The sequence below is a fragment of the Chryseobacterium potabilaquae genome, assembly GCF_902728265.1.
Classification (GTDB): Bacteria; Bacteroidota; Bacteroidia; order Flavobacteriales; family Weeksellaceae; genus Chryseobacterium; species Chryseobacterium potabilaquae.
In genome coordinates, this window is sequence record NZ_CACVBR010000005.1 from 115,344 (window position 1) to 160,953 (window position 45,610).

33 protein-coding genes and 5 tRNA genes (1 of these 38 running past the window's edge) are annotated in these 45,610 nt (G+C 32.5%); 22 read left to right on the forward strand and 16 right to left on the reverse strand.

Annotated elements, in window-relative coordinates; all coding sequences use genetic code 11:
- The 4 genes from CHRY9293_RS04795 to CHRY9293_RS04810 form a co-directional block, all read right to left on the reverse strand.
- Window positions 1–42, reverse strand: partial view of a polyprenyl synthetase family protein gene (locus CHRY9293_RS04795; RefSeq protein WP_122548297.1) — the 5' end (the start) only. It extends 930 nt beyond the left edge of the window; only the first 42 of its 972 coding nucleotides appear in the window; its start codon is at window positions 40–42; the stop codon falls past the left edge of the window.
- Window positions 43–145: 103 nt separating this feature from the next.
- Entirely contained in the window at window positions 146–1,288 is a 1,143-nt protein-coding gene (locus tag CHRY9293_RS04800; protein ID WP_162031836.1) for an inorganic phosphate transporter, read from the reverse strand.
- Between the two features lie 16 nt (window positions 1,289–1,304).
- Window positions 1,305–1,943, reverse strand: a complete 639-nt coding sequence (locus CHRY9293_RS04805; RefSeq protein WP_122547980.1) for a DUF47 domain-containing protein — start codon at window positions 1,941–1,943, stop codon at window positions 1,305–1,307.
- A gap of 155 nt (window positions 1,944–2,098) precedes the next feature.
- The gene (locus tag CHRY9293_RS04810) at window positions 2,099–3,781 is read right to left on the reverse strand and encodes a DEAD/DEAH box helicase (RefSeq protein ID WP_162031837.1); all 1,683 of its coding nucleotides are present in this window, start codon (window positions 3,779–3,781) and stop codon (window positions 2,099–2,101) included.
- A gap of 282 nt (window positions 3,782–4,063) precedes the next feature.
- Between CHRY9293_RS04810 and CHRY9293_RS04815 the strand changes: the two genes are divergently transcribed.
- The 3 genes from CHRY9293_RS04815 to CHRY9293_RS04825 all read left to right on the forward strand — a co-directional run bounded on the left by CHRY9293_RS04815 (window position 4,064) and on the right by CHRY9293_RS04825 (window position 7,247).
- A complete protein-coding gene (locus CHRY9293_RS04815) occupies window positions 4,064–4,723 on the forward strand; it encodes a DUF2461 domain-containing protein (protein ID WP_228455471.1) in 660 nt (219 codons plus the stop codon).
- A 243-nt stretch (window positions 4,724–4,966) separates the two neighbouring features.
- A complete protein-coding gene (locus CHRY9293_RS04820; protein ID WP_162031839.1) occupies window positions 4,967–5,761 on the forward strand; it encodes an FkbM family methyltransferase in 795 nt (264 codons plus the stop codon).
- Between the two features lie 7 nt (window positions 5,762–5,768).
- A complete protein-coding gene (locus tag CHRY9293_RS04825) occupies window positions 5,769–7,247 on the forward strand; it encodes a lipopolysaccharide biosynthesis protein (protein WP_162031840.1) in 1,479 nt (492 codons plus the stop codon).
- Here the strand turns inward: CHRY9293_RS04825 and CHRY9293_RS04830 are convergent.
- The 4 genes from CHRY9293_RS04830 to CHRY9293_RS04845 all read right to left on the reverse strand — a co-directional run bounded on the left by CHRY9293_RS04830 (window position 7,240) and on the right by CHRY9293_RS04845 (window position 11,771).
- Window positions 7,240–8,289, reverse strand: coding sequence for a hypothetical protein (locus tag CHRY9293_RS04830; RefSeq protein WP_162031841.1), 1,050 nt, complete (start codon window positions 8,287–8,289; stop codon window positions 7,240–7,242). The genes CHRY9293_RS04825 and CHRY9293_RS04830 overlap by 8 nt on opposite strands.
- A gap of 52 nt (window positions 8,290–8,341) precedes the next feature.
- Window positions 8,342–9,196 carry a glycosyltransferase gene (locus CHRY9293_RS04835; protein ID WP_162031842.1) on the reverse strand — a complete coding sequence of 285 codons (855 nt, stop codon included), beginning with the start codon at window positions 9,194–9,196 and terminating at the stop codon, window positions 8,342–8,344.
- 79 nt (window positions 9,197–9,275) lie between these two features.
- On the reverse strand, window positions 9,276–10,676 hold the full coding sequence (gene aspA / locus CHRY9293_RS04840) for an aspartate ammonia-lyase (RefSeq protein WP_162031843.1): 1,401 nt from the start codon (window positions 10,674–10,676) through the stop codon (window positions 9,276–9,278).
- A 69-nt stretch (window positions 10,677–10,745) separates the two neighbouring features.
- On the reverse strand, window positions 10,746–11,771 hold the full coding sequence (locus CHRY9293_RS04845) for an N-acetylmuramoyl-L-alanine amidase (protein WP_162031844.1): 1,026 nt from the start codon (window positions 11,769–11,771) through the stop codon (window positions 10,746–10,748).
- A 137-nt stretch (window positions 11,772–11,908) separates the two neighbouring features.
- On the opposite strand from CHRY9293_RS04845, the gene CHRY9293_RS04850 reads away from it, so the two are divergent.
- The 7 genes from CHRY9293_RS04850 to CHRY9293_RS04880 all read left to right on the forward strand — a co-directional run bounded on the left by CHRY9293_RS04850 (window position 11,909) and on the right by CHRY9293_RS04880 (window position 14,607).
- Window positions 11,909–11,993, forward strand: a tRNA-Ser gene (locus CHRY9293_RS04850).
- Window positions 11,994–12,007: 14 nt separating this feature from the next.
- Window positions 12,008–12,082: transfer RNA gene (locus CHRY9293_RS04855), tRNA-Pro, on the forward strand.
- A 44-nt stretch (window positions 12,083–12,126) separates the two neighbouring features.
- Window positions 12,127–12,200, forward strand: a tRNA-Arg gene (locus CHRY9293_RS04860).
- Between the two features lie 228 nt (window positions 12,201–12,428).
- Entirely contained in the window at window positions 12,429–13,169 is a 741-nt protein-coding gene (locus CHRY9293_RS04865; RefSeq protein ID WP_162031845.1) for an SDR family oxidoreductase, read from the forward strand.
- Between the two features lie 21 nt (window positions 13,170–13,190).
- Window positions 13,191–14,111, forward strand: a complete 921-nt coding sequence (locus tag CHRY9293_RS04870) for a helix-turn-helix domain-containing protein (protein WP_162031846.1) — start codon at window positions 13,191–13,193, stop codon at window positions 14,109–14,111.
- Between the two features lie 332 nt (window positions 14,112–14,443).
- Window positions 14,444–14,518, forward strand: a tRNA-Pro gene (locus CHRY9293_RS04875).
- Window positions 14,519–14,533: 15 nt separating this feature from the next.
- A tRNA-Arg gene (locus CHRY9293_RS04880) sits at window positions 14,534–14,607 on the forward strand.
- A gap of 782 nt (window positions 14,608–15,389) precedes the next feature.
- Here CHRY9293_RS04880 and CHRY9293_RS04885 read toward each other — a convergent pair.
- The 4 genes from CHRY9293_RS04885 to CHRY9293_RS04900 all read right to left on the reverse strand — a co-directional run bounded on the left by CHRY9293_RS04885 (window position 15,390) and on the right by CHRY9293_RS04900 (window position 18,861).
- Complete coding sequence (locus tag CHRY9293_RS04885) at window positions 15,390–16,232, reverse strand: SH3 domain-containing protein (RefSeq protein WP_162031847.1); 843 nt, start codon at window positions 16,230–16,232, stop codon at window positions 15,390–15,392.
- Between the two features lie 12 nt (window positions 16,233–16,244).
- Entirely contained in the window at window positions 16,245–17,072 is an 828-nt protein-coding gene (prmA, locus tag CHRY9293_RS04890) for a 50S ribosomal protein L11 methyltransferase (RefSeq protein ID WP_162031848.1), read from the reverse strand.
- 142 nt (window positions 17,073–17,214) lie between these two features.
- Window positions 17,215–17,928, reverse strand: coding sequence for a 3-ketoacyl-ACP reductase (locus CHRY9293_RS04895; protein ID WP_162031849.1), 714 nt, complete (start codon window positions 17,926–17,928; stop codon window positions 17,215–17,217).
- Window positions 17,929–18,159: 231 nt separating this feature from the next.
- Window positions 18,160–18,861, reverse strand: a complete 702-nt coding sequence (locus CHRY9293_RS04900; protein WP_228455472.1) for a glycerophosphodiester phosphodiesterase family protein — start codon at window positions 18,859–18,861, stop codon at window positions 18,160–18,162.
- Window positions 18,862–19,163: 302 nt separating this feature from the next.
- Between CHRY9293_RS04900 and ligA the strand changes: the two genes are divergently transcribed.
- Both ligA and CHRY9293_RS04910 read left to right on the forward strand, forming a co-directional pair.
- Entirely contained in the window at window positions 19,164–21,170 is a 2,007-nt protein-coding gene (gene ligA / locus CHRY9293_RS04905) for an NAD-dependent DNA ligase LigA (protein ID WP_162031851.1), read from the forward strand.
- Window positions 21,171–21,308: 138 nt separating this feature from the next.
- The gene (locus CHRY9293_RS04910) at window positions 21,309–21,953 is read left to right on the forward strand and encodes an MgtC/SapB family protein (protein ID WP_162031852.1); all 645 of its coding nucleotides are present in this window, start codon (window positions 21,309–21,311) and stop codon (window positions 21,951–21,953) included.
- A 9-nt stretch (window positions 21,954–21,962) separates the two neighbouring features.
- Here CHRY9293_RS04910 and CHRY9293_RS04915 read toward each other — a convergent pair whose 3' ends face one another.
- Window positions 21,963–22,436, reverse strand: a complete 474-nt coding sequence (locus tag CHRY9293_RS04915) for a copper resistance protein NlpE (RefSeq protein WP_162031853.1) — start codon at window positions 22,434–22,436, stop codon at window positions 21,963–21,965.
- A 262-nt stretch (window positions 22,437–22,698) separates the two neighbouring features.
- On the opposite strand from CHRY9293_RS04915, the gene CHRY9293_RS04920 reads away from it, so the two are divergent.
- Window positions 22,699–24,837 (forward strand): S46 family peptidase, encoded by a 2,139-nt coding sequence (locus CHRY9293_RS04920; protein WP_162031854.1) that lies wholly within the window; start codon window positions 22,699–22,701, stop codon window positions 24,835–24,837.
- A gap of 118 nt (window positions 24,838–24,955) precedes the next feature.
- Here CHRY9293_RS04920 and CHRY9293_RS04925 read toward each other — a convergent pair whose 3' ends face one another.
- On the reverse strand, window positions 24,956–27,823 hold the full coding sequence (locus CHRY9293_RS04925) for a M16 family metallopeptidase (protein ID WP_162031855.1): 2,868 nt from the start codon (window positions 27,821–27,823) through the stop codon (window positions 24,956–24,958).
- Between the two features lie 207 nt (window positions 27,824–28,030).
- On the opposite strand from CHRY9293_RS04925, the gene CHRY9293_RS04930 reads away from it, so the two are divergent.
- The 7 genes from CHRY9293_RS04930 (at window position 28,031) to CHRY9293_RS04960 (ending at window position 38,477) form a co-directional block, all read left to right on the forward strand.
- The gene (locus tag CHRY9293_RS04930; protein WP_162031856.1) at window positions 28,031–29,335 is read left to right on the forward strand and encodes a sigma-54-dependent transcriptional regulator; all 1,305 of its coding nucleotides are present in this window, start codon (window positions 28,031–28,033) and stop codon (window positions 29,333–29,335) included.
- Between the two features lie 466 nt (window positions 29,336–29,801).
- Window positions 29,802–31,496, forward strand: coding sequence for a potassium-transporting ATPase subunit KdpA (gene kdpA, locus CHRY9293_RS04935; RefSeq protein ID WP_162031857.1), 1,695 nt, complete (start codon window positions 29,802–29,804; stop codon window positions 31,494–31,496).
- 23 nt (window positions 31,497–31,519) lie between these two features.
- Window positions 31,520–33,559, forward strand: coding sequence for a potassium-transporting ATPase subunit KdpB (kdpB, locus tag CHRY9293_RS04940; protein WP_162031858.1), 2,040 nt, complete (start codon window positions 31,520–31,522; stop codon window positions 33,557–33,559).
- An 89-nt stretch (window positions 33,560–33,648) separates the two neighbouring features.
- Entirely contained in the window at window positions 33,649–34,197 is a 549-nt protein-coding gene (locus CHRY9293_RS04945) for a potassium-transporting ATPase subunit C (protein WP_162031859.1), read from the forward strand.
- 66 nt (window positions 34,198–34,263) lie between these two features.
- The gene (locus CHRY9293_RS04950; protein ID WP_162031860.1) at window positions 34,264–35,613 is read left to right on the forward strand and encodes an outer membrane beta-barrel protein; all 1,350 of its coding nucleotides are present in this window, start codon (window positions 34,264–34,266) and stop codon (window positions 35,611–35,613) included.
- A gap of 14 nt (window positions 35,614–35,627) precedes the next feature.
- Complete coding sequence (locus CHRY9293_RS04955) at window positions 35,628–36,749, forward strand: sensor protein KdpD (protein ID WP_162031861.1); 1,122 nt, start codon at window positions 35,628–35,630, stop codon at window positions 36,747–36,749.
- 6 nt (window positions 36,750–36,755) lie between these two features.
- The gene (locus CHRY9293_RS04960) at window positions 36,756–38,477 is read left to right on the forward strand and encodes an ATP-binding protein (RefSeq protein ID WP_162031862.1); all 1,722 of its coding nucleotides are present in this window, start codon (window positions 36,756–36,758) and stop codon (window positions 38,475–38,477) included.
- 97 nt (window positions 38,478–38,574) lie between these two features.
- On the opposite strand, the gene CHRY9293_RS04965 is transcribed toward CHRY9293_RS04960, so the two are convergent.
- Window positions 38,575–39,552, reverse strand: coding sequence for a T9SS type A sorting domain-containing protein (locus tag CHRY9293_RS04965; RefSeq protein ID WP_162031863.1), 978 nt, complete (start codon window positions 39,550–39,552; stop codon window positions 38,575–38,577).
- Between the two features lie 199 nt (window positions 39,553–39,751).
- On the opposite strand from CHRY9293_RS04965, the gene CHRY9293_RS04970 reads away from it, so the two are divergent.
- A complete protein-coding gene (locus CHRY9293_RS04970) occupies window positions 39,752–40,150 on the forward strand; it encodes an immunity 22 family protein (protein ID WP_162031864.1) in 399 nt (132 codons plus the stop codon).
- A gap of 498 nt (window positions 40,151–40,648) precedes the next feature.
- Entirely contained in the window at window positions 40,649–42,448 is a 1,800-nt protein-coding gene (locus tag CHRY9293_RS04975) for a hypothetical protein (protein WP_162031865.1), read from the forward strand.
- 76 nt (window positions 42,449–42,524) lie between these two features.
- Here CHRY9293_RS04975 and polA read toward each other — a convergent pair whose 3' ends face one another.
- Window positions 42,525–45,362: a DNA polymerase I gene (polA, locus tag CHRY9293_RS04980; protein WP_162031866.1), complete on the reverse strand. Its 2,838-nt coding sequence runs from the start codon at window positions 45,360–45,362 to the stop codon at window positions 42,525–42,527.
- Window positions 45,363–45,610 lie beyond the last annotated feature (248 nt).

Consider the following 45,610-nt stretch of genomic DNA (forward strand, 5'->3'; position numbering starts at 1 on the left):
AGCATCTGCAACAATTTGTTGGTATCTGTCTAAAAATTCCATAAATTCTAATCGTTTCAACAAAAATACAATTTTTAAAACCTTTTCAAAACAAAAAACTTTGCCCAATTGGGCAAAGTCTAGTATTATCGTTCAAATTTTTATTTTAAGATAAGAAAGTAACCATAAGATAAGAAATACCTGCAACAATAGCTGAAATAGGAATCGTTAATACCCAAGCCCAAAGTAAACTTACGGTAATTCCCCATCTTACTGCAGAAACTCTTTTTGTTAAACCAACCCCAATAATAGAACCTGTAATCGTATGAGTCGTAGATACGGGAATTCCAAAGTGATCCGTAATAAATAGAGTAATCGCTCCCGCTGTTTCTGCACTTACTCCTTCCAGTGAAGTTACTTTTGTAATTTTAGTTCCCATTGTTTTGATAATCTTCCATCCTCCACTCATTGTTCCCAAACCTATTGCCAAGAAGGAAACCAAAGGAACCCAAAGATAATGATCTGCAAAATAATCAAAACGTTGTGCCGAAGGAATATTTAGATAGATAGGATCCTGTAACATTTCTACATGATAAAAAATCAAAGCTGCCCCAATAATTCCCATTACTTTCTGAGCATCATTTAAACCATGTCCCAAACTAAATAATGCGGAAGATGCCAATTGTAATCTTTTAAATGATTGATCTGCTTTATGAGGATTTGATTTTTTATACAGATGTACAATAATTAATGTAATAATAATCGAAATGATCATCCCAATAACGGGTGCCATGAAAATGAAAAGAAAAATAGGAATTACTTTATCAAATTTCACTACACTTTGGTGAGTCACTTGATTAAAAGCGGCTTTACATGTTTCCCAAAGTCCTAAATCCGGCTGTGTTGCTACTACCTGATGATAATCCATCATAAAGGCATGCATTAAGGCTGCTCCTAAAAAACCACCAATCAAAGTATGAGATGATGATGAAGGTATTCCAAACCACCATGTAAGGAGGTTCCATGCAATAGCTGCGATAAGCCCTGAAAATATCACTTCAAGATTAATAAAATTTTCATTTACGGTTTTGGCAATTGTATTACCAATTTTAAATTCTCCAATAATATAAGCTGCGATAAAAAACGCGGCAAAGTTCCATAGTGCTGCCCAGAGCACGGCTTGGAATGGAGTTAAAACTTTTGTTGAAACTATAGTTGCAATTGAATTAGCGGCATCGTGAAAACCATTAATATAGTCGAATATTAATGCCAACGCAATAATAACTATAAGCAAAATAGGAAATTCCATTTGTAAATTATTATTTTTAAGCGTATTTAATCATGATGTTCTCAATCGTATTGGCTACATCTTCTGCTTTATCAGTTACTACTTCAAGATAGTTAAGTACAGACGAAACTTTAATAATATTAATAGCATCTTGACTTTCAAATAATTCTACCATTGAATTGGAAAGAAGATCATCTGCAATATTTTCGATAGAATTCACTTTAATACAAGCTTCTTTTACCTGCTCCATATTTCTAAACCCTTTCAAGTTTTTCATGGCATTCTGGATTTCGATACAAGCTTTATGAATTAATAAAGAAAAATCAGAATATGCCTTCATTTCCGGCGACTTATATAAGAAAATATATTTAGTGGATGCATAGATATAATCTGCAATATCATCCAATCCTGTGGCTAACGTATGGATATCTTCCCTATCGAAAGGAGTGATAAAGTTTTTACCTAATTCTACGAAGATTTCATGAGTAAGTTCATCATTTTTGTGTTCAAAATCGCTCATCTTTTTCAACATTGTATCATCATTAAGATCAAAATCTTTGATACCATGGTTGAATTCCTCAGACATTGCTACCAAGTTATCTGTTACTTTTTCAAAAAGTACAAAGAAGATTTTATCTTTCGGCTGAAAAGCGTGGAAAATATTACCAATTCCCATTGTAAAGTGTTTAATAATTTGTGTGCAAATTTCTTAAAAAAGCCCTTTAACTGGAAGTATATGACGTTAAGTTTTGTTAACATTGCTTTAACCCTTGATTATCAAAAGAAAAAAACCGACTGTGAAGTCGGTTTTTTTTATGAACGTTAAGAGTTTTAGTTAGCTACTTCCGCTCTCATATCTTTTCCTTTAAATTTCATTGAAGGAATATTGCTTAATACATTATCCTTAAATGTTTTTTCCACTTCAAAGAAAGAGAATTTTTCTAAAATTTCTATATCTCCAATTTCAGCTCTTTTCTTGCCTTTACCAGAGGTTGCTTTATTAATAATCTCTAAAACATCGAGTTTTTTCAATTGATCTTTTTTACCAAGATTAAAGAAAAACCTTACCATATTTTCATTTCTTCTTCTTGGTTTCCCACTGCGTTCTCCTCGGTCTCTATCACGATCCCTTCCTCTATCTCGATCTCGATCTCTTCTGTCTCTTCTTGAACCATCATCATCTCTACTGCTTAGTTTTTGCTCAAGTAGATCATGTCTGTCTTTATAATACACCGCAAGATCTTTAAGCTGGACTTGAAGGAGTCTATGAACTAATTCTTCTTTGGTGAATTCAGAAAGATCAGGAATCAGAGCATCATCAAAATCAAAATAATCTTCATGCTCTGCAAATAGACTTTCAAAAACACCTCCTACCTGAGCTTTAATAACAGCATCTCCTGTAGGAACCTTGCCTTCAATAATCTCAATCTTAGTAACAGATTTTATCTGTTTTAATTTTCTGCTTTCTTCCGGTTTAATTAAAGCCATTGAAATTCCATCTTTCCCGGCTCTACCTGTTCTTCCGCTTCTGTGAACAAAAACTTCAGGATCATCAGGTAAAGAATAGTGAATAACGTGAGTCAATGAATTTACATCCAGACCTCTCGCTGCCACATCGGTTGCTACAAGAATATCAATATTTTTCAATCTGAATTTCTTCATTACCGTATCTCTCTGTGCTTGAGAAAGATCACCATGAAGAGCATCTGCTGCATATCCATTTTGCATTAAAAAGTCAGCCACTTCTTGAGTTTCCATTCTCGTTCTGCAGAAAATAATGGAATATTGATTAGGATTTGAATCAATTAATCTTTTAAGAGCTTCTTTTTTCTGACGGTAACCTGCTACATAATACTCATGCTTAATGTTCTTTTTAACTTCGTTAATTGAACCAACAGAGATTCTGTGAGGTTTTGTCAGATAATTTTTAGAAATTCTTTCCACCTCCTTACTCATCGTAGCAGAGAACAAGAATGTTTGTTTAGTTTCAGGAGTTTCACTTAGGATTGTTTCCAATTCATCTTTGAAACCCATTGAAAGCATTTCATCGGCTTCATCTAAAACCAACCAATGAATAGCAGAAAAATCAAGAGCTTTTCTGTTAATAAGGTCGATCACTCTTCCCGGAGTTCCTACAATAATCTGTGGTTTATCCTTTAAAGATCTGATCTGTTCCATAATACTGCTTCCACCATAAACCGCAGTAGTTTTGATGTTTTGCATGTATTTTGAATAATTTTTAATGTCTTTAGCAATTTGAAGACATAATTCTCGTGTCGGACAAAGCACCAATAATTGGATTTTGCGACTCGTATCGTCAATCATATCCAAAATCGGAAGCGAAAACGCTGCAGTTTTGCCTGTCCCAGTCTGCGCAAGTGCGATCAAATCGCGAATATCTGAAAGAATAAAAGGGATAGTCTGTTTTTGGATTTCTGTCGGGCTCTCATAGCCCAATTCGCCAATTGCCTTAAGAATATCAGGACTTAAATTGGTTTCCGTAAATAAATTCATTAAATATTTTAAAATTTTTGCAAAGATACAATTAATATTTGAATTTACTTTTATATATTATTACATTATTGCTAATTTTAACATTCAAAATACTAAAAATTTTAAAGCTTATATAGAAAAAAACGATTTTTTTTATTTTTAATTTAACAAGAGTACAACTCCTTTTTGATTACTAAACTTCCCATTTCACATTCAATTAATTATGAATTGCATAAAAAAAGTGTTATTTGATGTATGAATAGATTTAATTACATTTGAATAAAATAAGAAAATATGTCGGCTATGCTTTCTCAAAAAACTTTTGATTTTTTAAAAAAATTATCAAAAAATAATGACCGTGAATGGTTTAATGATAATAAAAAGCTTTATACAGAAGCTCAAGAAAATGTCATCTCTTTTCTTGAAGAACTGATAAAGGAGATGGGAAGTTTTGACGAAGAACTTGCAAAAATCGATGCTAAAAAATCATTATTTAGAATTTACCGAGATACCCGATTTTCTAAAGATAAATCTCCCTATAAAACCAATTTTGGTGCTTCCTTAGGCATGGGAAAAGGAAGTCAAAAAGGAGGTTACTATCTTCATTTAGAACCTAATAAATCATTTCTTGCCGGAGGAATTTATATGCCTGAATCTTCTGTATTGAAAGAAGTTCGAAAAGAAATTTCTTTATATGGAGAAGATTTTTTAAAAATAGTAAACCATAAAGATTTTAAAAAACACTTTCCCACACTAGATCAGGAAGATAGACTTGTGAAAATACCACAAGGATTTGAAAAAGAAGATCCCATGGCAGAATATTTAAAACTTAAAAGTTTCATTGTGGTGTACAATATAAAAGATGAAGAAATCTTAAATAATAAAAATACAACCAAAGAATTTACCAAAATCTTTAAACTCATGAAGCCCTTCAATGATTTTCTCAATACTCCTTTTCAATAATCATTCTTCACGAAAATGGTTGACCTTATAGAGTCTATTTATTTCTATATCATGCAGAATAAATAGAAAACAACTCATTTTAGTAAGAGTCTCCAAAATCCTCATCCTCATCCTCTTACTATTCAATTTAATAGAAAAACATAAAACATTTAAATATTTAACATTCAACCTATTATATTTCGCTAATTTTAACATTAGTTTAACATTTTTGCGTATCTTTGCCTACTCTTCAAAAATCACAGAATGTCTTTATATCAAAAAATCGCAGAAAATCTACAATATATCAGTCCGAATTTTTACAAAAAAAGATATTTTAAAAAATTAAAAAATCTCACCCAAAATAATTTCTCAGAACGAAATGTAGAGCCTGAATTAGTTTGGATTAAAGATTATTTACCTGAAAATGCTGTGATTTTGGATATTGGAGCCAATGTGGGAACTTTTCTATATCAATTAGAAAGTAAGTTGATTCATAAATATATATATGCTTTTGAACCCAACAAAAAGTTATTCAATCGATTAAAAAGGTTATTCCCCCACATGCAAATATATTCTTTAGCTCTATCTAATGAAAATACCATTGCAGAATTTAAAGTTCCTATCATCAATGGGACTCTGATTCCTTCTCGTGGAACTTTAAATACCTCATTTAAAGAGCAAGGAGAAGAACAAAGTCATACCGAAAAAGTAGAAGTTGTAAAACTTGATGATTGGCCAGTAGCTAAAGATTTTAAGAAGCTCGATTTTATTAAGATTGATGTTGAAGGTAATGAAATGAAAACACTTTTAGGAGCTAAAGAAACCATAAAAAAATTCTTCCCCACTTTAATGGTTGAAATGGAACAAAGACATCATAATACTCCAATCTGGAATGAAATTTCTGAAGTTACATCATGGGGATATGACGCTCAATATCTTAATCGAAATAGTTTTACCCTTGAAAGACTTACAGAAGAAATTCTCACTCAAAATAGTCATGACGAAAAAAACAAAACCGATTATATCAATAATATAATTTTTACCCCTAAAAAATTCTAAAAACATTATGAGTGTAGTAGCAAGACAAGGCTTCAAATATTCCATCATTGGGTATATTGGCTTTTTGTTAGGTACCATTTCCGCTATTTTCATCTTTCCTAATGATTTTGAATTTTATGGAAAACTTCGTTACAGTATGCAGACAGCAGAAATGCTAGTCCCTTTTGTTGTTTTTGGTATTTCTTATTCGAATGTAAAATTTTTTCATACACTTCAAAAGGATGGCAAAAACCAAAATATGCTTTCATTATCCTTACTCGTCGTTCTTATTAATTTTATAATATTCTCAATTATTTTTTTTATTATTCCTTATCTATATCCTCAATTTTTACGATCAGAAGCCTGGAAAATTAAAGAAATTATTCTTCCCCTCATTTTAGTTTTATCATTATGTGCTATTTTCAACAAATATACCTCCAATTATAAAAGAATAGTAGTATCTAATATATTTGATAACTTATTTCCTAAGATTGCTAATTTGGGAGCTTTCTGTTTATTTTTCTATTTTGCTTTATCTCAGAAAATTGCACTCACTTTCTTTTTCGGAATGTTTGCATTAATGTTGTTCGGATATATTTATTATACTAATAAATTAGAAAAAATAAATTTCAATTTTACTACTGATTATTTTAAAAAAGACCAGTTCTGGAAAGAGTTTCTGAATTATAGCTTTTTTGGATTTTTAGGAACGTTTGGGAATTATTTAGCGATCAATAGTTTTATGATTGGGGAATTTTTAGGAATGGAAGAAAACGGAATTTATTCGGTATTATATGCTCTTATCTCTCTCATTTCCATTCCTCAATTAGGACTATTTAATATATCATCTCCCATTATTAGTAAAACACTAGCTGACGGAGATATGGTGGAACTAGACAGATTCCATAAGAAAACTTCTCTATCTCTTTATTTTTTAGGAGCCGTTTTATTTTCTTGTATTGTCGTTGGATTTCCTTATTTGACACAATTTATGCCTAAAAATGGTACCATGCTAAGGGAATACGAACCTGTTATTTGGATTTGGGGCACCGCAGTACTTATTGATCTTGTCACAGGGTTTAATGGAAATATCATCTCTCTTTCAAAATATTATCGTTTCAATATTTTAGTAATGCTTTTACTGGCAGGACTTACTATCAGTCTCAATTTTTACTTTATTAAAAATACCGAGCTAAAGCTTATTGGAATTGCCTTATCTACTGCTATTTCTTTGATAACTTATAACATCGTTAAAATCATATTTAATTATATCGTTTTCAAGGTATCTCCTTTAACCATTGATATGATTTTTGTAACCATTATCTGTACGTTAGCCATTACGGTAACCATTGTACTTCCCAATTTTGATAATAATTTAATCAATCTGATGTATAAACCAGCCATGGTACTCATTCTAATTTATATTGGAAATTATTTTACAAAGGTTTTCCCCATCGAAGATTATCTTAATATGAAATTCATTAAAAGTATTTTTAAGTTTAAATAGAAATAAGAGTATCTACTATTTTTTCCAATTTCTCTTTCACGATAGAATACCTATAGGATTCCTGAAAATCGAAAGAAGCATTTTTAAGCTCCTCAAATTGTTGTATAATATTTTCTTGTTCAGGAATAATAAAATCTAATTTGGATTGATAAAAGGAAGGAAAAACAGCTAATTTTCCAAATTTAATAGCATCCCCCAAGTTTCCAGTCATTTTTGTTTCTCCATACTTTTCCGGCTGACTAAAAAAAACAGTTTGTGATTGGATCGGACACCATAAAATATCTGCTTTCTTCATCCAAAAGTCAAAGTCTTGTTGTGAAACTCTTTCGGAAAAATATAAAATTTTAATATTCTTCGGTAAATCTGTCGATATTTTCTGAAGTTGCATCAATTCATGCCCCTTTGCTTTTCCTAAAAACACAAATGTAAAAAAGCTAGAAGATGTTATATTTTGAATGATTTTAAATACATGCTCATAATCTCTCCTTTTTTGAGAGACACTTCCGGGAATGACAATATGTAACTGTTTATTAGGAATTACTCTTTCGGTATATCTATTGTAAAAAACCGGTAAAAGTGTATACTTATCTGATGCTAACTCTTCATCTAGTACTAAAAGTCCTTTTGCATCATGGTATGGTTTTGAAAAATAATACAAACCTTCTTTCCACCATAATTTTAATCTAAAAATTACATCTTCCTTAAAAACACTTTTCATGACATTCATCTTTGAAGCCTTGATAAAGTTCAGATTGTGAGCAATAATGAGCGTCTGGTATTTTTTAACAATTACTTGAAAAGTATTAAAATACCTATGCACTGTTCCAATAATAATAAGATCATACTTTTTAAGTTTCAACTGATCCAAAATCATGGAACTATCAGATAAAAAGATGGCGTTTTTTTCTTCTCTTATTTGTTTATAGATCTTTTCAGAAAAATAATAATCTACCGCAAATTCTTTTGAATCCTCCATAACTTCAATGAAATTTTGGGCAATTTCAGCATGGGTATCAATTTCTATATAAGCGATTTTTCTCAAAGTATTATACGTTTTAGGTCGGAATTAATAAAAAAGGTCACTCATTTATCTTTTACATTTTCAGCCATTTATTTCTCAACATTTTCCAACGTTGATGATTGATTACTTTTTGTTCATCCTTCGTAACTTTTAGCTGTAATTTTTCTAAACGGCAGTTTTCATAAGATCTAACAATGTTAAGAAAAAAAGAAATGGATTTGCTTTTTACGGCTTCTTTCGCTGAAGCAATATAAGCAAGAGACCTACTTAATCCCAAAAAATAAAAATATTTCCCATAATACTCTGCCGGTCTTATCGTATAGTCAGCCCCTTTAATTTTAATGAGTTTTACCTGCAATTCCGGCAAAACGACTTCTTTCCATCCTAAATTTTCAAGCAAAATAGAATCAATATTATCCCAACCCAACGTTTCTCGTAAACCTCCAATCTGAATGAAGCATTCTTTTCTATACGCTTTAACAGGTCCCCTCACATGTTTCTTATTGGAATTGCCTTCATATATCCATTCTCCATTGTTTTCAACATACAACAACCCTCCTATCAATCCATATTTTGGATTATTTGTAAATGCATTGGCTATAGTTTCCAAATAGTCGGAAGGAAAAATAACATCTGCATCAAACTTACAAATAATATCAAATTCTTCAAGTCTCTGAGTAGCTAGCCCCTTCTTGAAAGCACTGACCACTTTTGAACCTGGTTGATGAACCGATTTTTCAAGATTAATAGTTTCAAAACAAGAATCTTGTTTAGTAAATTGTTGTATAATATCAGGAGTTTGATCTGTAGAACCATCATTAACGATAACTATCTTAATCTCCTTATAACTTTGATGTTGCAAAGAATGTAACGTAGATCTAATATTACTTTCTTCATTATGGGCAGGAATAATGATTAAAAATTTCACTTCAAAAAATGTATTAAAAATCTTCATTTGAAACGTAAAAGATTCAAATGAAGATCTATTTTATCTGCTACAAAAATACTTATTTATTGTGTGGACTCAGCATATTTTTAGGATCAAGAATATCATCTAATTTTTCTTGAGTAAGAATTCCTTTCTCCAATACTAAATTATATACACTTTTTCCTGTTTCCAATGCCTCTTTAGCAATTTGAGTAGATTGTTTATATCCGATATAAGGATTTAGAGCAGTTACGATTCCAATACTATGTTTAACCATATTAAGACATACCTCCTTATTTGCCGTAATTCCTGTTATGCACTTTTCTCGAAGAGTATCCAACGCATTACAAAGAAAATGAATATTCTCCATAATCGCATGAGAAAGCACAGGTTCCATCACATTAAGCTGTAACTGTCCAGCTTCTGCTGCAAAAGTCACCGTAAGATCATTCCCTATCACTTTAAAGCAAACTTGATTGACTACTTCTGGAATGACCGGATTCACTTTTCCAGGCATAATGGATGATCCTGGTTGCATAGGTGGAAGATTAATTTCGAAAAGCCCTGTTCTCGGACCTGAAGAAAGCAATCTTAAATCATTGCATATTTTTGATAATTTTACAGCAAGACGTTTCATGGCGGAAGAATAAATAACATACGAACCTGTATCAGGAGTTGCTTCCACTAAATTGGGAGCAGAAATAATCTGAAAACCTGTAATCTGCGCTAAATTTTTAGCACATAGAGAGGCATACCCTACCGGAGCATTGATTCCTGTTCCAATAGCTGTTGCTCCCATATTTACTTCCACAAATAAGCTGGCATTATTATTCAGCTTTGAAATATCTTCTTCCAAAGTAGCCGCAAATGCTTCAAACTCTTGTCCCAAAGTCATAGGAACAGCATCCTGAAGCTGCGTTCTTCCCATTTTTATCACATCATGAAATTCTTTTCCCTTAGCCCGAAAGGCCTCTACAATTTTCTGCAGTTTTTCTACCAATCTAACGTTCATTTGCAATAGCCCTATTTTAATAGCTGTAGGATAGGCATCGTTCGTAGATTGAGAAAGATTAATATGGTCATTTGGTGAACAAAACTCGTATTGTCCTTTATTTTTTCCCATTTTCTCCAAAACCCTGTTTGCAATAACTTCATTTGCATTCATATTAATTGAAGTTCCAGCCCCTCCTTGAATCATATCTACAGGAAATTGCTCATGAAATTGCCCATCAATAATCTCCTCGCAAGCTTCAATAATTTTGAAATACAAACTTTCATCAAGCAAACCTAGCTCATAATTGGTTTTAGCCGCCGCTTTTTTTACGAAAGCAAGTCCTTTGATAAACTCAGGATATGCGGATAAAAGTTGCCCCGAAATTTTAAAATTGTTAATTGCCCTTTGGGTTTGCACTCCGTAATATGCATTTACAGGAACTTCAAGCTCACCTAATAGATCACTTTCTCTTCGGAAATTTTCCATTTCAGATATTTTTTATTTATCACTTTAATTATCATAAAAACGTATAACGCGTTGATATGTTTTACGTTTTTATTTGGTAGCATATTTTAGATTCAAAGCTTGTAGTATGGCCCATGTTTCGGCATCCATAATTCCACTAAAATTTTGTGGACGGAAATGATATTGAAAAGCTTCAATTGTTTTTTTGGTCGCATCATCCCACTTTCCACTAGGATCTACTCCATATCCAAATTTTTGCAATTGCGTTTGAATATTGAAAATAAATGAGGGCTCATAATATTTTGTAGTGAAGTCAATGGATGCTAAATCATAAAAACTTTTTTTCATTTCTTCATCATACCACATCCCGATCTGATACTGTTCATACAATCTTTTCCATGGAAACATTGGGCCTGGATCTTGTTTTCGAGTTGGAGCAATATCTGCATGTCCCAATACGTTGGTGGGAGGGATCTGATATCGGGTAATAATATCTTTAGCCAATGCCGCTACTTTTCTAATCTGCTCATCACTGAAAGAGGCAAATACTCTATTCCCCATCGCATCGGTAGTATATCCTGAATTGACAATTTCAACACCAATTGATGTATCGTTCAAGTTTTTATCATTTCTCCAGGAGCTGATTCCCGCATGATAAGCCCGTTTATTTTCATCAACTAATTGATAGATTTCATTATCTCCAGTATTATTCACCAAATAATGGGAACTTACGTTCTGCTCTGTAAGTACAGTAATCGATTTATCATCTAATAATGCGGTATAATGTAGAATAAGATATTTCTGTCTAAAATTCTGTGCAATTGCCGGAAAATAGGTTTTTACGACTTTATATCCTATTGGTTTGGCAGAAACGATAGATCCATAACTGGCTGTATTATCATTTTTAGTGACATCTCCAATATTAGTAGTAAAAAATTCTACCCCATGCTCATTGGTCACTTGTGGTTTTGGTTTTTCCGAAACCCCTGTCTTTACTACCGTTTTTGGCTGTGTCACGGGTTTTGGGGGACTGTAAGATTTTTTTTTCACATTCTTCTGCGAGGTACATGAAAAAACAAAGGTCGTTAATCCGATGATATATAATATCTTACGCATTGATTTATTTTTTTAGCTCGTTTATTACCTCAAAAATACGCAAAATTTTCCTGAAAAATATTTGGTAAATAAAGAAATCTATTCTATATTTGCACTCGCAATAAAGGAACAACGATCATTAAAAAATCAAAATAAACGGAGGGTTGCCGGAGTGGTTAACGGAGCAGTTTGCTAAACTGTCGACGCGAAAGTGTCGCAAGGGTTCGAATCCCTTACCCTCCGCTCTCTTATATTTTCGGGGCGTAGCGTAGTCCGGTCATCGCGCCTGGTTTGGGACCAGGAGGTCGCAGGTTCGAATCCTGCCGCCCCGACATTTTTTAAAGCTTATCATTCCTAAGCAAAAATCAACTTTTAAGGGTGCGTAGCTCAGCTGGATAGAGCATCTGCCTTCTAAGCAGACGGTCAAAGGTTCGAATCCTTTCGCGCTCACGTAAGGAGACACTATTTTATAGTCGTCTCTTTTTTTATTTCAAAAATCTAACCCCATATTATTTAGATCAGAATCTCCATATTGGAATACATCAAAAAAGTTGGGTAAAAATCAAGCTTTTATTCTTCCTAATATCGTGCTAATTCAACTACAACATTTACCAACTTGACTACTTTTAGCAAATCAATAATGTAGAATTTTACAGGAGAATTTAGAAATCTAATGATATGCAAAACGAACTCAAAGGAAAAGTAATTGTTATTACAGGAGCGAGCTGTGGAATAGGTAAAACCATAGCAATAACATTGGCAAAAAATGGTGCAAAAGTCGTTTTAGGTGCTCGCAGGACGAAAGAGCTTGAGCAGATTGTTGAAAAAATTAGGAATGAGGAAGGTGAAGCCATTTTTTTAAAAACAGATGTCAAGAACAAAACTGACCTGATTAAGCTGGTCAATACAGCTATAGAAATCCATGGAAAATTAGATGTTATTGTAAACAATGCAGGCATTTGTCAACTTAGCAGAATTGACGATTTAGATACTGAAGGTTGGGAAGAAATGATTGACATTAACCTGAAAGGTGTTTTATATGGAATGGCTGCAACAATTCCTTTTTTCAAAAAACAACAATCAGGACATATTATCAATATCATTTCAACAGCGGGAATACAGCTTCGTCCTATGTTAGGTGTGTATGCAGGAACAAAAAACGCAGTTCGTACCATTTCAGAAGTGTTTCGTCAAGAATCCGATGGAACAATAAGAATCACAGGAATTTCACCAGGTTTTGTTAAAACCAATTTTGCCCAAAATATAAAAAATAAACAAATGAAAATAGCCATTTCTAACAATATGGACCAATTTGGCATTGATCCCGAGGCTATTGCCAATGCTATCATGTATGCTATAAGCCAACCCAAGGATGTAGAAATTGGCGATATTGTGATTCGTCCTTCGGTACAAAATTGATTATATTTGAAATATTGAACAATGAAATCTAAATCAGATATACATAATTTTAGCAGTATCTCTCAATTAGCACGCTACTTGGGACAACCAGCCCCCTTACATCCATTAGTTGCATTGATTGATTATAACAATGTTTCAGCCAATTTATTTGAAAATGGAACGAAAATCAGTCTAGATTTTTATAAAATTTCATTTAAGAATAACTTCAATGGACAAATAAAATATGGTCAGAGCCATTATGATTTTGAAGAAGGTGGATTGGCTTTTCTAAAACCCAAACAAATAGTCATTTCTTCTGATAACTTAGCCAGCTACGAAGGTTATGTATTATACTTTCATCCCGATTTTATTAGAGGCTATCCATTAGGTAATCTAATAAATCAATATGGCTTTTTTTCATATGCCGTTTCTGAAGCATTATTTTTATCTGCCAAAGAAAAAAATATTATCATCAATGTATTCAATACAATAGCCCACGAATTAGAAAGTAATATTGATCAATTCAGTCAGGACATTTTGATTTCTCAAATTGAATTGCTGTTGAATTATAGCAATCGTTTTTATCATCGTCAGTTTATTACCCAAAAAACAGTAAATCACGAAATCATCAACTCATTGGACCATTTACTAGATGAATATTTTGGTAATAGTTACGGCTTAAATGAAGGGCTACCATCTGTGAATTACTTCAGCAGTCAATTAAATGTATCACCACGCTATTTAAGTGATATATTACGTTCATTAACCGGCCAGAACACACAGCAATATATTCAAAGCAAAATAATTGAGCAATCAAAAGATTTACTGAGTTCAACTTCCTTTTCTGTCGCAGAGATTGCTTATAAATTAGGCTTTGAACATCCACAATCATTCAACAAACTATTTAAAACAAAAACCAATCTTTCGCCTTTGGCATTCAGACAATCATTCAATGCCAATTAAAAATCTGAATGGATCAACATCCTTATCCTGAATTACATTTTTTAAATCTAAATTTTGAACACTGATCATACACCGAAGAATAAAATAGGATTAATAGAGAAATGAGGAAATCAATTGTACTCTATTCTAACAATTACATTTTGAAGATCCTCAAATCAAATGGGCATACTATTTTTTCTATTTAAAAGAAAAAGAAGCCATTAGCCCTTTATCAATTAGTCTTATAAAAAAAATAAAAATATTTTTTCATGTTTTTCTTTTTTAATTTAAAAAAGTATCTTATATTTGCAGCCTCAAAAACGAAGTAAAATTCATTAAAATTTTAACTTCTACGGGGCGTAGCGTAGTCCGGTCATCGCGCCTGGTTTGGGACCAGGAGGTCGCAGGTTCGAATCCTGCCGCCCCGACTACAAAAAAATTAAGGGTGCGTAGCTCAGCTGGATAGAGCATCTGCCTTCTAAGCAGACGGTCAAAGGTTCGAATCCTTTCGCGCTCACTACCTTAAAATCAAGTCTTTACAGTAATGTAGAGACTTTTTTATTTTCGCTAAAGTCTGGATAAGCATCGGATATTTCAGTAAACACAAAGAATCTACAATTATCTAAACAAAAAGTGAAACTCACCTACTTTTTTGAACAAAATTCAAGTAAAATCTACTTTTACAAAAATATCTAAAATTTCAAAATTTGTTTTTGCCATAAAATTCTAAGCTATTAAAATGATCTTTCGCATTTCTAGATAAACCAACCTATTTCACCTATAATTTTTATAATAACTTTTAAATCAAATTATAATATAATACATTCTGTCGTTGATTCGCTTAAATAATGGCAGGGGATTTAAGGGGTGATTAATAATTTTCACAACTCATTCAATTTCCGTAAAATTGCAAACCAATACGGAGCAGACCAAGATACAAGGAGAACCATACATGGGGCAACCTCAAAGAATAGCAGTATGCTATCGAGATTCTTTACTGTACATGAAGGATTGGGAAATATAATAATTGAATACAATCGAAATAGGCAAAAGAATACAGGATTAAAAATGGCACCTGCAAATGTTGAGTATAAACAAAATTAATTATTACAATGTTAAATAAAGTTTGTTTCATCTTATTATTTATTATTTTTCCAGAACTTCACCCAAAGATTCACCTATAAGCTCTTTGAGACAAGGATTTATAATAAAATTTATACTGAACCTCTCTAAAAGTATACAAGAAATATTTTTAGCAGCATCTCACCAATGTATGTCATTAATGAAACGCTACTTATTTTATTTTAACTTAAATGTATTTCCATCCCAAAGATATATTCTGGAGGAACTCTTTTTCTTTTCCCTATCATGATCATCTTTCACCATTTCTTCCATTTTAAAAATAAAACTATTTGGAATTCCTTTTTTATCGTTAGGAAAAATAAGCTCTTCACTATGATAAAAAACATCTGCGTCTCCAACGTTCATTAATTGCGGAAGAGCCATTAATTTTTTATTTCGAAAAAGAACATACTGATCATAACTTGCAATTCCACAAGCTTCTCCAGAAACGGTCGCTTTTAAAGTTAAATCTACATTTTGAAGCTTATGATTACTTTCAATAGTGAACATTGCAAAGTTTAAGCTTTCTTCGGAGCCTGTATTAAAAGAAACTTCATCAATTAATACTCCACCCTCCATCACTTTTATTGCTGCAATATTTTGCTGTACCGTTATATTATTGAATTCTTTATCTTTTCTATTGATTGTTTTTGTCACCCCGAAAAGAAAATCATATCCGTTTTTATTTCTATATCCTATACAAAGGTTTCCACCCCAAATATACCCTTCTAGAACTTGAGCATCTTTTTGATAAGACACTTTATACCAATTGGCTATTCTTTCACCTAACTTTAAAACAGTTTCATCTTTTTTAAGAATCATAATCTGTTGGTTCGTATGCAAAGAGTCCAACATGGGAGCATTTACGTTGGGAGCTTGTCTCACTCTTGTCCAATCCGTAAATATTTTCTGTGTTTTGTTTTCTTCAAATTGAAAAATCCCATTAGCATAGGTATATTCTTCTTGAGCAGAAAAAATTTGGATCAGTGATAAAAATAAAATAGTAAATAAAGACTTCATAAAAGCATTTTACTATTTTTCTAACAATAAACATACCCATTCTTCACGTTGTAGCTGTTTTTTCAATTCAAGTTTGCAATCTCTACATACTTCCAAAATATCATCCACATCAAAAAAACACAACCCTGAAAGCAACAATTTCCCTCCATCATTCAGTACAGAAACATAGGTAGGAATATCGGAAATAAGAATATTTCTATTGATATTTGCTAGAATAATATCATACCTTTCATTTCCCAAATTATCAGCAGTCCCCTGTTCAATATCTAACTCAACCCCATTTCGTTGTGCATTTTCTTTTGAATTTTCAACAGACCATTCATCAATATCAATTGCTTTTACTTTTCCTGCCCCCTTCTGTTTAGCATAAATCGCCAACACGGAGGTTCCACATCCCATATCCAAGACTTTCTTTTCTTTAAAATCAATATCCATCATTTGTTGAATCATCAAATGCGTAGTAGGATGATGTCCCGTTCCAAAAGACATTTTGGGCTGAATAACAATTTCATGCATCCCTTGAACCGATTCATGAAACTCAGCTCTGATTAACACTTTATCCTCTATATTTATGGGAGAAAAATTCTTTTCCCACTCTTCATTCCAGTTAATATTAGGCATTTCTTGAAAAGAATACTCAATATTTACCTCCTTGTTCTGAAAAAGAGGAAGTGCTTTTAATTCCTCTTCATTAAATAAGTCTTTCTGTATATATCCTAAAATTCCATCGATCTCTTCTGTAAAACTATCAAAGCCTATTTCAATAAGTTCGGCCATCAATATTTCATTCCAAGGCTGAAGGGGAGATATCTTAAAATTGAATTCTAAATAATTTTGCATGTAGTTAATTTGCTGCAAAAGTAAATATTTAAAAAATGAAATGAAATTAAGTTTTAATCTAACCTTTCAAAAAGGAAAAAAAAGAAAAGCTACCTCATTGTAGAGATAGCTTCTATTCAATTTATATTTCTACTGAAATCGACTATGGATTTGTAGAAAAAATAGAACCGTTGGCAATCAACGCTCTTCTATTCATTTTTAAAATATCTCTTACCCATTCCGCAAAATCCTCCGGCTGAAGAACTTTATCCGGATTACCATCTGTAAGCCCTCCTTGAATACTCATATCTGAAGCAATCGTACTTGGAGTCAACGTAATAACCCTAATATTTTGCTTTCTCCACTCGGCCATCATCGATTGTGACAAAGAGATAACAGCCGCTTTAGAAGCTGCATAAGCAGACATATTTGGGCCACCTTTTAATCCTGCTGTAGAGGCTACGTTTACAATATCTCCTTCATTATTTGCCTTCATAAACGGATATACAGCTTTTGCAGCATAATATACTCCAAAAAGGTTCGTTTTAATCACCTGCTCCCACGTTTCAGATGACATTTCTTCAATGGATCCAAAATCTCCAATTCCAGCGTTGTTTACTAAAATATCAATCCCTCCTAATCTTTCTACTAAACTTGTAATCCCTTCTTTTACAGAGCCTTCATTATCCATACTAAAAACAGCATATTCAGCTTTCACTCCTAGTTTTTGTATTTCATCAACTGTTGTTTTGAGATTTTCCTCGTTTCTTCCTGTGATAGCCACATTCACACCTTCATTCGCCAACACTAAAGCAACGGCTCGACCAAGACCTCTCCCACCACCTGTAATGATAGCATTTTTTCCTCTCATATTCATACTAATTTTATTTTTATTTTCTACACAAATTTACAAAACAACATTTTTAAATGATCACAAAATTGAGAATTTAATTGAATTTTAAATACCATTCAAACACCCATTGTTCTCTTCATCTTCAATTTTAATCCTGAACCAACTATTGAGCTCCTTTTCATTCAGCTATATCATTAAAAAAATTTGCTTCTTTATAAAGAAACAAATGCGAAAAATCAGTAGTATATTATGATATTACTGATTTTTTAATTCATTGGGTATATTAGTTGTAATAAAACCTATTCCTTGTTTTTTCAATTGGTTAAACACAGTAACATCATTAACGGTCCATGAGTTAGTAATTAAACCTAATCGATTGGCTTCAGCAATCCATGTAGGGTTTTTCTGAAAAACCTCATAATGATAATCAAGTCCATCAAGTCCTTCCTTCATAATCTGCTCTGGTGATAATTCTCCGTTAAGATATTGAACTTTAAAGCCTGAGGCAAGTTTCTTAATTTCTTTACAAATATGTAAACTAAATGAAATAAACTCTATTTGTGAATCCAACTTCATATCTTTAACCTGCTTAAGCACTTTTTGAACCATTTCCTTTTCTAAATTATCAGATTTAGCAGGCTTAATTTCAACAATTAATTTTACGGAAGAATCCTTCTTTCCTTGTTTTAAATAATCTTCCAAAGTAGGAAGCTTCTCCCCATTGGATAACTTTACTTTTTCCAGAGCTTTAAAATCCGTTTCAGATATTTCCATTTTCTCATGATGTTCATCATGATTAACCACTAAAATACCATCTTTACTCATTCTCACATCAAATTCAGCTCCATAAATTTTTAATTTCTGTGCATTTTCTAATGATTGAATAGAATTTTCGGTTGTTAAAGGCTGAGACTGAAAATAACCTCTGTGGGCAATAATTTGGGTTTGTGATTTCATTAATATAGTACTTAAAACAGTGAACCCTAATATAAAATTTTTCATTAAATCAGATAATATAAATTAAATAAAATTATCCATAAATATAGCCATTATAGACATAAAAAATATCCATTAATAAATAAAATTAAGAATTACACATTGATATAAATTATACCTATATCATTTAATTAACTTTGAAAGCCTTATTAATTTTTAAGTTTATCGATTACGGCTTATTGTAATTTAATGACAATATTTATTTTTCTTATTTTCTAAATGAAATTACTTTGGTTATTTTTGCTTGAAAGAATAGAATTACAATGTCAGAAAACATTCAACAAAAGATAGAACAGCTTCGTAAAGATCTTCATCAACATAATGAAAACTATTATCTTTTGGATACTCCCACCATATCAGATTACGAATTTGATCTATTATTACAGGAACTCCAGGGCCTAGAAGCTCAATATCCTGAATTTCATGACGAAAACTCTCCTACAATGCGTGTAGGTGGTGGTATAACAAAAGTTTTCCCAACTATTCAACATAAATTCAGAATGTACTCATTAGATAATTCTTATGACTTTAATGATCTTGAAGAATGGGAAAAAAGAATTATTAAAACTATTAATGATCCCGTAGAATTTGTCGCAGAATTAAAATATGACGGTGCTTCTATTTCTATTCTTTATACTGATGGAAAACTTACTCAGGCCGTAACGCGTGGAGATGGATTCCAGGGAGATGAAATAACACCCAATATTCGTACTATTTCTGACATCCCTTTAACATTAAAAGGAGATTTTCCCAATCATTTTTTTATGCGTGGTGAAATTTATTTAACCCGAAAAAATTTTGATAAAATCAATACACAGCGCGAAGAAGAAGGATTGGATCCTTTCATGAATCCTCGAAATACAGCCAGCGGAAGTTTAAAGATGCAGGATAGTGCTGAAGTAAGAAAACGTGGGCTCTCTTCTGTTTTATACCAATTTGTATCGGAAGAAACTTCTGTGGAAACCCATTGGGAATTGCTTGAAAAAGCAAAATCATGGGGCTTTAAAACCTCTCAACAAGCAAAGCTTTGTAAGACACTGAATGATGTAAAAGAATTTATTAGTTTCTGGGATGTTGAACGCCATACTTTACCTTTCGAAATTGATGGGATTGTTTTAAAAGTAAATTCGTTACAACAACAGAGACAACTGGGATATACCGCTAAATCACCTCGTTGGGCTATGGCCTATAAATTCAAGGCCGAAAAAGTAGAAACAGAATTACAAAGTGTTTCATATCAAGTAGGAAGAACGGGTGCCATCACTCCTGTTGCTAACCTAAAACCAGTTCTATTAGCCGGAACTATCGTAAAAAGAGCTTCTCTACATAATGAGGATATCATAAAAAAACTTGATCTTCATGAAAACGATTTTGTATATGTAGAAAAAGGAGGTGAAATTATTCCTAAAATTGTAGGAGTAAATACCGAAAAAAGAACTTTAGACAATAGAGAAATAGAATATATAAAACATTGTCCTGAATGTGGAACTGAACTGGTAAAAGTAGAAGATCAAGCCATTCATTTTTGCCCCAATGAGCTTCACTGCCCACCACAAGTGATAGGACGAATGATTCATTATGTTTCTAGAAAAGCATTGAACATTGAAAATCTAGGAAGCGAAACCATAGAACAACTTTATAAGGAAAAACTCATAGAAAATCCTGCAGATTTATATGTTTTAACCAAAGAACAGCTTCTTCCATTGGAAAGAATGGCTGAAAAATCAGCTCAAAATATCATCTCAGGGGTTGAAAAATCTAAGGAAATTCCTTTTGAAAAAGTTCTTTATGGAATTGGAATAAAACATGTGGGTGAAACTGTTGCCAAGAAACTTGTAAAAAACTTCTCTACTATTGAAGAACTGAAAAGTGCTACTATTGAAGAACTTTGCCAGGTGGAAGATATCGGAACCAAAATAGCCATTAGTATTGTTGATTTCTTCCAAAACCCTGAAAATGTTTTAATGATAGAACGTCTAAAATCTTATGGAGTACAATTAGAAAAAGGCGAAAACAACCATGAGCTCTTATCCGATATACTAGAAAATAAAACATTTCTCTTTACAGGAAAACTATCTTTATTTACACGGGAACAAGCAGAAGAGATGGTAGAAAAACATGGCGGTAAAAATATTTCTGCCGTTTCCAAAAATTTGAATTATTTAGTAGTAGGAGAAAAAGCAGGTAGCAAACTGAAAAAAGCTCAAGACATTGGAACCATCGTAATTCTCGATGAGCAAGAGTTTTTGGATTTGATAGAAAAACAATAAGCAAATTTAACCACAGATATTTACTAAAAAGCACTCAGGACGATTAAATGATAATCCTAAGTGCTTTTTTAATAAGCATCAATTAGATTTTCAACAAGATTTATCGTAATTTTATGCTAATAAATTAATTGAAACAAAATGGAATTCTTAAAAGATCACTCCATTCAAAATGAGCTCCTTCTGATATTCATCTCTGTTTTTATGGGTACTTTAATTGGTGCCGAGCGGGAATATAGAAATAAGTCAGCTGGATTACGGACTTTCATCCTCGTTTCCTTTGGTTCTTGCTTATTCACTATACTCTCAATTAAAATTGGCATCGACAATCCAGATCGTATAGCTGCTAATATTATTACCGGAATTGGTTTTTTGGGAGCTGGTGTTATTTTTAAGGGTGACAGTAAAATCGATGGAATTACAACTGCCACTACTATTTGGGCGACATCCTCTATAGGAATGGCAATCGGATCAGGGTATGTTTATTTATCCCTTTTAGGAACCGCTTTAGTATTACTTACCCTTAGCTCTCTCACGTATCTAGAATTTCAAATTGACAAAAATCACAAAATAAGAGAGTATAAGATTAGTCTTTTAAATACTGAAGATATTCTCTACTGTGAAACTCTTTTTAAAAAATATCATTTAAAATATACTGTTTCTAAACAACAATATTCACAGGAAAACCTCACTACAATTTGGATTCTAACCGGTAAAAAAAAATCTCATGAATTACTTATCCAGGAGCTTCAAAACAATCCTAGAATAGGGGCATACCAATTTTAAAATAATCCGTTATTTTTTATTAAGAATATATAAATCCTTATTAGGTCCATCAATGGAATGGCCATTCGTATCAAGAAGGACCATTTTATTTTCTCCTACTTTATAAATATAATTAACAGTATTCCCTTTCAATGTAATCATATTTCCTGTAGAATCCCATTGAAAAATGCCTCGATCTTTATTGTTAAATTTCTTTTCTAAATATTCTTCCGATATAGAAAAAGTCTTATTTTTATATAATGTGATAATAGTTTTAATTCCAGCACAATCTGCACAAGGAATTACAGCCTCATAAGTTCCTTCCCAGTCCAAAGAATTTTGTGAATTATGCTCACTTACATTGATGGCTAAATTATCTATAGAAGAATACATAGATGTAGAATCCGTTTTCTGATTTAAATTCACCACTTGAGGTTTTGTTTTAGGAGAGCAAGAAAATAAGAAAGCGACTGCCAAAAATCCTAAAACGCATGATTGATTCATAATGATTATTTATATTTTAACATTAGGCCTTATCGATCGATCAACAATTAAGCCAAAAACACAAAATAAGTTAAAAAATTACTATAAATTATAATTTATAATAAATATTTAAAAGAAAAAATAAAACAATTTAAAAAATAATTTTCCCAAACAATACTCAAATATGCTTATTATTAATAAATTACAATACAATAACTCTTAATTCTACATTTGTCATCCTAATATCTTTTTTTTCTTTGTAAATTCGGACAAAATTTTGATTATGACAAAAAAGATACTCCTATCTGTATTTCTTTTGCCAGCTACTATGGCTTTTGCGCAACAATATGGAGGCATGTGGATCCCAACAGAATTGAATGAAAAAGAAATGAAAGATCTGGGAATGAAAATTTCTGCCAAAGACATTTTCAATCCACAAAAAACAAGTATAAAGGATGCTGTAGTTCAGTTTAATGGTGGATGTACCGCTGAAATTATCTCACCCAAAGGTCTTTTACTTACCAATCATCATTGTGGATATGGGCAGATCCAGGCACATTCAACTGTTCAAAACGATCTTTTAACCAATGGTTTTTGGGCAAAAAATAATGATGGTGAGCTACCTAATCCGGGTTTAAAAGTAGATTTCATTGTAGATATTAAAGATGTTTCTCATCAAATTTTAGAAGGCACTGACAATTTGGCAGAGCCTGAGCTTTCAAAAAAAGTTAACAGCAATATTGAATTCTATAAAAATGCTCAAAAAATAGAATCCTATCAATCTATCTCTGTAAAACCCATGTACTATGGTAATAAATATTATGCCTATACCATTGATACCTATAAAGATATCCGACTGGTAGGTACACCTCCACAAAGTATAGGTAAATTTGGTTCAGATACAGATAATTGGGTATGGCCAAGACATACTGGCGATTTTTCTATGTTCAGAATCTATGCGGATAAAAACAATAAACCTGCAGAGTATTCAAAGGATAATATTCCTTACGTTCCCAAGCACTATCTTCCCGTTTCTATCAAAGATAAAAACGAAAATGACTTCACCTTCGTATTTGGTTTTCCAGGAAAAACAACTGAATACCTTCCTGCCATTGCGGTGGACAAAATCATGAAAGATATTGATCCTGCAAAAATTGCAGTGCGTGAAATCGCATTAAAAACATTAAATGAAAAAATGCGTACCGATGATGCGACACGTATCAAGTACGCTTCAAAATATGCTTCTGTAGCTAACTACTGGAAAAAATGGATCGGTGAAATAGAGGGATTAAAAAAATCCAACGCCGTTGAGAAAAAGAAAAGATACGAAACTTCCTTAATTTCCAAAAATCAAGAGATTAAAACTACTTTAGATCAATTAAATAATTTATACAATGATCAGGCTCCTTATGCATTATTTAATGCATACTACACAGAAGTCATCAAAAATGCTGAAACGCTAAAGCTTGCTGAAGACTATTATAACTACATTAGTGCTGTAGAAGCTGGAAAAATGAATGAAAAAGAACTTAATAAATTAAAAGACAAACTAAGTTCTTTTTATAAAGATTATAGTGCAGAGCTAGATGCAAAAGTCACAGCAAAGCTATTGGCTTTATATGCTCATAAAATACCTCAACAGTCTTTACCGTCAGATTTTGATAAATACAAAGATGAAACACAAAATATTCCGATTATAGAGAATATTTCCAACCATTCAATTATTACTGGAAAATCTGAGATTAATGGAACATCTACAAGTACAGATATACAAAAAGCATTCTCTAATCAGGATAAGCTCATTGAAACATTAAAAAAAGATCCTGTTTATCTGTTATACACATCGATAAGAGAAGCGTATATGAAAAATACAGATTCTCAATTCAACGCTTTGCAAAATAAAATTGATGTTCTACAGAAAAAATATATGGCACAACAAATGGCCACGGATAAGGAAAGAAAGTTCTTTCCGGATGCTAATTCCACCCTTCGCGTTACTTATGGAAAAGTAAAAGGTTCTACGCCAAGAGATGCAGTTTCTTATGATTATCAAACTCATTTAGCCGGTGTCATAGAAAAATATATCCCCGGAGATTACGAATTTGATGTTCCCCAAAAACTTCTCGAGCTTTACAATAAAAAAGATTTCAGTATTTATAAAGATAAAACAGGAGATGTTCCGGTAGGATTTACTGCTACCAATCATACAACAGGAGGAAACTCTGGAAGCCCTGCACTCGATGCATATGGAAATCTTATAGGACTAAATTTTGACAGACAATGGGAAGGAACAATGAGTGATATCAACTACGATCCACGCTTTAGTAGAAATATCATGGTGGACACAAAATATATTCTTTTTATCATTGATAAATTTGCAGATTCGAAATGGCTTATTGATGAAATGAAAGTAATAAAATAATTTTACAATATCTCAAGAAAATAGTAAGGATCTATCTAAATTACTCTTTGTAAATTTAAATAGATCCTTTTTTATTGAAAAACTTCACCTTTTATATTGGCTGAAATTTCATCTATTTTTAGTGTCCAAAAATATCTTCCAGACTTACCTCTTTAAAATTTCCCATTTGATTCACAGCATCCATATTCAGATTATCTTTTTTACCTATAATAGCCGTATTATAATGTAGTGGCAATATTTCCGTTTGATAAAAATTTTTCAAGTCTTCAAATTTCAAATTCTGAATCTGGCCATAAATATCTTTTCTAAAGTCATGAATAACACCCAATTTTTTCAACCTTAATGTATTGAAAAAAATATTATTCCTCGTTACACGGGTTGAAGCAATCTGTTTTAAAGCTGAATTCTTAGCATTTTCAAACTGACTAAGCACTTCTGGAAGGTTACTCATCAAGCTATCTAAAGTATCTACTGCAATCTGAAGTTTGTCCGGCTGGGTTCCAATATAGGTTGTAATATAATCATGATGCCCAAGCTCTGAATTAGCTGCATAAGAAACATACGCTAAATATGCTAAGCTTTTACTTTCTCTAATTTCCTGAAAAACGATGGAAGATAATCCCCTTCCAAAATACTCATTAAAAACATTAATTTTTCCAAAATTAGTGGTATCCACCTCGTATCCTCTTCCTATCTTACTCATTTCCATCTGCACCATATCATAATTAGTAAAATAAACATTTCCTTTCGTCTCAGGTTCAGGATATTCTTTCGGAGAAGGAATAGGAAAATCTTCATGTTGAATATATTTTCCAATATATTCTTTAAAATGATAAATCTCTTTACCATAGAAAAATATCTGATAAGGATATTGAAAGAGCGTCTTCATTCTATTTGTAAAGATCTCAACCTTACTATCTTCTAATTCTTGTTTAGAAATAACATCTGTAAATCTTGAAAAAACGCCAAGCTTTGCATAGTTCGTCAAAGCTGTCATAATGCGATTCTTATCTTTTTTAAGGGCATTTCTATTTTCAAGAACAGTTTCTACAAATTGTTTATAAATTTCTTGATCAGGCTTTACATGATACATCCAATGCTGAAGCAATTCAATTCCTTTTTCAATATTTTCCTCTAGTCCATTTAAGGTAATTAAAAGTTGATCACTAGTCGTTTTAAAATCATTGGTAATTCCTATTTTGAAAAACTCTTTTTTCAAATCTTCTGGAGAATAGATATCTGTTCCCAAGTATTGGAGTAACTGCGTAGTAATACCTAAATCTCTATCATGATCAACTCCCATCGGAAAAATAAAGTGAACCTGTGCAATATCATTATATTTATTATAAACAAAATTCACCTTTTTGTCTTTGATAATATCCGTAGTGATTTCTTTACTATAATCAATAAACTCAGGTTGGATATCTTTTGTTCTTTCCTCTAAAATTTGTTTTAAAAAATCGGATTGGGCTTCACGATTGATTTGTATAGGAGTGATTTCCGGATTTTCAACACGGATTAATTTATCATTTACTCCCTTTTTTTTATAAACAAGCACATAATTATCCTTGAAGAATTCATTGGCAAAAGCAATTATATCTTCTTTTGTAAACTTCGCATACTCATCCATTTCATTGAGTTCCTGTTCCCAGCTTATCCCTTTGATATAGGTATCATAAAGATGAGTTGCTAGACCATCTGCTGTTTCTAGTGCTTTCATTCGTTGAAGTTTAAAATCACTAATAATAGCAGGTAGCATCCAATCAGGAAATTCTCCTTTTTTTACCAGTTCAATTTGCTCCAATACCATTTCTTTCACCTCATCTAAGGCCTGTGTTTCTTTAGGAATAGCCACAATTGAGAAATAACCATATTGTTTTAAACCTACTGAAAAAGCCTGTGCCCAAAGCATTTTTTGAGTCTGATTAATATTGAGATCTAGCAATCCCGCTTCTCCTCTATTACTCAAAATATTAACTACAACATCTGCAAGCATGGCTTCTCTCGTGCCATAACTTTCCGTTCTCCAAGCAAGTTGAACTCTAGGTGTGGTAGGACTATTCACAGTTCTTTTAACAATTTTCTGGATCGGTTTTTCAATAATTGGATTTTTCTTAGGGAGGTCTTTATAAGGAATAGTCCCAAAATACCGATCTATTAACTGAATTGTTTCTTCAAAATCCAGATCCCCGACCAAAATCATGGCATAATTATTAGGGACATAATATTCATCAAAATACTTATGAATGGCCTTCATTGAAGGATTCTTCAAATGTTCTGCCTTTCCGAGAGTAGTTTGTTGACCATTGGGATGCATCGGAAAAAGAGCATCCATTAATTCATTTTGAACTAATCTAGTATCATTATCCTGCGCCTTATTGAACTCCTCATAGACAGACTCTAGCTCTGTATGGAAAAGTCGCAATGTTAATTCTGAAAATCTTTCTTTCTCAATTTTTAGCCATTTTTCAAGCTCGTTATTGGGAATATTATTTTTATATACCGTTTCATCAAACCAAGTATGGGCATTGGTTCCTGTGGCACCTAATGAAGAAATCGCTTTATCATACTCATTAGCAATCGCATATTGACTGGCTTCCTGAGAGATTTCATCTATTTTTTTATAAATCTCCTTTTTTTTATCCCTATCCTTTTCTACCTTATGAAGTTCATATAATGCTGAAATCTGTTCTAATAAAAGCTTTTCCTTCTCCCAATTTTGCGTTCCCAACTTTGAAGTTCCTTTAAACATCATGTGTTCAAGATAATGTGCCAAACCTGTATTATCAGCCGGATCATTATTACTTCCGGTTTTTACAGGAATATACGTCTGAATTCGGGGTGCATCAAAATTTTGAGCAAGAAATACCTTCAAGCCATTTTTCAAAGTATATATTCTTACTTTATTTTCATCATGAGAAACCGTGATATATTGGTATTTATTTTTATCTATATGAATTGTTTCTTTATATTTTCTATGTATCATAGTATTAGTATAAGCTCAAGTTTCATTCTTTAAAACCAGAATGTAATACAAATGTAAGGAATCAAAAAATAACAGTTTCTCATTTTCTTATTATTGCATCTATAATATTAATTTATTTTAGTAAAAATCATTATACTAATAAAAACTTCTTTCTCTATTTTACAATAAATTCAATAATTTTGCACTAGTTTTCCCAAAATCTATACTATGTCCGGAAACATTCTGATCATCGATGATGAAATAAAGCTTCTCAAATTACTAGGAATGATCCTTTCCCAAGAAAATTTTAACATTAAAGAAGCCTCTACTGCCCGGTCTGCTATGACTATGCTTGAACAATATGAGTTTGATATTATTTTGAGTGATATCCGGTTACCTGACGCTTTTGGAATTGATCTAGTACAATCTATCAAAACAAAATATCCTTATTTGGAAATTATTTTAATGACAGCTTTTGGAAATATTACAGATGCTGTTCAAGCAATGAAAAATGGAGCCTATGATTATTTGGTCAAAGGTGATGATAACGAAAAAATTATCCCTTTGGTTTATAAAGCATTGGAAAAAGTTAAAGATAATAAATCCAAAATCATACAAAAAACCTCTACCCCAAAAGGACTCAATCAAATTATTGGAGTATCTCCTTTAATTCTTCAGGCAAAAAAATTAGCGGAAAAGGTATCATTAACCGGAGAAACGGGAACAGGAAAAGAAGTGTTTGCAAATGCCATTCACGAAAGCAGTGAAAGAAGAAAAAATAATTGTGTTGCCATAAATTGTTCGGCTTTCAGCAAAGATATTCTGGAAAGTGAGCTTTTCGGGCACAAAGCAGGGGCTTTTACCGGAGCTATAAAAGATAAAAAGGGTTTGGTGGAAGAAGCCAATGGAGGAACTTTATTTTTGGATGAAATTGGAGAAATGCCCATCGAACTGCAGGCAAAGTTACTCCGAGTTCTCGAAACAAAAGAATTCATCAAAATGGGTGAAACAAAAGTTTCAAAATCCGACTTCAGACTGATTGCCGCAACTAATAAAGATTTAGAAGAAGAAATTCGACAAGGGCATTTTCGGGAAGATTTATATTTCCGACTGAATATTTTTGAAATAAGACTTCCGGCTCTACGTGAAAGGAAAGAAGATTTAAAGATATTGGCAAAAAATTTCATCGATGTTTTTTCACAAAAATTACATATTTCAAATGTTCAGGTAGCTTCAGAATATTATAAAACCTTAGAAAAAAATGATTGGAAAGGCAATATTCGTGAATTAAGAAATACTGTCGAACGAAGTTTAATCTTAATGAATAATAATATATTAGATCCGGAAAGTCTTCCTTACTATTCTGAAAAAGTTTCTACAGGAAAAGATTCTTTAAGTATAAAATCTTTAGAAAAAGAACACATATTAAAAGTAATACAATATACTAAAGGAAATAAAGCAGAAGCTGCTAGATTACTAGAAATCGGTATCGCCACACTATATCGTAAACTGGAGGAATATGAATTACGGTAACAGTAATCAATGACAACTCATCAATGATAACCAACTTATCATTTTAATAATGAGCCTATCAAAATGATAGGCTTTTCTATTTTTCACCATTATCCAAAAACACGTAATACACTATTAATAAGACATTTAATTAGACTCTCTTAAAATTGGAGCTTCTTTTGGCATTATGAATTTAGAATAAAATAATTCAACAATGACAATTTCACTACAGACATTTAAAAAGTATAAATACTTTACGTTGAGCTTACAAAACTCATATCCTCTCCTACTAACCTTAATTGTAATACTATGATACTGATAAGTTTATTTCTATTGACTGCCATATTATTTTGGCTACTATACAAATCCGTTGAATTTTTTGATACAATATAAAAACATTATGTGGAGTCTATTTTTTCTCTCAATACTTGCCTTTATCTACATCTGTTATGTTTTAATGAACCCTGAAAAATTTTAATTAAAAATCATGAATACAGAAGTTCTAGGTATTATAGTAACATTCGGCATTACATTGGGCATCGGTCTTTTCTTAGGAAAGTATATTGCCCATGTGTATGGTTATAAAAAAACTTTTTTAGATTCATTTTTTCAGCCTATTGAAAATTTGGTTTATAAAATGTCGGGAATACAACCAAATAAACAGATGACATGGAAGCAAAATATATTTGCCATGCTGACCATACATCTCTTTTGGTGTATTATCGGATTTTTTGTTTTATTAAATCAATCTTGGCTTCCATTAAATCCAGATGGAAATCAAAATATGTCACCTGACTTAGCATTTAATACAACAATTTCGTTTCTAGTCAATTGTAATTTACAACATTATTCCGGAGAAACCGGGGTGAGCTATTTAAGTCAACTTTATTTAATGTTTTTGCAATTTGTAACTGCCGCAACAGGAATGTCAGCAATGGCAGTGCTTTTTAAAGCCTTCAAAGACAAAACAACCACCGAATTGGGTAATTTCTATGTTTTCTTTACACGATCTATCATAAGAATTTTAATACCCATTAGTATTGTTATTGCTGGTATTCTTTCCTCGAACGGAACCCCAATGACTTTTGAAGGTAAAGACCATCTCACCACATTAGAAGGTCAAAAAATGGATATTTCCAGAGGTCCGGCTGCTGCTTTTATTGCCATCAAGCATTTAGGAACAAACGGTGGTGGATTTTTTGGTACCAATTCTGCACATCCATTTGAAAATCCAAATTACCTGACAAATATGGCGGAAATAGTAGCGCAAATGATGATTCCATTTGCATTGGTTTTCGCTTTTGGCTTTTACTTAAACAAAAGAAAACTTTCATGGACCATTTTTTTGGTAATGACAATTGGTTTTCTCGCTCTTACTATCCCAACGGTGATGAATGAAATTCAGGGAAATCATTTCATTACTCAGATGGGCACGGATAATTCCCTCGGAGCAATGGAAGGTAAAGAAATCCGCTTTGGAAGTGTCGCCTCCGCATATTGGAGCATTGGAACAACGGTCATTTCTACCGGTTCTGTAAATGCCATGCATGATAGCATGATGCCTATTTCAGGAATGAATCAAATGGTAGCTATGATGATTAATTGTTTTTATGGTGGCTGCGGAGTGGGTATCCTAAATTACTTTATTTTCATCATTCTCACTGTCTTCATAAGTGGTTTGATGGTAGGAAGAACTCCTGAATTTATGGGTAAAAAAATTGAAGCCAAAGAAATAAAAATTGCTATGATTATAGCGTTGTTTCACCCGCTTTTAATTTTGATTGCAACAGCTTTAACCGTTTATTTTCCTGAATTGGGGCCTAAAACCGTGAACAATCCTAGTTTCCATGGTTTCAGTGAAATATTATATGAATTTACCTCTTCTTCTGCAAATAACGGCTCCGGATTTGAAGGCTTACGTGACAATACTCCTTGGTGGAATATCTCAACAGGCGTTGTCCTACTATTCTCAAGATTCATCCCAATCATAGGTCCCATAGCAATTGCAGGATTATTAGCACAGAAAAAATATATTCCGGAAAGTTCTGGCACTTTGAAAACAGATACAGCAACTTTCGGATTCATGACTTTCACCGTGATTCTTTTGATTGCGGCCTTATCATTTTTCCCAGCTTTAACATTAGGACCCATTGCGGAACAGCTTCAATATTTTTCAAAATAATTAAAATTACTCTTTTCAAATCCATGAAAAATCAATCTCATTCATTATTTCAAAAAGATTTAGTCAACGAAGCAATCCAGCAATCCTTCGTAAAACTGAATCCGAAGGTCATGTTTAAAAATCCTGTTATGTTTCTGGTAGAAATCGGAACAATTGTCATGTTTATCGTAAGCTTATTTAGCTTAATCGGGGATACTTCGCAAGGCAGTTTTAAATACAATTTTTTAGTATTCATTATCTTATTTCTCACTATTTTATTTGCCAACTTTGCTGAATCTATTGCCGAGGCCAGAGGAAAAGCTCAGGCAAACACATTAAGAAAGACCCGTGAAGAAACCCCAGCAAAAGTGATTATTGAAAACAAGCCGGGATTTCAAATAACAACGATTTTAAAAAAATCTGCAGACATACAGCTTGGAGATATTTTCTTTTGTGAAACCGGCGATCAAATCCCTATGGATGGTGAAATTATCGAAGGTTTAGCAACTATTGATGAATCTGCTATCACAGGAGAAAGCGCACCCGTAATTCGAGAGGCTGGAGGTGATAAAAGTTCCGTTACAGGAGGCACCAAAGTCCTTTCTGACAGAATCAAAGTGAAAGTCACTACAAAACCAGGAGACTCTTTCCTTGACAAAATGATTGCTCTTGTAGAAGGTGCGTCCCGACAAAAAACACCCAACGAAATTGCATTAACGATTCTTTTAGCCGGTTTTACCCTCACATTTATAATAGTTACGGTTACATTAAAGCCTTTTGCAGACTATATGCAGACGCCAATTACCATTGCCTCATTGATATCACTTTTCGTTTGTTTAATCCCTACAACAATTGGCGCTCTGCTTTCTGCAATCGGAATTGCAGGAATGGATCGAGCACTGAGAGCCAATGTAATCACCAAAAGTGGTAAAGCTGTTGAAACGGCAGGAGATATTGATGTTTTACTTCTTGATAAAACCGGAACTATTACCATCGGTAATCGTAAAGCTACCCAATTTCATCCCTCTCATACTATTCCTCTTGATGAATTTATAAAAGCATCAGCATTGAGCTCTGTGGCCGACGAAACACCAGAAGGAAAATCAATTATAGAATTAAGCGGTTTAACATCCGAAAATTTACTCGTTCCCAATCCTATTTATATTGATTTTACCGCGGAAACCAGAACTTCAGGTATTGATTTTGAAAACACAAGAATACGAAAAGGTGCTTATGATACAATAAAAAAATTAACTGAAAAAGCAGGCAATCCTTTCCCAAAAGAAACCCAAGAATCCGTAACCCATATTTCTGAAAATGGAGGAACTCCTTTGGTTGTTGCCGTGAATGAAAAAGTATGGGGAGTTATTGAACTTCAAGACATCATAAAAACAGGAATTCAGGAACGCTTCCAACGATTGAGAAAAATGGGTGTAAAAACTGTGATGGTGACAGGAGATAATCCTTTAACTGCCAAATTTATTGCCGAAAAAGCCGGGGTTGATGATTTTATCGCCGAAGCAAAACCTGAAGACAAAATGAATTATATTAAAAAAGAACAGTTGGAAGGAAAATTAGTTGCCATGATGGGTGACGGAACCAATGATGCACCCGCTCTAGCCCAAGCGGATGTAGGTGTGGCAATGAACAGTGGAACACAGGCTGCTAAGGAAGCAGGAAATATGGTTGATTTAGATAATGATCCAACAAAGCTTATTGAAATTGTAGAAATTGGGAAACAATTATTAATGACTCGTGGAACCCTTACCACTTTCAGTATCGCTAATGATGTTGCCAAATATTTTGCTATTATTCCCGCTTTATTCATCGACTTTATTCCTGGACTTCAAAAACTAAATATCATGAATCTACACAGTCCTGAATCAGCAATTTTATCAGCAATTATTTTCAATGCCATAATTATACCAGTCTTAATTCCATTAGCTTTGAAAGGAGTCTCCTACAAACCGATTGGTGCAAGTGCATTATTGAGGAGGAATCTTTTAATCTATGGATTAGGTGGTATTATTGTTCCTTTCATTGGAATAAAACTCATCGATTTATTTATCAGTTTATTCATTTAGTAAGAGGGGGAAGCAAACAGTCAGGATATAACCAACTTCAGTCATTTAATCTTTGGCTTCCCATCTTTACAATATACTATGTAATCAAAATGAAAAATCATATTTTATCAGCAGTAAGATTAACCTTTGTCATGTTTGTTATCATTGGAATTTATCTTGGAATTGTGTATGCAGGTTCTAAGATGTTACCAACTCATGGAAACGCAGAGATTATCCATTATAATGGTCAAAAATTCTACGCCAATATTGGTCAAAAATTTACATCACCAAATTATTTTCATGGCCGCCCATCAGCAGTTGACTACAATGGCGCAGGAAGTGGAGGAAGCAATAAAGGTCCAAGCAATAAAGAATATTTACAGATTGTTCAGAAAAGAATTAATGTTTTAAAAATACAAAACCCGGACATGGAAAATGTAAAAATTCCTGTTGAGTTGATAACTGCTAGCGGAAGTGGCCTTGATCCTGATATTTCAGAAAATGGAGCTTTTTATCAGGTTAAAAGAATTGCAAAAATGAGAAATATTTCTGTTGAGAAAGTAGAAAACCTTATTAAAAATCAAACAGAAACTTCTTTTTTCGGTCCCTCGAAAGTCAATGTTTTACAATTAAATATTGCACTCGATCAATTAAAATAAAAATTCAAGCCTGGATTTATAGGCAAATAATTAATTCCCTACCTCACTTTTATTAATACTTATTTAATGAAACCAAAAACTATTCAAATTATTTTTTTATCCGTTCTTCTTGCTTTAAATCTCCTCAAAGCACAGAAAAGTAAAAACGATTCTGTTTCAGTACAAACTAAGGATTCTAAGATTCCTTTTGAAGGATACGACTTAACATGGATGAACGGCCAAAACCGCCAAACAGATTTTCCTTTAACGTTAAAAGATAAAGACGGAGAAACAATTTTAACAGGCGTAGCATATGTGGATGCTTATTACAACTACGATTTTCATCATCCAAAAGATAATACCCATACCGTTTCCTCTGCCATCGGATGTTCTAATGAATTCACCATCAATATGGCAAGTATAGGCCTAGAAACCAATTATAAAAATATGATTGGGCGTTTATTTCTTCAGTTTGGCCAAATGGGGGCTATTGTACAAGATTTGGACGGAACCGTGAATCATGGTAAGAATACAAGTGGGAGTAATTTAAAATATATCAGGGAGGCTGCCGCTGGATATCATTTTAATCTCATGCATGGTTTGAATATTGAAGCCGGAATCTTCATGAGTTACATTGGTTTGGAAAGTTATATTTTAGGAGAAAATTGGAATTATCAGAGAAGTTTACCCTGTGATTTTACTCCATTTTATTTTCAAGGAGCAAGAGTCCAAGCTTTTCCTTTCAAAAAATATAAGGTGGAATTTTGGGTCTTAAATGGATGGCAAACATACAATTCATGGAACAAAGGTCTTGGATTGGGTATTTCTAATTATTACCGTCCCACTGAAAACCTTCAATTGGTTGCCAATTTCTATTTAAATGGAAAAGATACAAGAAATAATCCTGACGTTCGCCGCTTTCACCATGATCACAGTATTGTCACAAGATATTTTCACAATAAAGACAGGAAAGGTTTGTCACAAGCTGCGTTCAGTATCAACAACCATTACGGGTTCCAAAGTGGAGGTGGATTGAAAGCAAAAGACAACTATATAGTGGGAACTTCCCTTGCGAACAGACTTTGGTTTCACCACAATACAATTGCCTTGAGTCTGAGAGGCGATGCTGTTTTAAATCCAGGAGCTTATTTAGCATTCTCACCTTCTCCGGTTATAAATAATGATTTTAATGACGCTATCAAAAAAGGTGAAAAATTGAAAATATTTCAGGGAACAACAACAATTGATATCATGCCGAATCAATTCGTAACTTTTAGACTTGAATACGGATTCAGAAAAAGTAATATCCCTTACTTCGCTGGGCCCGAAGGAACAACTAGTCCGGACGGATGGATCGATACTCCCATTAATTTTTGGAGACCAGATTTAAGAAAATCGGATAGCAGATTAACGGTTGCCGTGATCTTTAGATTATAATTATATTAAATAAGATGAATACTTCAAAAAAAGAAACAGAATATTTTTTAGAACTTATTCAACAATCCCGGAAGGGGAAATTTAAAATCTATATCGGGATGAGTGCCGGAGTAGGAAAAACTTTTCGGATGCTTCAGGAAGCTCATACTTTGTTGCGGAATGGAATTGATGTGAAAATTGGGTATATCGAAACACATGAGAGAGAAGAAACACAGGCTTTAGTCGAGGGAATCCCCCAAATACCGAGGAGATCGTCTTTTTACAAAGGTAAAAATATCGAAGAAATGGATCTTCAGGCTATCATCAATATTCATCCTGAAGTTGTCCTTGTAGATGAGTTGGCACATTCTAATATAGAAGGTTCAAAAAATAAAAAAAGATGGCAAGATGTTCTGGAAATTCTTAATAACGGAATTAATGTGATTAGTGCCATGAATATCCAACATATTGAGAGCTTAAACGAAGATGTCAAGAAAATCACAGGGATTGAAGTTAGGGAGCGTATTCCTGATAAAATTTTAGCCTTAGCAGATGAAGTCGTCAATATTGATTTGACCACAGATGAATTATTGACAAGGCTTAAGGAAGGAAAGATCTACAAAAAGGAAAAAATTCAAACAGCATTACATCATTTTTTTCAAAGCAAACATATTTTACAGCTTCGTGAGTTGGCTTTAAAAGAAGTGGCTACGCATGTGGAAAGAAAAGTTGAAACTGAAGTCAAAACGGAAAACTTCAAACCTATACAATTTCTCGCTTGCATAAGCAGCAATGAAAAGACCGCACGAAATATTATCCGAAAAACAGCAAGACTAGCTAGTTACTACAATAGTCCTTGGACTGTTTTATACATTCAAAAATCTGCTGAAAATCCTGAAAAAATTGCCCTTAACAAGCAACGTTATTTGATTAATAATTTTAATTTAGCACATGAATTAGGAGCAAAAGTAGTTCGAGTAAAGGAAAACAGTATTCATAAAGGAATTTTGGATTATGTCCTCAAACATAATATGACAACAGTGTGTATTGGGAAGCCTCGTGCCCATTTTTTGCAGAGAATTTTTGGATATAGTTGGATTTACACATTCATGAACCGATTGAATGAAAGACAGATTGATATTATTATTTTATCTTAAAATGCCATGAAGCTTAAAACTAAACTTACCCTTGGAGTAGGACTCTTATTTGTATTGATCGTTTTGTTATCAGTCATAGGTTCAGTCTATATCAACACATTAAAATCCGATACAGAAAAGATACTCAAAGCTAATTATAATAGTCTTGAGTTTTCCCAGAATATGCTTTTAGCGTTGGATAAAATAAAAATCGACAGTGTTATAGCCATTAAAGAATTTCAAAAAAACAATAGATTACAAGAAAAAAACTTAACAGAGTTTGGTGAAAAAGAAGCTACCCAACATCTTAATCTGCATTTCAGCGATTATTTAAAGCAACCTTCTGGTGAAAAAGAGAAACTAATCCGTGAAGACTTGGTGAAAATTATGTCTCTAAATATGAAAGGGATTGAACGGAAAAGTGATATTGCTATTATTACAGCTGAAAATGCCACTTTTTGGATTGTAAGCTTAGGAACAGTGTGTTTTTTAATTGCTTTTGTTTTGTTATTTAATCTTCCTCAAACCATTGCAGAACCTATCAATCAATTGACTTTGAGTATTCGACAAATTGCGAATAAAAACTATAATGAAAGAGTTCACTTTAAAGGCAGCGAAGAATTTAATGACTTGGCAAATTCCTTCAATATTATGGCCGAAAAACTACAAGAATATGAAAGTAGCAGTCTTTCAAAACAACTTATGGATAAAAAACGTATTGAAACGTTGATTAACAATATGCATGATCCTGTTATTGGTCTGGACGAAAATTATTTCATTTATATGATCAATGATGAAGCCCTGAAAATCACAAATTTATATAAAGAGGAAATCATAGGGAAAACAGCTCATGAAGTTGCCATTAAAAATGATTTGGTTAGAGAACTCATTAAGAATATTGATCATCCCACCCAAGAGCCTATTAAAATTATTAAAGAAAACAAGGAAAACTATTTTGAACAAGATATTGTTCCGATTAGCATTACAAAAACAGGCGAGAAAGAAATAAAACATATAGGCAAGGTCATTTTACTAAGAAATATTACCCCTTTTAAAGAACTTGATTTTGCAAAAACTAATTTTATTGCTACTATTTCGCATGAATTAAAAACACCTATTTCTGCTATAAAAATGGGAGTTCATTTATTAGGAAATGAAAAATTCGGAGAATTGAATGATCAACAAAAAGAGCTTCTAAAAAGTATTAATGAAGACGGGCAGCGTTTATTAGATATTACAGGCGAACTATTGAATTTGTCACAAGTTGAAACAGGAAATATTCATTTGAATATTCAAAAATGTCTCCCTAAAAACATGGTTCAAACCGCCATAAAGAATGTTGAAAAATTAGCTGAACAAAAAAACATTTTCATTGATTCACATTACGCTTTAGAAAATAATGAGTACGTGGTAGCGGATTATGATAAAACAATTTGGGTAATCAATAATTTTTTGACTAATGCTATCAAATATTCTTTTCATGATGAAAAAATCCAAGTTTCAGTTGAAAAAATTGATTCGATGATCTTATTTAGCATTACAGATACAGGAAAAGGTATTGAAGAAAAATACCATCGACAGATTTTTGATCGATATTTTCAAGTCCCTGGAGAGCATCATAATGGAACGGGTCTTGGATTGGCTATTTCCAAAAACTTTATAGAAAAACAACATGGAGAAATAGGAGTGAAAAGTTCGATAAAACAAGGGAGTACTTTTTACTTCAAACTGCCATTATACTTGAGTTAGTCAATACTTAATCTGCTCATTTATAATTAAATTGAATAATTGTAAAGCAGATTAAGTATTATTTTAATTAAATATCAGCTCCATTATAAAACATTAATTATTTTTTTATAATTTTCTGTATATATGTTTTTCCATTACTGGCCTTCACTTTTAGAATATAATTTCCTTTAGGATAATCTGATATATTTATTTCATTGATATTTTTAGCATTACTTATCGATGTTAAAATTTTACCACTTACATCATACATATCAATAGATTCCGATTTTAAATTATTTCCAAGTTTAAATTTCAATATATCTTTTACCGGATTTGGATAAATTTGAAGTTCATTATTAGAATGGCCGGCTTCTTGCGTCCCTAAAATACTCCCACAAATACCATTATACATATCAAGAACATTCTGGTCGGATAATAGTGTATTGGTAACTCGTATGTAGGCTAAATTAGTAGGAGATTGTTCATGTGGCACTGGAACATCATCTTTAATAAAAATGAAATTACCTGATGAAGTCAATTGATATGCTCCTCCAGCATCATTATAGGTGGATGCCGGTAAACCATTGATATAAACCTTAACTAAGCCTGTAGTACCATTTCGTGTAAGTGTCAATAAAACATATTCCGTGCCTGAATTGATCAATAGATCCGTACCTACATCCCCATTAGGATAGAAGTTTAAATTATTTCCTCTCCTATAAATTCCTGAATCTACCGTGTTATCTTTTACATCAAGAATTCTTGCATAACCATTCGATGCCGGCTGAAATGGATTGAATTTAAAATAAATACTCACACTATAATCTTGATATTGTGAACCAGACCCTGCATTAAATCTCAATCCTGCATTTTTAGCCACAAAATATACATCTCTATTAATATTACAAGGCGTAACCATATCCGGAATAAATGCATTAGAAGTGTATTCCGTGTTATAAGCAATAGGAACTAAGGCAGTCGTATTATTTATATCCATCAAATCATTAGTCAGTAGAAACTGTTTATCAATGACTTGTGATTGTATACTATTACAAAAAAGAATAAATGGTACGAAAAAAAGTTTATTTACTTTCATATTTTGTGTTATTTGGTTGCTATCAAAGGTAACTTTTTTATGTTTCTTATAAAAAAGAATACATTAAAATATAATTAAACTCTTATCTCTTTTGCTCTCAATAAAGCGTATCCACAAAGGTAAAGCATCTTATTTCCCAATATTATTATACCTTTGGATATTGTTTCAAAAAAAGAAACGGCATAGTAATCGAACAATTATGGATATACAAACATTAGATTTTTGGATAGGAAATTTTAATACAGAAGAGGAATTTTACGAATTTGTAGAAGAAGATGAAGGCTTTTATATGGAAGAAGAATCTGACGAAAAATATATTTCTAAATTTGCTGAATCCCAGAATACAATATGGCTAGATTATGAGCTTGTAGAGTATGGTTTTGAAGGAGGTGATAGGACTATATATGAAAAATTCTCTGAATATTCTTTTGCAGAGCAATGGCTTCCCATATTAATCAATAGAATCAACGAACTTAATGTAAATTTTGATATTAACTCTCTAATCCTTCTCAATAGAGGACAAATTCCCAATCCTGTTTCGGTAGAAGATGAATTGTTTTCATTAGTGTATATAGGAGGAATTGAATACTATATGTAAAAGCTATCAAAATATAAAAAATAAGTATTAGTATTATTCAGGGTATAAAAAGTGAATGTGGCATTATTTAAAAATGTCACATTTTTAATTTATAACCAATTCATATAGGACATAGGTAAAATTTAAATAACGATTAGTATTGATCAATTACCCTTTAAAATTTACCAATACTTTAAAGTTTAATTACATTCATAACTGAAATAATAACAAACCAAACCTTCCGAGACTCATTCTACAAGTATTATTCAAATTAAATAAAAAATGCGTAACTTACAATAAACTAACCACCATAAAGCCAATCACAATGAGATTAATATTAATATCCTTACAATTTCTTGAGGTAGCTCTACCTAGCTAGACTTACTTTTTTCTTCACCTCTTTTATTATCTACAAAAGGACCTATCATTCCGGAGCATTATTTTATTATTTTGAAAATGAATTAAAATAATAAAGTTTTATAAATTAACAAAAACTAACCCAGGATAAACACTAATATCATGAAAAATTTATATTTAATTTTTGTAATCGCTATCTCAGTATTACAAACTGTATGTGCCCAATCTAATGCGGTCAAAAAATTTCTACAAGAGCAAGAAATACAGCAAAAAAAAGATTTTCCCCTCCCTTTGTCCCAACCCTTTCCTAATGGAACATTGGGAGAGAAATTACAATCTTTATACGAATTACAAGCAAAAGAGGCTTGTGGAATTATTAGAACAGACAAAAGAATGTATATTCCTAAAGAAATTGTTGCCAATTATGGCGAGAATAATTTAAGAAAAACAACTATTTATGATATTCCTATCTCAGCAACCAACTTACTTTTCTTAGTATTGACACCATCCGACATACTCAAAATAAATAATGGGACTTTTGTGGAACAAGAATTTATTAATGCTAAACGAATTATTGGAATTAGTGATAATTTAGTTAATTTTGGCCAATCAGCACTATCTCCTATCAATGGATTTCCCAGCTTATTTTACCAAAAGTCTTGTGGAAGTTATTTTGTAGGAGACGCAACAGCTAAAGTTAAAGCTCCTGTTGCAGAGCTAGAGGCAAGCTTAGCTGCTGAAACGCAAAAAACAACATCAATCACCTCCGTCACGGGAAACTTTTTCAGTCCATTATACCTCATCCTAAGACAAAATACGGCACAGTCCACCTATACTCATTTACTGATTTGGGAAATCTATTATAATCATTACAAAAACAACCCATCTAATACACAGCCTCTCTACAGTAATGCGAAATATATTTCGGAACTTAAGGGAACTTTGACCAATCGAGCCATTAATTCATCCCAAAGTATCAATATGAATGGTAGATTATCTGCTAATATTTCATTCGGACTTCTCAATGCAAGCGGCCAAGTGAATGCAGGAAATGAGAATAAAGCATCTTTTGATTTAAAGGACTTCAGTACTTCTATTCATAAACTATCCAATGGAAATTTGAATTGGGAACTCACTAAACTGCCCTCCATTGAGGAGATCAACCAAAAATTACAAAATAGCCAAAACTATAAAGCCCAACCTTCCATAGGTGGTTTTGCTACTCATCTTTTACCGACAGAAATAACAAGAGTTTTAGTCGGAGTTCCTTCTTCATTGTGTGATAATAATTCATGGGAAGTTACATCAGATGGCTTTAATGGAGAGATTTGGAAACAAAAACCTACTGTCGTTTCATCATGGATAGCGAAGGAAAATGAATACCCGGAATGCATCTGCAAAATAACAGGGTTTATAAAAAAAGAAGCGATAGACAATGCTATAAAATCAAATGGTTTTATCGGACTTTCTTTAAAACTAAATAGTAAAGACGAAATGAGTGGAAAAAAGTTAAGTATTGATGTTTCTGAACCCACAGTAAAAGTAACGGATAATCCCAAAATATCAAATGTCAATAGCGAATCCATCAATGCTTCTAAGCAAGAAGTAAAAATTGCGGGCAAAATCGGTTATAATTTCCCAATTCAATTTAATATCAACGCCACTAATATTCAGCTAACAGAGCCTTATAAAATTTCAAATATTCAGATTGAATATATTAATAAAGAAAATGAAAATTACCCATTCTCCATTATTAACGGGCCAATTGTTAATGGTAATACAGTAAGTTTTGATCTTAAATCTTTAGAAAAACCACAAAATTATATTCAACAAGGAGACATTATCATTCCTATAAAAATAAAATTCAATATTGAAATACGAGGAGGTACAACGACACAGCTGGTTACCAATATCATTAACCTAAATCTCCCTAACTTGACACAACCTATCGAAGCAAAATAATCAGAACATTATACACTAAAATATTTTCTCCTTTGTCATTTTGGTGACAAAGGAGATTTTATAAATAGAATAGTCTTTAATGTGCTTCTAGCCAATTATCTCCCACTCCTACTTCCACTAATAAAGGAACCTGAGTTTCTATTGAGCTTTCCATTTCAGTTTTGATAAGTTTTGATGCTACTTCAATTTCCTCGATAGGAGATTCAAATACCAATTCGTCATGTACCTGAAGAAGCATTTTAGTGCTAAGTTTCTGTCCTGTAAGTTGTTTATCAATTTTAATCATTGCTACTTTTACAACATCGGCAGCACTTCCTTGGACAGGAGCATTCACGGCATTTCTTTCTGCATGACCCCTAACTACAAAATTATTAGAATTAATATCCTTTAAATGGCGTTTTCTTCCTAAAATAGTCTCTACATATCCTAATTGGCGAGCCTTGTTCACTTGTTCAGCCATATATTCTTTCAGCTTCGGATAGGTTTCAAAATACGCTTCAATCATTTGCTTAGCTTCTGTTCTGGATAATCCTGTTTGTTCTGCCAATGCAAAAGCTCCTTGCCCATAAATAATTCCAAAGTTTACTGTTTTTGCCTGACTTCTCTGAGTCTTGGACACTTCCTGTAAAGGAATTTTAAACAATTTAGCTGCCGTAGAAGCATGAATATCCTCTCCATTTTGAAACGCTTTAATCATATTATCTTCACCCGAAATTTCAGCAATTAAGCGAAGTTCTATCTGAGAATAATCGGCAGAAATAATTTTCTTCCCTTCTCCAGCAACAAAAGCTCCACGAATTTGTTGTCCTCTTAATGTTCGAATTGGAATATTTTGAAGATTAGGATTTACACTTGCCAAACGACCTGTCGCAGCTGTCGTCTGTGAAAAATTGGTATGAACTCTATTATCTGTTTTTTCAATTTGTGAAGGCAATGCATCTACATAAGTAGATTTTAGCTTTTGGTAGGTTCTATATTCTAGAATATGTTTGATGATTTCATGTTTTGATGCCAGTTTTTGAAGTACGTCTTCTGAAGTAGCGTACTGGCCTGTTTTTGTTTTTTTAGCTTTAGGATCTAACTGCAATTTTTCAAACAAAATATCACCTAGCTGCCTTGGAGAGTTCATATTAAATTCCTCTCCACAAAGCTCAAATATTTTGGTCTCGAGTTGCTTTAAATCACTTTCTAAATCAATACTTTCTTTAGCCAACCATTTTTCGTCCAAGGAGATTCCGGCAAGTTCCATTTTTGCTAAAACTTCCATCAATGGCATCTCGATATTAAAGAATAAATCTTCTAGATTCTCTTTTTTCAATTGGGGAGCAAATAACTCATACAACTGAAACGTTATGTCCGCATCTTCTGCTGCATAATCAGTTTGAGTTCTCAAATCTGCATCTCTGAAATTGCCTTGCTTCTTTCCTTTTTTTCCAATAATGGTTTCAATAGAAACAGGTTTATAATTCAAATATACTTCTGAAAGATAATCCATTCCATGTCTTCCATCAGGATTCAACAAATAATGAGCAATCATCGTATCGAAAATAGCCCCTTTTACGGTAATATTATATTGTCTTAAAATTTTATAATCATATTTTAGATTATGTGCAATTTTTAGTAGATCTTCTTTCTCAAAGAATGGTCTAAAGATTTCCAGGGTTTGTAATACTTCTCCCTTATCTTCAGATAAAGGGACGTAATAGGCTAATCCTTTTTTATATGAAAAACTCATTCCGACCAGCTCAGCCTCCATTTCATTTAAGGAAGTTGTTTCCGTATCAAAACAAACCACTTTCTGTTGTAAAAGATTTTGAACTAATATTTTTTGTGCCTTAGCATTATTTACAAATTGATATAAATGATCACTTTGTTCTATTGTTGATTTTGTAGATGTTGCCTGATCAAGTTCCTCAAAGTTAGCAAAAAGATCAAGCTGTACAACCTGTCCTTTTACTTGAATTTCACTTTCTAACACCGCTTTTGTTTCAATTTCATTGATCACAGCTACCTCAACGGTCCCGGAAGCAAATGCTCGGTACAAATTTTCATACAATCTTCTGAACTCAATCTCATCAAAAACGTCTTTTACTTTTTCAAAATCTGGAGTTTCAAGATCATATTGTTCTTGATGAAATTCTACAGGGGCATCACAGATAATTGTTGCTAATTTTTTAGATAAAATACCTCGTTCAGCCGACGCTTCTACTTTCTCTTTAAGCTTTCCTTTAAGTTGATCTGTATTTGCTAAAAGATTTTCGATACTTCCAAATTCTTTAAGGAATTTCATCGCTGTTTTTTCACCAACACCCTCTAGCCCAGGTATATTATCTACTGCATCTCCCATCATAGCTAAAAAATCAATTACCTGCTTTGGGTCTTCAATTTCATACTTAGCTTTTACTTCTTCAACTCCTAAAATCTCAATATCTCCGCCTTTTAAACCCGGTTTATAAATTTTAATCTTATCCGTAACCAATTGGGCAAAATCTTTATCCGGAGTTACCATAAAAGTAGTGTATCCTTCTTTCTCGGCTTTACAGGCTATTGTTCCAATCACATCATCAGCTTCATATCCTTCCACTCCCAAAATTGGAATGTGCATCGCTTCAAGAATTCTATGAATATAGGGAACTGCAATCTTGATAGCCTCAGGAGTTTCACTACGATTGGCTTTATATTCAGAAAAATCTTCTGTTCTTACACTTGCCTGTCCCACATCAAAAACTACTGCGAGATGGGTTGGTTTTTCTCTTCTGATCAATTCTATTAAAGAGTTGGTAAAACCAAAAATGGCAGATGTGTCCAATCCTTTACTGGTAAGCCTAGGGTTTCTAATCAATGCATAATATCCTCTAAAAATCATTGCATAGGCATCGATAAGAAACAATCTTTTATCTTGAGTTGCGTCCATATTTTCTATAAAAAACAAATATAAGAAAATAGGAATATTTCTTTTCTACATTTCGAATTTGTATTTTTATCGTTTAACTAGAAAAGCTGCCTAGAATAGACAGCTTCTTTTAATTTTATATATGTCTGATCCTAACATAGCGTTACACAAAAACAGCAATGTTATGAAAGATCTTAATAATCAGTATGTAAAACGTAGTCAAAAAGACTATAGCCTATCCTTTAAACTCTCTGTAGTACAAGAAGTGG

Excerpts from the sequence above, each read along its gene's own strand:
- CHRY9293_RS04800 (WP_162031836.1), bottom strand. The coding sequence starts at position 1,288 with ATGGAATTTCCTATTTTGCTTATAGTTATTATTGCGTTGGCATTAATA.
- CHRY9293_RS04805 (WP_122547980.1), bottom strand. The coding sequence starts at position 1,943 with ATGGGAATTGGTAATATTTTCCACGCTTTTCAGCCGAAAGATAAAATC.
- CHRY9293_RS04810 (WP_162031837.1), bottom strand. The coding sequence starts at position 3,781 with ATGAATTTATTTACGGAAACCAATTTAAGTCCTGATATTCTTAAGGCA.
- CHRY9293_RS04815 (WP_228455471.1), top strand. The coding sequence starts at position 4,064 with ATGCTTTCTCAAAAAACTTTTGATTTTTTAAAAAAATTATCAAAAAAT.
- CHRY9293_RS04820 (WP_162031839.1), top strand. The coding sequence starts at position 4,967 with ATGTCTTTATATCAAAAAATCGCAGAAAATCTACAATATATCAGTCCG.
- CHRY9293_RS04825 (WP_162031840.1), top strand. The coding sequence starts at position 5,769 with ATGAGTGTAGTAGCAAGACAAGGCTTCAAATATTCCATCATTGGGTAT.
- aspA (WP_162031843.1), bottom strand. The coding sequence starts at position 10,676 with ATGGAAAATTTCCGAAGAGAAAGTGATCTATTAGGTGAGCTTGAAGTT.
- CHRY9293_RS04845 (WP_162031844.1), bottom strand. The coding sequence starts at position 11,771 with ATGCGTAAGATATTATATATCATCGGATTAACGACCTTTGTTTTTTCA.
- CHRY9293_RS04865 (WP_162031845.1), top strand. The coding sequence starts at position 12,429 with ATGCAAAACGAACTCAAAGGAAAAGTAATTGTTATTACAGGAGCGAGC.
- CHRY9293_RS04870 (WP_162031846.1), top strand. The coding sequence starts at position 13,191 with ATGAAATCTAAATCAGATATACATAATTTTAGCAGTATCTCTCAATTA.
- CHRY9293_RS04885 (WP_162031847.1), bottom strand. The coding sequence starts at position 16,232 with ATGAAGTCTTTATTTACTATTTTATTTTTATCACTGATCCAAATTTTT.
- prmA (WP_162031848.1), bottom strand. The coding sequence starts at position 17,072 with ATGCAAAATTATTTAGAATTCAATTTTAAGATATCTCCCCTTCAGCCT.
- CHRY9293_RS04895 (WP_162031849.1), bottom strand. The coding sequence starts at position 17,928 with ATGAATATGAGAGGAAAAAATGCTATCATTACAGGTGGTGGGAGAGGT.
- CHRY9293_RS04900 (WP_228455472.1), bottom strand. The coding sequence starts at position 18,861 with ATGAAATCACAAACCCAAATTATTGCCCACAGAGGTTATTTTCAGTCT.
- ligA (WP_162031851.1), top strand. The coding sequence starts at position 19,164 with ATGTCAGAAAACATTCAACAAAAGATAGAACAGCTTCGTAAAGATCTT.
- CHRY9293_RS04910 (WP_162031852.1), top strand. The coding sequence starts at position 21,309 with ATGGAATTCTTAAAAGATCACTCCATTCAAAATGAGCTCCTTCTGATA.
- CHRY9293_RS04915 (WP_162031853.1), bottom strand. The coding sequence starts at position 22,436 with ATGAATCAATCATGCGTTTTAGGATTTTTGGCAGTCGCTTTCTTATTT.
- CHRY9293_RS04920 (WP_162031854.1), top strand. The coding sequence starts at position 22,699 with ATGACAAAAAAGATACTCCTATCTGTATTTCTTTTGCCAGCTACTATG.
- CHRY9293_RS04925 (WP_162031855.1), bottom strand. The coding sequence starts at position 27,823 with ATGATACATAGAAAATATAAAGAAACAATTCATATAGATAAAAATAAA.
- CHRY9293_RS04930 (WP_162031856.1), top strand. The coding sequence starts at position 28,031 with ATGTCCGGAAACATTCTGATCATCGATGATGAAATAAAGCTTCTCAAA.
- kdpA (WP_162031857.1), top strand. The coding sequence starts at position 29,802 with ATGAATACAGAAGTTCTAGGTATTATAGTAACATTCGGCATTACATTG.
- kdpB (WP_162031858.1), top strand. The coding sequence starts at position 31,520 with ATGAAAAATCAATCTCATTCATTATTTCAAAAAGATTTAGTCAACGAA.
- CHRY9293_RS04945 (WP_162031859.1), top strand. The coding sequence starts at position 33,649 with ATGAAAAATCATATTTTATCAGCAGTAAGATTAACCTTTGTCATGTTT.
- CHRY9293_RS04950 (WP_162031860.1), top strand. The coding sequence starts at position 34,264 with ATGAAACCAAAAACTATTCAAATTATTTTTTTATCCGTTCTTCTTGCT.
- CHRY9293_RS04955 (WP_162031861.1), top strand. The coding sequence starts at position 35,628 with ATGAATACTTCAAAAAAAGAAACAGAATATTTTTTAGAACTTATTCAA.
- CHRY9293_RS04960 (WP_162031862.1), top strand. The coding sequence starts at position 36,756 with ATGAAGCTTAAAACTAAACTTACCCTTGGAGTAGGACTCTTATTTGTA.
- CHRY9293_RS04965 (WP_162031863.1), bottom strand. The coding sequence starts at position 39,552 with ATGAAAGTAAATAAACTTTTTTTCGTACCATTTATTCTTTTTTGTAAT.
- CHRY9293_RS04970 (WP_162031864.1), top strand. The coding sequence starts at position 39,752 with ATGGATATACAAACATTAGATTTTTGGATAGGAAATTTTAATACAGAA.
- CHRY9293_RS04975 (WP_162031865.1), top strand. The coding sequence starts at position 40,649 with ATGAAAAATTTATATTTAATTTTTGTAATCGCTATCTCAGTATTACAA.
- polA (WP_162031866.1), bottom strand. The coding sequence starts at position 45,362 with ATGGACGCAACTCAAGATAAAAGATTGTTTCTTATCGATGCCTATGCA.